Source organism: Roseiconus nitratireducens (assembly GCF_008629675.1).
Taxonomy (GTDB): Bacteria; Planctomycetota; Planctomycetia; order Pirellulales; family Pirellulaceae; genus Stieleria; species Stieleria nitratireducens.
This window is the reverse complement of sequence record NZ_VWOX01000008.1, coordinates 1-57671: the sequence shown is the minus strand read 5'-3', so window position 1 is coordinate 57671 and position 57671 is coordinate 1. Positions and strand designations below refer to the sequence as shown.

At 60.9% G+C, this 57671-nt stretch carries 41 protein-coding genes and 1 riboswitch (1 of these 42 running past the window's edge); of the genes, 23 read left to right on the top strand and 18 right to left on the bottom strand.

All coding sequences use genetic code 11. The features are described 5' to 3' along the window. A protein-coding gene (locus tag FYK55_RS15040; protein ID WP_161604522.1) for a TlpA family protein disulfide reductase crosses the window boundary here: on the top strand, positions 1-677 show its 3' portion. It extends 538 nt beyond the left edge of the window; only the last 677 of its 1215 coding nucleotides appear in the window; its start codon lies beyond the left edge, outside the window; the stop codon is at positions 675-677. Between the two features lie 300 nt (positions 678-977). Here the strand turns inward: FYK55_RS15040 and FYK55_RS15035 are convergent, their stop codons facing one another. The 8 genes from FYK55_RS15035 to FYK55_RS15000 form a co-directional block, all read right to left on the bottom strand. Then, a complete protein-coding gene (locus tag FYK55_RS15035; protein WP_161604521.1) occupies positions 978-1952 on the bottom strand; it encodes a glycerophosphodiester phosphodiesterase family protein in 975 nt (324 codons plus the stop codon). Between the two features lie 57 nt (positions 1953-2009). Beyond that, a complete protein-coding gene (locus FYK55_RS15030; RefSeq protein ID WP_150077260.1) occupies positions 2010-3881 on the bottom strand; it encodes a dockerin type I domain-containing protein in 1872 nt (623 codons plus the stop codon). A 306-nt stretch (positions 3882-4187) separates the two neighbouring features. Beyond that, positions 4188-5441, bottom strand: a complete 1254-nt coding sequence (locus tag FYK55_RS15025; protein WP_150077259.1) for a Glu/Leu/Phe/Val family dehydrogenase — start codon at positions 5439-5441, stop codon at positions 4188-4190. Between the two features lie 349 nt (positions 5442-5790). Further along, a complete protein-coding gene (locus FYK55_RS15020) occupies positions 5791-7002 on the bottom strand; it encodes an AAA family ATPase (protein WP_150077258.1) in 1212 nt (403 codons plus the stop codon). Positions 7003-7105: 103 nt separating this feature from the next. Continuing rightward, positions 7106-8671: a type II and III secretion system protein family protein gene (locus tag FYK55_RS15015; protein WP_150077257.1), complete on the bottom strand. Its 1566-nt coding sequence runs from the start codon at positions 8669-8671 to the stop codon at positions 7106-7108. 200 nt (positions 8672-8871) lie between these two features. Continuing rightward, positions 8872-9894, bottom strand: coding sequence for a Flp pilus assembly protein CpaB (cpaB, locus tag FYK55_RS15010; protein ID WP_150077256.1), 1023 nt, complete (start codon positions 9892-9894; stop codon positions 8872-8874). A gap of 261 nt (positions 9895-10155) precedes the next feature. Beyond that, positions 10156-10713 carry an A24 family peptidase gene (locus FYK55_RS15005; RefSeq protein ID WP_150077255.1) on the bottom strand — a complete coding sequence of 186 codons (558 nt, stop codon included), beginning with the start codon at positions 10711-10713 and terminating at the stop codon, positions 10156-10158. A 457-nt stretch (positions 10714-11170) separates the two neighbouring features. Then, positions 11171-11356, bottom strand: coding sequence for a Flp family type IVb pilin (locus FYK55_RS15000; protein ID WP_150077254.1), 186 nt, complete (start codon positions 11354-11356; stop codon positions 11171-11173). 160 nt (positions 11357-11516) lie between these two features. Further along, positions 11517-11612, bottom strand: a riboswitch (cyclic di-GMP riboswitch). A gap of 519 nt (positions 11613-12131) precedes the next feature. Here FYK55_RS15000 and FYK55_RS14995 point away from each other — a divergent pair. The 3 genes from FYK55_RS14995 to FYK55_RS14985 all read left to right on the top strand — a co-directional run bounded on the left by FYK55_RS14995 (position 12132) and on the right by FYK55_RS14985 (position 14595). Next, the gene (locus tag FYK55_RS14995; protein WP_150077253.1) at positions 12132-12551 is read left to right on the top strand and encodes a hypothetical protein; all 420 of its coding nucleotides are present in this window, start codon (positions 12132-12134) and stop codon (positions 12549-12551) included. 151 nt (positions 12552-12702) lie between these two features. Continuing rightward, positions 12703-13407 carry an SGNH/GDSL hydrolase family protein gene (locus tag FYK55_RS14990; protein WP_150077252.1) on the top strand — a complete coding sequence of 235 codons (705 nt, stop codon included), beginning with the start codon at positions 12703-12705 and terminating at the stop codon, positions 13405-13407. 42 nt (positions 13408-13449) lie between these two features. Next, a complete protein-coding gene (locus FYK55_RS14985) occupies positions 13450-14595 on the top strand; it encodes a thiamine phosphate synthase (protein ID WP_235908712.1) in 1146 nt (381 codons plus the stop codon). 54 nt (positions 14596-14649) lie between these two features. Here FYK55_RS14985 and recJ read toward each other — a convergent pair whose 3' ends face one another. Beyond that, on the bottom strand, positions 14650-16443 hold the full coding sequence (gene recJ / locus FYK55_RS14980; RefSeq protein ID WP_150077251.1) for a single-stranded-DNA-specific exonuclease RecJ: 1794 nt from the start codon (positions 16441-16443) through the stop codon (positions 14650-14652). Positions 16444-16660: 217 nt separating this feature from the next. After that, positions 16661-16825 carry a 50S ribosomal protein L33 gene (gene rpmG, locus FYK55_RS14975; RefSeq protein WP_150077250.1) on the bottom strand — a complete coding sequence of 55 codons (165 nt, stop codon included), beginning with the start codon at positions 16823-16825 and terminating at the stop codon, positions 16661-16663. A gap of 281 nt (positions 16826-17106) precedes the next feature. On the opposite strand from rpmG, the gene FYK55_RS14970 reads away from it, so the two are divergent. Beyond that, on the top strand, positions 17107-18969 hold the full coding sequence (locus FYK55_RS14970) for a sulfatase-like hydrolase/transferase (protein ID WP_235908711.1): 1863 nt from the start codon (positions 17107-17109) through the stop codon (positions 18967-18969). A gap of 166 nt (positions 18970-19135) precedes the next feature. Here FYK55_RS14970 and FYK55_RS14965 read toward each other — a convergent pair whose 3' ends face one another. After that, the gene (locus FYK55_RS14965) at positions 19136-19960 is read right to left on the bottom strand and encodes a 3'-5' exonuclease (RefSeq protein ID WP_150077248.1); all 825 of its coding nucleotides are present in this window, start codon (positions 19958-19960) and stop codon (positions 19136-19138) included. 84 nt (positions 19961-20044) lie between these two features. Between FYK55_RS14965 and pepT the strand changes: the two genes are divergently transcribed. From pepT to FYK55_RS14945, 4 genes are all read left to right on the top strand, one after another. Continuing rightward, positions 20045-21307, top strand: coding sequence for a peptidase T (pepT, locus tag FYK55_RS14960; protein WP_150077247.1), 1263 nt, complete (start codon positions 20045-20047; stop codon positions 21305-21307). 105 nt (positions 21308-21412) lie between these two features. Next, positions 21413-22435 (top strand): 4-(cytidine 5'-diphospho)-2-C-methyl-D-erythritol kinase, encoded by a 1023-nt coding sequence (locus FYK55_RS14955; protein WP_150077246.1) that lies wholly within the window; start codon positions 21413-21415, stop codon positions 22433-22435. A 61-nt stretch (positions 22436-22496) separates the two neighbouring features. Continuing rightward, positions 22497-23054, top strand: a complete 558-nt coding sequence (locus tag FYK55_RS14950; RefSeq protein ID WP_235908710.1) for a septation protein SpoVG family protein — start codon at positions 22497-22499, stop codon at positions 23052-23054. 231 nt (positions 23055-23285) lie between these two features. Then, the gene (locus FYK55_RS14945) at positions 23286-25277 is read left to right on the top strand and encodes an ABC transporter ATP-binding protein (RefSeq protein ID WP_150077244.1); all 1992 of its coding nucleotides are present in this window, start codon (positions 23286-23288) and stop codon (positions 25275-25277) included. A gap of 62 nt (positions 25278-25339) precedes the next feature. Here FYK55_RS14945 and FYK55_RS14940 read toward each other — a convergent pair whose 3' ends face one another. Then, on the bottom strand, positions 25340-25837 hold the full coding sequence (locus FYK55_RS14940) for a DUF1499 domain-containing protein (RefSeq protein WP_150077243.1): 498 nt from the start codon (positions 25835-25837) through the stop codon (positions 25340-25342). Positions 25838-25872: 35 nt separating this feature from the next. Between FYK55_RS14940 and FYK55_RS14935 the strand changes: the two genes are divergently transcribed. Together FYK55_RS14935 and FYK55_RS14930 are read left to right on the top strand one after the other, a co-directional pair. Continuing rightward, the gene (locus FYK55_RS14935) at positions 25873-27168 is read left to right on the top strand and encodes a replication-associated recombination protein A (RefSeq protein ID WP_150077450.1); all 1296 of its coding nucleotides are present in this window, start codon (positions 25873-25875) and stop codon (positions 27166-27168) included. Positions 27169-27449: 281 nt separating this feature from the next. After that, positions 27450-28856: an O-antigen ligase family protein gene (locus FYK55_RS14930; protein WP_150077242.1), complete on the top strand. Its 1407-nt coding sequence runs from the start codon at positions 27450-27452 to the stop codon at positions 28854-28856. Between the two features lie 68 nt (positions 28857-28924). Here FYK55_RS14930 and FYK55_RS14925 read toward each other — a convergent pair whose 3' ends face one another. The 3 genes from FYK55_RS14925 to FYK55_RS14915 all read right to left on the bottom strand — a co-directional run bounded on the left by FYK55_RS14925 (position 28925) and on the right by FYK55_RS14915 (position 38280). Further along, on the bottom strand, positions 28925-36085 hold the full coding sequence (locus FYK55_RS14925; protein WP_150077241.1) for a hypothetical protein: 7161 nt from the start codon (positions 36083-36085) through the stop codon (positions 28925-28927). Between the two features lie 3 nt (positions 36086-36088). Next, on the bottom strand, positions 36089-37417 hold the full coding sequence (locus FYK55_RS14920; RefSeq protein ID WP_150077240.1) for a tetratricopeptide repeat protein: 1329 nt from the start codon (positions 37415-37417) through the stop codon (positions 36089-36091). Positions 37418-37599: 182 nt separating this feature from the next. Continuing rightward, positions 37600-38280: a PspA/IM30 family protein gene (locus FYK55_RS14915; protein ID WP_150077239.1), complete on the bottom strand. Its 681-nt coding sequence runs from the start codon at positions 38278-38280 to the stop codon at positions 37600-37602. Between the two features lie 430 nt (positions 38281-38710). On the opposite strand from FYK55_RS14915, the gene FYK55_RS14910 reads away from it, so the two are divergent. From FYK55_RS14910 to FYK55_RS14880, 7 genes are all read left to right on the top strand, one after another. Further along, the gene (locus FYK55_RS14910; protein WP_161604520.1) at positions 38711-39181 is read left to right on the top strand and encodes an LURP-one-related/scramblase family protein; all 471 of its coding nucleotides are present in this window, start codon (positions 38711-38713) and stop codon (positions 39179-39181) included. 138 nt (positions 39182-39319) lie between these two features. Beyond that, positions 39320-40801, top strand: a complete 1482-nt coding sequence (locus FYK55_RS14905) for a catalase (RefSeq protein WP_150077237.1) — start codon at positions 39320-39322, stop codon at positions 40799-40801. Further along, positions 40798-41328, top strand: coding sequence for a large conductance mechanosensitive channel protein MscL (mscL, locus tag FYK55_RS14900; RefSeq protein WP_150077236.1), 531 nt, complete (start codon positions 40798-40800; stop codon positions 41326-41328). Before FYK55_RS14905 ends, mscL begins: the two co-directional genes overlap by 4 nt. Before the next feature lie 296 nt (positions 41329-41624). Then, positions 41625-44060 (top strand): DUF1549 domain-containing protein, encoded by a 2436-nt coding sequence (locus FYK55_RS14895; protein ID WP_150077235.1) that lies wholly within the window; start codon positions 41625-41627, stop codon positions 44058-44060. 14 nt (positions 44061-44074) lie between these two features. Next, entirely contained in the window at positions 44075-45514 is a 1440-nt protein-coding gene (locus FYK55_RS14890) for a DUF1501 domain-containing protein (protein WP_150077234.1), read from the top strand. A 425-nt stretch (positions 45515-45939) separates the two neighbouring features. Beyond that, complete coding sequence (locus FYK55_RS14885) at positions 45940-46542, top strand: hypothetical protein (protein WP_150077233.1); 603 nt, start codon at positions 45940-45942, stop codon at positions 46540-46542. A 94-nt stretch (positions 46543-46636) separates the two neighbouring features. Next, a complete protein-coding gene (locus FYK55_RS14880; protein ID WP_150077232.1) occupies positions 46637-47017 on the top strand; it encodes a hypothetical protein in 381 nt (126 codons plus the stop codon). A 19-nt stretch (positions 47018-47036) separates the two neighbouring features. Here FYK55_RS14880 and serS read toward each other — a convergent pair whose 3' ends face one another. Continuing rightward, a complete protein-coding gene (gene serS, locus FYK55_RS14875) occupies positions 47037-48311 on the bottom strand; it encodes a serine--tRNA ligase (RefSeq protein WP_150077231.1) in 1275 nt (424 codons plus the stop codon). Between the two features lie 68 nt (positions 48312-48379). Then, a complete protein-coding gene (locus FYK55_RS14870) occupies positions 48380-49801 on the bottom strand; it encodes a dipeptidase (RefSeq protein ID WP_261344954.1) in 1422 nt (473 codons plus the stop codon). Between the two features lie 227 nt (positions 49802-50028). Between FYK55_RS14870 and FYK55_RS14865 the strand changes: the two genes are divergently transcribed. Together FYK55_RS14865 and mtaB are read left to right on the top strand one after the other, a co-directional pair. Continuing rightward, positions 50029-50364 (top strand): ATP-dependent Clp protease adaptor ClpS, encoded by a 336-nt coding sequence (locus FYK55_RS14865; protein ID WP_150077230.1) that lies wholly within the window; start codon positions 50029-50031, stop codon positions 50362-50364. A 42-nt stretch (positions 50365-50406) separates the two neighbouring features. Beyond that, entirely contained in the window at positions 50407-51732 is a 1326-nt protein-coding gene (gene mtaB, locus FYK55_RS14860) for a tRNA (N(6)-L-threonylcarbamoyladenosine(37)-C(2))-methylthiotransferase MtaB (RefSeq protein WP_150077229.1), read from the top strand. Here the strand turns inward: mtaB and FYK55_RS14855 are convergent. After that, complete coding sequence (locus FYK55_RS14855) at positions 51708-52835, bottom strand: alpha/beta hydrolase (RefSeq protein WP_161604519.1); 1128 nt, start codon at positions 52833-52835, stop codon at positions 51708-51710. The genes mtaB and FYK55_RS14855 overlap by 25 nt on opposite strands. 176 nt (positions 52836-53011) lie before the next feature. Between FYK55_RS14855 and ribA the strand changes: the two genes are divergently transcribed. From ribA to FYK55_RS14840, 3 genes are all read left to right on the top strand, one after another. Further along, positions 53012-54262: a GTP cyclohydrolase II gene (ribA, locus tag FYK55_RS14850; protein ID WP_150077448.1), complete on the top strand. Its 1251-nt coding sequence runs from the start codon at positions 53012-53014 to the stop codon at positions 54260-54262. A 77-nt stretch (positions 54263-54339) separates the two neighbouring features. After that, positions 54340-55233 (top strand): prephenate dehydrogenase, encoded by an 894-nt coding sequence (locus FYK55_RS14845; protein ID WP_261344955.1) that lies wholly within the window; start codon positions 54340-54342, stop codon positions 55231-55233. Positions 55234-55474: 241 nt separating this feature from the next. Next, entirely contained in the window at positions 55475-57562 is a 2088-nt protein-coding gene (locus tag FYK55_RS14840) for an SHD1 domain-containing protein (protein WP_150077226.1), read from the top strand. The last annotated feature ends 109 nt before the right edge of the window (positions 57563-57671 follow it).

Here is a 57671-nt window from a genome sequence, read left to right as displayed (position 1 = left end):
TGGACTTCGAAACGCAGAAAGGAAAACTGCTGTATCGCGTCTCCACCACCGAGGCCGGTGAATCGGATCTGGAATCGATCTTCGACCCGCGCCTGCCGGTTCCCATACGCGTTGACGCCGGACCCGCGATCCGGGCACTCCTTGAACGCCAGGCGGCGGAGTATCAGCCTTCGCCGGCATTGGAGTTGGCACTTGACCTGGGGTTCAATCGCATCGGCTACACGCATTCCCCAGGGGGCGGTGCTCCTCAAAAACTGATCGGCCAACGTGCCCCTAACTTCACGCTGCGTTCGCTGGCGGGCGAGGACTTGGAGTTGGCCGCGCTGATCGAGAATCGGCCGGCATTGGTGACGTTCTGGGGAGTCGCCTGTGGGCCTTGCCGACAGGAAGCACCCCATCTGACGCAGATTCACGAGCAACACGGGGCGGACTTTGCCGTCCTTGCCGTCAACGGTTACGACGAGGGCCGCGACGTGGTTGCCGACTATGTTGAGCGGGCGAAATTGACCCACCCCATCGTGATTCGCGGTGCGGATGTCGCCGATGATCTCTACCACGTCGGGTCCTACCCCACGACCTTCTGGATTGATCGTCACGGGACGGTGTTGGACTATGACGTGGGGTTTGATTCTGGCGAGGTGATGATGCGTCGCGTTCGCGACATGCTGGGCGATTAAGCGTTGACCACCGGCGCATCAGGGCAACGCATGGCGAGCGGTGTCGGTTACTCTTTTGATTGGCGACTCGCTGGGCAGCGCCACGTTCAATCAAACACACCGTGATTTGCATTGCGATGAGCGGCAAGACGCTAGCCGCCGGTGGGGGCGAGTCAGCCCTCGGCGAGCGCAACGCGGCTCACCCAAAGTGACGCGGTCCAGGCAGGCCCTGTACGCAAACTCGTAAAAAACCGCGGCGGAAAGCCACGCTCTGGCGAGCGCAGCTACTGGTTAAAGCTGAGCCTCCGGTCCAGGGAACTGTTAACGCGGCGGCGACTTGATTTGAAGCGACGCCCGTTTGGTCGTCGGAATCGTCGGTGGGTCGAACAGAAACGGACCGACTGTCCGCGGCAGATCGGTTTCCACAATGTCGGCTCCGCGGGCAATCAGGTCTCGATACGCCTCGGCTGCGGCCGGAACTTGAGCGATTCTTTTGTCCGCTACTTCTTGGTCCAGGTTCCGAGACGTTCCCACCATGGTGGAACCGCCCCGCTGGTGAACCAACTGGTACAGTTCTGGTTGGGTCGGCGGCTGGTGACCCAAAAACGCGATGACGTGGCTCCATGGAACTCCGCTCTGGTCAAACGCTTTCAGCTTTTGGCGGTTCGGAACCATGACTTCCATCATGATGTCGGGTGCGATCCGATGGACTTGCTTGACGTCGGCGAGGTTACCGACGATCAACATCGCAAAGGATTCTGCGTCGTGTTGTTGAATCTTCTCGATCCGAGTTTTCAGCGGGACATCTTTCTGGTCGAGAACCAGCACCGTCTTGCCACGCGCCCATTCCAACGCCTCGTCCAGCGTGGGGATGCGATCGTCGGTGACATTTCCTTCGCTGTCTTTCAGCCGTAACTGCTTGAGCTCGGCAAGCGTTTTGTCGGCCACCCGTCCGGAACCCGTCGTTGTGCGATCGAGCGTCGCGTCGTGGTGAAGCACGACTTCACCATCCCTGGTCAAGCGTGGATCGACCTCGAGCATGGAAAACGTCTTCGAAAGGGTGTGCTCGAACGTCGCAATACAGTTCTCCGGATACCCAGCTCCGGCACCGCCTCGGTGGGCACTGACGATGGGAAGGGGGTCTCCAGTCGGCGCGAACAGTTCTCGCAATTGTTGCGGCGAGGCTGGGGCGATCAGGTATTGTCGGTCCGGTGTTAGACGTTCCTGTCCCCAAATCCAGCTGCCCGGAAGACAGCTGAGGATGACGGCAATCAGAAATCGCGGGGAGAATAGCATGGCCATGGATCGAGGCAGTCAATGGGAAGGCGGGGCCGACGTCGAATGAGCCGGTTGTCAGGGTTGGGACACAGGTTGTTCTAAGATCAACAGCAACGCGGCGTCCGCGGCGAGTTCGCGGACGCGACGTTCCGCCGGCGAACGTGGCAACAGCGAAGACGGCGGCGGGGCAGATTCCTGTTCGATCCCTCCGTTGATCTCGCGAGCCATGCGATTGATCACGCTGAGAGCATCCGAGGGAGAGATGGATCGGTCACCATTGACGTCGAAGTAAGGGGTTCCCAGACGAGTCAGATCGACGGCCAGCACGCCATCGGATCCTGGTGGGGCGGCGGCCAGATGATTGATCACCAGGAGCGCATCCAGCGGCGTCACGATGCCGTTGTCGTCCACGTCTTGCGGGTCGACAGCGTTGCGACCGGGGTCCACGCCGACGTGGACGACGACGTTCGCCGGTTCACTGACCAATTCGGCGCTGCCGTGCAGGCGGTACGAGAACTGTTCGACCCCGACGAATGTCGCATTGGGAACGTACTCGATCGTTCCGTCTGCCTTCACAACACCTTGTCCGTGCGAGGGCTGCGAGATGATTTCGATTTGTTCGGGGCGGACGCCGTAGGCTTCGTCGTTGTGCAGGACGTCGATCGCCACGGGGGTGTCCGAAGCGGTCACCGACCCATCGTCGCGAGCGACCGGAGGATACAGTCCTTCCACGGAGAGAGAATAAACCAGGCTGGTCCCGGAAGCCGTGGCCGTGATTTCAATCAAGTATTCGTTTCCCGCGGACACCGCGACCAAGCGTGGTGTCTCTCGGGCAGCAAACGTCTGGATCACCTCAGTTCCCGGAAGACTTCGCACCGTGACGTTCACGTTGTCCAACGCGTCGGAAGATTGGACGTCCAACCGGAGCCAACCGTCGGCGGACGCCGTCCAGCGAAAGACGTCGATGTCGGTCGACTCGTGAAGGGTGAGATCTTCATACGAAGCGACATCCGATGCGATCTCGCTGGCCATGGCCGCTTGATTGTTCGGCTCCAACAGATCGGGTGGAATGGAATCCGGGTCAATCAATACGTCGACTTTGACATTGACGGAATCCACAACGATATCCCGCAGGCGACGCGGCGGCGAGACTCCGCCACCGGAAGCGGTCAGCGTGTAGGTGCCGGCGGGTACGGCCAGCGAATAGCCGCCGCTGGGGCCGGTCGTCGTTGAGAACGTGTTGACGCCGTCGAAGGCAGTGATCGTGACGTCTCCGTAGCCTTCCCCCAAGGAATAGAATTCATTCTGATTGGCATCGTGGTACACCACGCCGGTCAGGAATGGGTTGCCCGAGCGTGTCGCATACACTTGAGTCTGATACTGTCGGTACGTTCCGCTGGGGCTCTTTGGATCCAAGTCAAAGCCGTATAGCCCGACTCCGATCTCTCGAAAGTCGGGTGTCATCATGATGTTTCGGTGGACGGGACTATCGAAGAGCGTCCAGTGGTGGAGAAGAAGGTCGGCGTCCAGGTCCTGCAGATCGTAGCCTGGCGGATACGTGCCGTTGGCGTAGGTCAGGTTCTCCCCCCACAGCAGAAAGGGGTAGCCCGTCTGCTCGATCCGCTTGTTGGCTTGTTGGCCATCGGGATTGACGTGGTCGAAAAACGATCGGTCATTCATGTCCCGACTGTGCAGCCGAGCCGCCTGGAGCAAACGTGGTTCGGGAGCCACGGGCGGTTTGGGGGTGGGCGAGATCGTGCCGGCGGGAAGTCCCTGGTTCAGCTGGCCATTAAAAACGTTTCTGCCCGGAATCGTGTTCGCGCGGGTGTGGTTGGTCAATTCGATCAGCAACTGCTCCGCGTCTGTCAGGCCGATGGCAGCCAGCAAATTTCGCGACTCAAGCCGTTCCAGGCAAAGTCGGTGGCGTTTCGAAGCGGGAGGTCGCATCGGTGAATTGGAAGAAAAGGAATTTCACGGATCGTCGCGTCCTACCGATTGTAGGCACTGAAGCGGTCAGGGAAATCATTTTCGTTGAGTTCATCCGAATTGACGCTGGCCCCAAAAGGCACGCGCCGCCGGATTCCGGCTGCGCGGCGGCAATCATCTCCGTCGCTGGAGTCAAATCTGAACGCCAGATCGCCGATCCGCCGAGAAAGAGGGTGTGCCGCGGGCAGAGAATGACGCGCCCGGCATCCGGCTTCGAATCCAGGGCGTCGATTGCTATCGAGTGTCGCGTCGGTCGATGCCGACGATCTACAGGGCCGACAGGTGGTTGACTTCCGTGTAGCAGCGGCGCGAGATCGCCGCTTCTCCGACGCGTCGGATACCGAGCACAAAGGCAGCGGTCCGCAAATCGACCTGGTAGCGTCGCGAGATTTCGGCGACCGCCCGATAGGCTTTTTGCATGATGCGGGTCAGCTCGGCGCGGCTCCGATCCAATTCCCAGCGGAACTGTTGGATGTTCTGTGCCCATTCGAAGTAGCTGGCCGTGACGCCGCCGGCGTTGGCAAGGATGTCTGGAATCACCAGGATCCCGCGCTGCTTGAAAATGTGATCCGCCTCCGGCGTGGTCGGACCGTTAGCGGCCTCGACAATGATCTTGGCGCGCACATCGGATGCATTGTCGCCGGTCAAGACATTTCCAAGGGCGGCCGGGATCAGGACGTCCGCATCCCACGTCAGAACGTCGTCACTCTTGAATGCATCGCCCCCGGGGAACTCATTCACGGTGCCGTGGCGCCGCGCCCAGTCCAATAGCGAATCGATCGCCAGTCCTTCGGCGTTGCTGACGCCGCCGGCATGATCTCCGACGGCGACGATCTTGGCTCCCTTTTCCGCCATCAGGCGCGCCGCGAAGCTGCCCACGTTGCCAAAGCCTTGCAGCGCGACCGTCAGGCCTTCGAAAGATCGTTTTTGGTCTTTCAACGCTTCTTCCAGGACCACCATGACGCCGCGACCTGTCGCTTCTTCGCGGCCTTCGGCGCCGAACAGGTGAAGTGGTTTTCCGGTCACCACCGCGGGTGAAAAGCCGGCGAATTTGGAGTACTCGTCCATGATCCATCCCATCACTTTCGCATTGCTGTTCAGATCCGGGGCAGGAATGTCCAAAGTCGGTCCGATCACATCCTGTACCTGACCCACAAACGTTCGCGTGATATTGTCCAGCTCCTTTTCGCTCAGCTGGTGGGGGTCGCAGTCGATGCCACCCTTGGCACCACCGAAAGGCACGTCGACGACCGCCGTTTTCCAGGTCATCAAATTCGCGAGCGCCGTCGATTCTTCTTCATCGACCGTCGGGTGATAGCGTAAGCCACCCTTCATCGGGCCGCGTGCGCGATTGTGCTGGACGCGGAATCCATGGTGGTGCTTTAGTTTTCCGTCGTCGCCTTCAGTGACCACCACGACTTTGATGACACGAAAAGGGGCCAACAAAATGCCGCGGAGGTGTTTGGGCAATTCCAGCACGTCGGCGGCCTGATGGAAATAAACGTGGCTAGCTTCCAACATGATGTTTCTCTCGGGGCGCGGGCGGCGCTCCGTGGAGCGCCGGGTTCGCTAGCGGGTGCAAATCCAAGGGTCGTTCAGGCGGCGGCGCCAGCCCGGCGATCGCACCCGCGGTCGGAATCGCGGCTGCCATCATTCAACAGCATAATCCACGCGACGAATCTCGCGGTGCCGCCGCACAACATCCGCCGCGGGTGCCCACGGAATCGGGGCACGGTTCTCGGGCCCTCCCAAGCAATTTGATTGCCGGCAAGGAGTGGACGTCACGAGGGGCGAAATGCGACTGCCCGAAAGACACGGATCGAAAGCCGCGGGCGGGACATCACGCACCGCCGGAGAGATCCGCCGACAATCAAGTCTTGGCGGCGCCCGGCCAGAACATCTTCCATTTGCGTTCGTTCGACTTGGAGCGGCCCGCGTTTTGCGAGTCGTCTTCGCCGCGCAGCTTCGTCGCCAGGTCCCGCATGGCCTGCGTGATCTCGGCTTTGGGGGCCTGTGAAATCAGCGGGACGCCGTTGTTCCGCACTTCGACCATGGTTCGATAGTCGTTGGGCAGCAAGGCGAAGATTTCACGGCCCAGCGTTTCTTTGGCCTTTTTCAGACTGATTTGCCCGGACTCCAGCCCGGCCCGGTTGACCACGATGTCGACCTTGCTGGACAGACCCTCGATCTCTTCAAAACTCATCATCAGCCGTACGACATTCCGCAGGCAGGGCAGGTCCAGCTGGGTGACCAGCACCACACGGGAAGCGGCTTCCAGGGCGGCCAGGTCGATCGCACTGTAGGTCTTGGAAAGATCAATCACGACGTGGCTGAAGGATGCTTTCAGCAAACCGATCACGCGACGAATGTCTTCTTCGGTGATGTCGGTCGTGTCGTGCAGTTCGACCGGTCGCGGCAGCAGGTACAACCCGCTTGAGTGTTTGGTGAGAGATTGTTTCAGCAGCTGGATATCCAGTCGCGAAACGTTTTGGACGACGTCGGCGAGCGTGTAATCCGGCAGGGCATCAAGGAACACATCGGCATCGCCCAGGGCCATGTCGAGGTCCAGCAAGGCCACGCTGTTGCGTGTATCGGATGCGATGATGCAGCCCAGGTTGACCGCGGTGCTGGTCGACCCGACTCCACCGGTGGCTCCGGCAACGGCGATCACTTCGCAACCCCGGTTGCCCCCGTCAGCCGTTCCGAATTTTTGCTGACCCACGCGAAGCAAGGCCGCCGACAGATCGCCGCGTGAGAGTGGCAGCGTCAGGAACTCACGGGCACCCGCCCGAATCGTCTGCAGGATCAGGTGACCGTCGGTGCTCTCGCTCATCGCCAGAATCACCGTGTCGGGAACATCTTTGACAAGCCGTTCGATCAGACCGATGGCCTTCTCCGAGTCGCTGTCGAGCGAAATCACCCCGACGTCCGGCGTGGTCTGTTCGATCACTTCCGGAAAGAATTCGTAACGCGAGCAGTCGGCTTCCAGCCAGACGGTGTCCATGCTAAGCAGCATGGACTTCAGCGAATCGCGTGATTCATCATTGGGGTCAACCAATGCGATTCTAAGCACGTTACTCATCGTTGATTCTTTTCCGGTCGCTCAGGTTCGATCCACGGTTGGTACGTCAACGGGCTGGCCGGGCATTGGCCGATCCGTGCCCGTTGACGGATTCGCTGGGGCATCATTCAACGTCAGGTGTGGTGACGGTGACACCTTCGCCGACAACGGTCGGCGTATCGCCGGGGACAATGGCTCCTTCGGGCAAACCGTGTCCGGGTTCGATGGTTGCTCCGTAGGGGATTCCGTTGGGAGCGTTCATCAATCCGTCGTGTCCCGGCATGGCACCTTGTTGCATGATGCTGTTGTGGAGCATCGAGGTGCCGTTGACACCGGTTTCCATCGTGCAGCCGTCGCCGCCAAGCAGGTTCGGGACTTCGATGTGACCGTCGATGTACAAATCGTGGTCGTTGGGCGGCATGCTGTTCAGACCCGGGCCACCGCGGGGAACCTGGTAGGGATCCATGGCGTCGACCAGTTCAGGCGTGACGGTGATCAGCAATTCCACTTCGTTGCGTCGATCGCTGACCGAGCGGAAGAAGGCTCCGATGACCGGCAGTTCGCCAAGCAACGGGGTGGCATTGGTGGTGGCCTCGGAGCGGCTTTGCAGCAAACCGGCGATCGCGAAGGTTTGTCCGGCTTGAAGTTCGACGGCCGTTTCCACGTAGCGTTGGTTGAATCCGGGGATCGCGGCTCCTTCCAACCGGATTTGCAACGACGGATCGACTTCTTTCACTTCCGGACGCACTTCCAGACGGATTCGGCCTGGGCCGACGACGAACGGCAGGAAGTCGACCGAGGTGCCGAATTCTTCGTAGCGGACGGTGGGCGTTCCGTTCCCGGAAACAACGACGTAGGGGACGCGGCCACCGACAGTGAAGCGTGAGGGGCGTCCGTGGGTCGCGACCACGGTCGGCTCGGCCAGGAACTTCACCAAACTCTGCTGACGCAGGGCCTGCACGAGTGCGGTGAATTCATCGCTGCTGAAGATGTTGGTCACTGACGCCGGGTTCAGGCCACCGGGGGCACTGATGATGGAGTCGGATCCGTCCGCCCAACCGAAGTCCACACCCAGCTGACGGAGCTTGGTTCGCGAAACTTCCATGATTCGGGTGTGAAGCAAGACCTGCTGGACACCGACAACGCGGATGTTGTTAACGACCGTCGGATAGTACTGTTCGACGATTGCGATGGCGCGGTCGACGTCGTCCACGCTGGTCACGTAGCCGGAGACGATGGCCGACGTGTTGACCGGCATGACCTTCAGCGTGGCCAAGGGCAGTTGAGCCGACAGCACGCCTTCGATTTCGCGGGCATCCGCAATCACGGTGATGTCGACGGTGTATTGTTTTTCTTCGGTATCCCACAGATTGATCTGCGTGGTGCCGGGGGTTTTTGCGAACACCTGCAGCTGGTTCTGCGAGATTGGCGTCGCTCCAAGGACCTCCTCGTTGTGCACCTGGAAACGCGGGATCTTCGCGTCCAACGTCAGGATGCTGCTCGATTTGACGAGCATCTGCATCCGTTCGACGGGCTCGGTGATCGTATGATTCACCGCGTTGGCAGCCGCCGCCGACGTGAGTTGCGATTCCGCGTCCTGGGCGCCGACAGGGTCGACCGCACAGATGACTGCGAGAAGGGTGACGAGAGAGAGGGCGGCTGGGCGGACCGCGTTTTGAAACATTTCCATCGCAGGTGCATCCTTGCAGAACCGTATCCCGGAAAGTTCCGGAACTTCATGAACCTCGGCGAGTGCCTTCGTTCAGGTCGGTTCGTTGCGAGTAACGTCGGGTAAAAAAGGGTTGGGTCAAACTCTGCCGCCGCCTCGCGGGAGTGGGCGACAGAGTTACTGGTTGCTGTTGGGCAATCGGTTGCCCGCCAGCGGGTGCCTTACTCTTCGCTGCTGGGAGCGAAGAAGGGGCTCTCGGTTCCGCGGAGGTAATCATCCGAGGAGGGAAAACGAAGATCCTTTTCGGGTGTCGTAACGTCGGTACCGATGTCTTCACCGGGTGAGTCGAGCGATCCGGTGTCACCAACGACACGCGGCAATCCATCGTCATCGGCCCACTCGTATTCGATCAGACGACCGTTGACCATTTTCGTCATCCGGAACGTCGCCTTTCGAGGTTTTTTGGTAGCAGCCACAGTTTCTTGAACCTGCGGTTCGGCTTCGGCCATCTTGCGAAGACGTTCCTGTTCTGCGCGATATTCCTGCAAGTCCGTCAGGAACGCCAGTGCGGCGGGGCTCGCCTCTCCCTCGGGAATGCTCGTGTCCTCCGTTGAGGGGCTGCCCAGAGAGATCGAGATGTCGCCGAGCTTCTTGGCGAAGTCAAAGGCTTCGACATCGGCTTTGCGGATCAGCAGCTGGACGTTCCGGGCCGAGCGGGAGCGTTTCACGTCGTCTTCAAATTTGGTGATCCCGTCGACACCGTAGACCTTCACACCGGTCAGCACGTCCAGTGCCATGTCCCGGGGAAACATTTGTCCTTTGGTGAAGAAGCCGCGGATGTTCACGCGGTCTCCGGGACGAACCAGGTTGATGGTGCCGTCGTTTCCGGCCGGCAACGAAACCACGCTGTAACCCTGCGGGACCACCAGGTCCTTCAGTTCATTCATCAGCTTTTGGTCCAGCATCGGTTCGCCCTCGAACAGGGGCTGTTTGGCGTAGCGGCCGTCAAATTTGGTCAGGTCGGCGGACGCGCCTTTGGGGATCCGGTCGGCCGGCCATTGCTCCAAACGCAATTTGTCCGGCGTGATCTGTTCTTCGGCGTCGATCGCTTGGGTGGTGACCAAGACTTCGACCATTTCCAGGGTGCCTGTGTCGTTGTGTGCCTGCATCCATTGTCCGACGCCGATGGCAGCGATGGTGCCGCAAATGCCGGCAAGCAACAAGAAAAGTGATTTGTTTCGCATGACGATAGCCTGGCCGAAGCCAGTGAATAGCGTTTCGGGTGTGGAGGACTGAGCTGGGAGGAGGCTGTCGACCCAACGGTTGACTCGGCAACGGCGACCGCGCCGCTACATTGCATCCTCTGGAAGGCTCAACGGCAGTGCATTCGAAAAAAAGACGCCAGGGCGTAAAGCTTCCGCAACTTGACAGACTTAGCTTGCGGTTAAGGAGGATGGGTAAAAAAACCGGGGTCGGCAGACCCCGGTTCTGGACATCCGTTCCGTTCAGACGAGCATTCCCGCATAGGCAAAATATGCAATTGAGCCGATCGCCATGGGGATTCCGTAGGGCAGCAGGTACATCGTTGGCTTACGTTCCCGCGCGATTTTTGACAGCTTGGAAGGGTTGCGAACCGTTTTCCACTCCTCCAGGATCTGCATGCCCATGGCGTAGTGTTTGGTCCAGTTGCCACTCTTCCAGATCATGAAAACGGCCATGATTCCGCCGACGATCGCGGTCGCGGCAAAGGCGTACAGGGTCACGATGGTGCCCAGCCAGGCGCCGACGCCGGCGAGCAGCTTGACGTCGCCACCGCCCATCCCGCCGACATTCCGCAGGACCAGCAGCAGCATCATGCCGACGAACGTGCCCAGCAGGCTCCAGCCCAGGCCGCTGACGCCGTCTTGCAGCGTCCAGTGGATCCAGCCGCACATGATGAAGGGAAAGGTCAACCAGTTCGGGACCTTCAGGATCGCCCCGTCGATGACGGCGGCAACAATCAGGACGACGGTCACGAACCAGACCGTCCAGTTTTCGGTGATACCCTGGAGCAACATTTCCATGGTGGTGTTCCCCGTGTGTTTGTTCGAAAGGATGAAAGGGTGGGAGGCAGGTTCAACCGGTCGCAGCCTGCGTCAGCGTGATGCTTCGCGGGGCGAAAATCGCGGACGAACCGAGGGTCAAATGTTTGGCGGGCGAACGTTCGGCAGCCTGGACCGTCTTTAACGGGGGCCCAGCATCCAGCTGAACATCGCAAACAGCAAAGTGATGAAGCAGCACGAGAGCTGCCAGACATGTTCTGCAGCGTCGGTTGGGATCAGTGGATAGTTCACACTTCCATCCTGCGCGGGGACTCGATCGAGCCGGTAAGGGGCGCCGCGGTGCCGAAGGCCGTGCGGAGCGCAAAAAGAACTCGACGCGGCCGGTGCGAATGCAAGGACAACATCGCACCGGCCCAACGCCGAGAATCTCTCAAAGCATCACGACGGAATCTCCGAGGAAGTTCCGCCAGAAGCCAAATTACGGGGTGGTGCCGGCAATCGCGTTACCAACTTCCTCGAACTTCGCTTTCGAGCTGCTTCCGACCGTACCGATTGCAGCCAGGCAAACGACGACGATCAGGGCCAACATCACAGCGTATTCCACTGCGGTCGGGCCATCTTCTTCCTTCAAGAACTCAACGATGCTGTTAGCAAACTTTTTCATTATTCAACTCCTCGGTAGGGACTCTCGCCACGGAGAGATCCCAACGATGATTAAACGGGCCGATTCAACGTGAATAGGATCCCTTGGAAAAAGCAGCCGCGTCTCCGATTGACTTGCCATGGTTTTCCACACCGCGATGTTCCGCGTCGTGAAACCTTCCCTCGGCAGCTCGGCAATCCTGAGGCGAACCGATCGATTCACCCACGGACCCGTAGCTTTGCGCCCCGCCCTCTCGGACGGTTTGCCTTTGTCTGGGAGTCAGGCCGACTGGGAATTTGGTGGCCTTCGTTGGCCCCATTCCCAGCAGCGGGTCGTCGTGACTCGCTCTCTAACAGGGACCGTATGTCAAAAAGCGATCGAGTCAAAAAAGTCGGATTGGGCAATCCTGTTTGGCTGCGTCGAGCGCGCGGTTGGCGCGGTCGTAACGCATGCGCCGTCTCCACGGCCCGTGCAAGCCTTTTACAAGGCCGATTCGCGTCACCCAATCGACTTCTGGGTCAGGACGCAGCGGTCTCGATCGACGCGAAGTTTGCCTTTACGCCATCGTGATCTAACTTTGCTTGATCGCCCGCGCGGGTGACGCCGGGTTCACCCTGATGCACCGGTTCACCCTGATGCACTGTTCACCCTGATGCATTGGCAAACCCCGAAGAGAGGTTTCTCGAGGAACCTCATCTCAATTCCCTTGGTTGTCCGACAGATGCGCAATTCAATCCCCCGGTGTCTTTTCGTGATCGTCTGCCTTGTTGGTCTGACTGGATGCCAACCGGCGGCGATGACATCGGATGAAAACGAAACGGCTGGCAACGAGGTTTCGATTGACCTGGAGGGATCGCTTCGGCAGGCCCGCGCCCAGCTGCCCAAAAAGTTGGATCAGTACACGATTCTTCGAAGGATCGAGGAGAATCCTTCGGGGAAGCTGGATTTCTGGTACGAAGTCAACGATGAGGGAACGCGTTTGTGTCGCCGATCCGGACGTCAGAAACTGCGTGAAGTTGCCGACAAGATGATCAAGAAGAACGACGAGATTCAGGTATTTGCCAAAGCGGGCATCACGAGCCACCACATCTACGAAAACCGCTACGGCACCCACCTGCTGTCTTTCACCGTCAGCCCGGAGTCGATTGTCGGTGAGGAAACGGTCGGCCAGGAACAGCAGAATCCGTTCGCCGCGGGCCCCGGAATGAGCCGCTGAGTCGGCACGCCGAAACTTGATCGGCCGCCGACGTTGCGAACAACACGAACGTTGCGAACAATCTGAATCGGTCAGCGGATAAGATAGGGCCGATCGATTTGCCGCGTGTTGGCAGATCGCCCCCTCCTTGCCGCTGTTTTGAGCTCCCCAGATGTCACTTCTTCGATTGGCCGTCCTGGCTTCGATGACCGTTTCCATGGCTGTTGCTGCCACCGCCCAGCAACGACAGAATCCAGCCTTTGCCGATCCCAAAGTCGATCCCAGCCTGCCCAACGTGCTGTTGATTGGCGACTCCATCTCGATCGGTTACATGGTCGATGCCCGCGAAGCAATGAAAGGCAAGGCCAACGTCTTTCGCCCCGCGACCAATTGCGGCCCCACGACGCGCGGATTGGAAAACATCGATTCCTGGCTTGGGGATCGGAAGTGGGATGTTGTCCATTGGAATTTCGGATTGCACGATCTCAAATTCATGGGCCCTGGCGGCGAGAACCTGGCGGATCCCAAAGCGGCGGGATCTCATCGTCAAGTTCCGATCGAAGAATACCAGGCCAACATTGCGAAGCTGGCGGAACGGATCAAGCAGTCGGCGGGCATCGTGATTTGGCGGGAAACGTCACCGGTTCCCCAGGGAGCTGCGGGGCGGATCTCCGGCGACTCCGCCCGATACAACGCGGCAGCTGCGGATGCGATCGCCAAAGTCGGTGGCATTCAGACGGACCCGTTCTTTGCGTACGCGGAATCGATTTCCGATCTGCAGCGTCCGAAGAATGTTCATTACACGCCGGAAGGCTCCAAGAAGCTGGGCGAACACGTTGCCGAGGTGGTCCTGAAAGCGCTTGACTCACGAAACTGATCGCCGAGCCAACCAGAACCTCAAAAATATCGATGCGGCGTCGTGAGCCGCGTCAGGCGGCGGATCGACTTTCCGTTTCGTCACATCAAAGCTTTCGTACGTGCGGGATACCAGAAGTTGGTCGACGATTCTTTTCGTGCCGTCTATCGCATCTTGGATGCCTCGGCGAATCGAGCGAACGAGGGATTCCGCACGCTGGAAGAGTTCGTCCGGTTTGGGCTGGAAAACAAAACCTTGGTGGCCGCGGCGAAACAGCTTCGCCACGATTTTGCCCAGGCGCTGGCCCGGTTGCCTCGTATCCAACTGGTTTCCGCGCGCGACGCCAGCAGTGACGTCGGCGCATCGGCGCAAACCGTTTCGGAGTACCATCGCAAGACCACCGACTCGGTGATCACCGCTGCGATCGAACGGGTCCAGCAGTCGCTGCGAGTGCTGGAGGAGTACGGGAAAATCGTCGACCCGGCGTTTGGTCGCGACATCGAAGCCATCCGGTACCGGGCCTACAATCTGCACCGAGACGTGGAACTTCAGTCCTGGGTTGGACAGCGGTTGCAGCGATTGGCTGATTCACGGCTGTACGTGCTGATCGATTGCATGAGCGATGAAGAAGCCTTCCTGACGGCGATCCGGAAGTGGGCCGCAGCCGGCGTGGACATCTTTCAGCTGCGTGACAAGGCCGCCGACGACCGGACGCTGTACCAAAGAGCGCTGATCGGAGCAAAAGTTGCCGCGGAATCCGATGCGCTGTTCGTCATCAACGATCGCCCCGATTTGGCCGTCGCGACCGATGCGGACGGTGTGCACGTCGGACAGGACGAGTTGCCCCCGGGCGTGGCGCGGCGGTTGGTGGGGCCGGATCGATTGGTCGGCGTGTCCACGCACGACCTGACGCAAGTCCACGCGGCGATCGACCAGGGCGCCGACTACATCGGATGCGGTCCGACCTTTCCCGGTCGGACGAAGCAGTTTGATTCTTTTGCCGGTCCGGAGTTCTTGCGACAGGTGCACGCCGCGGACAAGACACGTCCGCTGCCCGCCTTCGCAATCGGCGGCATCACGGCTGAGAATCTTGGTCAAGTCACCGAAACGGGGTTTCACCGGGTTGCCGTCAGCGGTGCCGTTACCGCAGCGGCCGACCCCGTCGCAGAGATTCAGCGGTTGAAAAGGAAATTGGAATCGGGGCGCTGAGCGCGTCCGTCGAATTCTTTCAGTTGCCCGTGTTCGTTGGGTCTGCCGCCGATGTCACGACACGGCAGTGCCGCTTCGCTTGCCCGACTTGGGCGACGGGACTCGCGCATGCGGTTTCCAGTCAACGACGTGAATCTCGACCCGGCGGTAGCCGCCGAACTCGTTGATCACCGGACGGTAAGCGATTTGGATGGGACCGTCGCAAGCGTTCAACTCGTCGCACCAGTCTCCGGCTCCGAAGGCGACACCCCGGATGGTCTTGCCGCCTTGATTCAGCCGGACCGTCAAATGGCGATCGCCGGAGCCCATGCGGCGGGCCGGTTCGTGAAGCGTCACTTGTTGGCACAGCAACGTGGGACGCGGGTTTCCCGCGCCAAATGGTTCCATGGTTTCAATTTGCTTGATCGTGTTGAGATTCAACTGCGCGAACGGTGCTTCCGCGTCGATCAGAATCTCAGGCTCCACGCAATTGTCGGTCCACTGTTTGGAAACCGCTTCGCAAAACTCTTCGCGAAACGGATCAATCTGACGTTCGTCGATGGTCAAACCGGCTGCCGCCTGGTGACCACCGAATCGAACCAGGCAGTCGCTGCACTCCACCAGGGCTGCGTGCAGATCGATGTTGGTTCCCCCGACCCGTCCCGAACCGACGGCCGCGGCTTTTCCTGACGCGTCCATCGACAAGATGATCACGGGTTTGGCGTATTTATCGCTCAGCCGCCCCGCCACCACACCGATGACGCCCTGGTGCCATCCGACGCCCGCCAACACCAGTGCCGGATCGTTCTCCGCGTCGAAACGTTCCTTGATCTGTTTTTGCGCCGCCAACATGACCGAGCGTTGCAGACTGTCGCGGTTCTTGTTCAGCTGATCGATGTACTCGGCCAAAGACTGTGCCCGTTCGCCGGCCGGAGCGGTCAGCAGCTCCACGCCCAATTGCGCCTGGCCAAGACGTCCCGACGCGTTCAGCCGTGGGGCCAGACTGAATGCGATACTTTCGGTGTTCAGCGTCGACGCGCTGTCCAGCTTGGAGACACGCATCAGCTCGGCCAGACCCGGTGGAGGTTCGGCGCTGAGCATCCGTAGTCCGTGAGCGACCAGGATCCGGTTTTCGTCGATCAGCGGAACGACGTCCGCGATGGTCCCAATCGCCGCCAAAGTCAGCGACTGCATCAGGTACCGTCGCAGCGGTTCGCTCACTTTTTTGGAACCGCAGATTCGCTGGCACAGCGCCCAGGCCAACTTGAAAGCGACGCCTGCGCCGCAAAGCTCGCCGAAGGGATAGGACGTCCCGGGCAATCGCGGGTGAACGATCGCCTCCGCTTCCGGGAGCTGCGGCCCAATCGTGTGGTGATCGGTGATGATCAACTGGATCCCCAGTTCCTTGCACAATTCGGCGCAGGCGACACTGGTGATCCCACAATCGACCGAAATGATCATCCGCTTGCCGCGCGAGGCGAGCTTGCGGATCGCGTCGGCGTTGAGCCCGTAGCCGTCTTCCAGCCGATTGGGCACGTGATAGCTGACGTTGCCGCCAAGAAGCTTCAGGCCGTTGTAGAGGATGGCGGTGCCGGTCATCCCGTCGCAGTCGTAATCGCCATAAACGACGATCGGCGTCTCCGCTTCGATGGCGGCGGCGATCCGATCGGTGGCAACGGTGACTCCGGGCAGGGATTCGGGTTCACGAAGCTCGGTCAGCTTGGTCGACAGAAAAGTCGATGCCGCACCCGAGTCGTACACGCCCCGGCTGACCAACAGTTGGGCGACAACCGGGGGCAGACCTGACGTCCGGATCAGCTGCTCCACCCGGGCGGAATCGTGGGGCACTATCCGCCATTTGCGTTTCATCCCTGAATTCCGTCGGTTGCCGAAGAGGATTGTTCGCCTGAAAGAGAACGTGAATTCGCGTCAGGGGAGCAATCCCCGGTCCACAAATCCGTCAATGAGGCCGGAGGCCGGCGAGGGGGGGCATCCGGGTGCATGTCGCGTTAGCAGGCCCGCCAACGCGGGGGGCAGTTGCCAGCAGCTCAGTCCCAGCAGCGGGAAAGCGGCCCTGCCCGAAACGTCATTTTTTCTTTTCGACGTGCACGGTGTGCTTGCGCAGACGGGGGCTGTATTTCTTCAGACGCAGTTTTTCGCCGCCCGGCTTGCGCTTCAGCGTGTAGTTGTAGTCGCCCGTTTCTTCGCAAACCAGAAAGATCGTTTCAGCCTTTTTCTTGCTTTTCGCCATGGGTCATCAATTGAATCGGTAAGGGGGTGTTGGGGCGCAGCGGCGTGTCGGGCCGAGAATTATGCCCGGTCCGACCCACTTTGGGCAAGGCTTGTTTTGCTGCCCCGGCGTCGGAACTGGATCGACGGGCGCCGAGCCGCGAAAGGGCACCCCCCGGGCGGGCCGGCCTCCTCCGCGTGCATCGTCTGCCGGCCTGGCTGCCGGTCGAACCGGTTCCAGTTAAACTCGGCTGCGACGCAGCGTTCCAAACGCTTTCCACACACGCACCGGGTTCCATGCTGATGAATCGTTTTCCTATCTGGGCAGTCGCGCTGGTTCTGGGGGTCGCAGCGGACCAGGGGGCAGTGGCGACGGCTGACGACGCGCAGCGGCCCAACGTCGTCTGGATCATGTCCGAAGACAATTCGGCGGATTACCTTCGGCACTTCGGCCCCAACGGCGCCCCGGCGCCGCAAATTGAGGCGATGGCCGACCACGGAATTACCTTCAACCACGCGTTTTCAAATGCGCCGGTGTGTTCGGTGGCTCGGACCACCCTGATCACCGCTTGCTACGCGCCTCGCATTGGAACGCAATTCCATCGCAGACACACCCTCGCCCATTTGCCGCCGGGTTTGAAGATGTTCCCCGCCTACCTGAGGCAGGCCGGCTACTACACGACCAACAACAGCAAGGAAGACTACAACGCGGTGCGCGGCGACGACGTCTGGGACGATTCCAGTCGCAAAGCGAGTTGGAAGAATCGTCCTACCGAGTCGACCCCCTTCTTCCACGTCCAGACCTACACGCAGTCGCACGAGAGTCAGCTGCACTTTTCCGAGAAGCAGATGTCCGTCCCCACGGACACGGATCCCGAGAGTGTTCACCTGCAGAAATACTTTCCCGACACGCCCACCTTCCGCTACACGCGGGCCCGTTACCACGACCGTATACAGCAGATCGATGGTTTGGTTGGCGGTTTGCTCGACCAGCTACGCCAGGACGGTGTGTTGGAGCAAACGTTCGTGTTTTACTTCGGTGACCACGGCGGCGTGTTGCCCCGGTCCAAGGGCTACGCCTACGAGTCAGGATTGCACGTGCCACTGGTGATTCGCGTTCCGGAAGACTTCCGCGAATTGGCAGGACGCGATCTGGGCAGTCGGACGGACGGCTTTGTCGAGTTCGTGGATTTTGGTCCGACGGTCTTGAACCTGGCGGGCGTTGAGCAACCCGAAGAAGTCGACGGTCGTCCCTTTCTGGGGCCGGGTGTCGATCCGGCGGAGGTCGATTCACGCGACGAAACGCTGGGCTACGCCGATCGTTTTGACGAAAAGTATGATCTGGTTCGCACCCTGAGGATTGGCGACTTCAAGTACATCCGCAACTTCGAGCCGTTTTATCCCGACGCGTTGCAAAACAATTACCGGTACAAGTCGTTGGCCTATCAGGAATGGCGTGAGTTGAACGCCGCCGGCAAGCTGACCGGGGCAGCCAAGCAGTTCTTTGCCCCCAAGGCGGCCGAAGCACTTTACGACTTGTCATCGGATCCCGATGAGGTCAACAACTTGGCGGCAGATCCGCAGCATGCCGACCGGTTGCAACAGATGCGGGCGCAACTGGACGACCGGCTCAAATCGATGCCTGACCTGAGCTTCCTGACCGAGGCGGTGATGGTCGACTCCGCGTTGGAAAACCCCATCACCTTTGGGCAGTCGCACATCGCCCAGATCGCCGCCTACATCGATACGGTGAATCTGGCATTGCTCCCACCGGAAGACGCTTTACCCCAGTTGGAGGTCGCGTTGCAGAGCGAGGATCCGTGGCAGCGCTATTGGGCGTTGGTCGCTTGCAGCAGCCTCGGCGACTCGGTCAAGTCACTGGTGCCGATGATCGAAAACCTGTTGCTGGATGTCGAACCGTTGGTGGTGATGCGGGCGGTGGAGTACCTGGCCGTTCACAGCGACGTTGACACCCTGGGCTTCCTGTATCGATCGTTGTCGCGTGCCACCAACGAGCCGGAAGCATTGCGGATGCTCAATACCATCGTCTATCTGCAGGACTATCACGGCTACGAAGTCGACCCCCAGAAGTTCCAGTTCATCATTCCCGTCAATCCGAAGGGACAACTGGTTCGCCGGTTGGAATACCTGCGCGGCGAGATTTAGGCTTGATCGAAAAGCGTGTGGCCACGCTCGCCAGAGCGTGGCAATAGCGCCGAGCCACTTTGTCGTCGCCACGCTCGGCTGAGCGTGGAAGATACGGTGAACCCCGTTGCGGTTGGCCCGCTCGACAGTCGCGTGGGAGACTCGATGCGATCACGGCCTGGCGCCACTACGCATCAACCGGATCGTGTTCCCACGGATCGGTCCAGTCGCTCCAGTGATCCAAGTAGGTCGCGTACGCGGGGCAATCCCCGGCGCGGGCTTCGATCCAATGCCGACTCTCCTCGGTGATCTCCAATTCCTGCTCCAGGGTCAGTTCCCCGGTCAGCACCATCGATCGCAGGAAGACAAAGTACGTGTCCAAGACGTCGCAGCGGCAGTAGTCGCTGATGCCCGCCAGATCTCCGGCGGCAAATTGTTCCTGGACCTGATCGCCGGTGACAAACATCTTGCCAGGTTTTCCGAGCAGTTTCGTCGCCAGATTCAATCCGCCGTTGAACCGGGCGGCACTAAAATTCGTCAGCAAATCCTGAAGGTCAAGGTGCGCGTGCGTGCTGTAGCGGTTGCGGGGCGATCGGTAGCCATCGTTGCGGAACCAGGGCGCGATGGAGATGCCGTAGCGGTAAGCTGCCAACTCCATCAGCGGCAAATCAAAACTGCGGCCGTTGAAGGTGACCCACTGTGGTCGCTTGTAGGCTTCCCAGCCTTTCCAGAAATGCGCGGTGATCACATGACTTCGGAAATCGGGCTCGTCCAACGAGACGACGTCGATCAGGCGAAAGTCTTTGGCGACCTTGGCGATCACCACGGAGATGGGGATCTGAAACGTGTGCGGGATGAAGGTGGAGCCTTTCTGTTCCAGCAGTTCCGCCTGGTACCGCGCGATCGCCTCTTCGGGAGAAAGCGATTCGCCCGGGTAGCGGACTTTCGCGATCAATGCCCCATCGGCGATACTTTCGCAATCGAATACCAGATGGGCAACGCCTTCGCTCATGTATCCACAACCCAAGTCACGACGATCGGAATGGCCACGGTCGATCCTGAGGCCCGGTCCGGCGAGCTTAACACAAACCACCCCATGATCGAAATCAACCGACAGCGATTGCTCGAACGTTTTCTCAGATACGTCCGCGTGGGCACCTCGGCGGATCCCGACAGTCAGTGTTACCCCAGCACGGAAAGTCAGCGCGCTCTGGGGCGTTTGTTGGCGGACGAGCTGGTGGCCATGTCCGCGGTCGACGTGCGGCAAGACGAGCATGCCTTGGTGTACGCGACCGTGCCGTCGACGAACGGTGCGGGCAAGAGCGGCGCGGGCAACACGCCCACGGTCGCCTTGGTCGCTCACATGGATACGTCGCCCGAAGCACCCGGCGATCCCGTCCGCCCTCAAGTCGTTGAGAACTACGCCGGTGGGGACATCCCACTTGCCAACGGCGATCGGATCCGCGTCGACGCCTGCCCGGCGTTGAAGGACCTGGTCGGAGCGACGTTGATCACCACCGACGGCACCACGCTGTTGGGCGGTGATGACAAAGCGGGTGTCGCGATCATCATGGAACTGGCCGAAACGCTGCTCGAGAATCCGCACCTCGCTCACGGCGATGTGAAGGTCGTCATGACCTGTGACGAGGAGATCGGTCGGGGGACCGACAAGATCGATCTGGAGTCACTCGATGCGGCGGTTGCTTACACCGTCGACGGCGGCGGCGCAGGAGTGATCGATGTGGAAACCTTCTCGGCCGACGCCGCGACGGTCCGCGTGATCGGAGACAACATTCATCCTTCCATCGCGAAGGGCCGGATGGTCAACGCCGTTCGCGCCGCCGCAGATTTCGTGGCTGCCCTGCCCCGGACCTCCGATTCGCCTGAAACCACCGAAGGTCGCGAAGGCTTCTTGCATCCCTACTCCATTTCCGGAGGCGTCGGCGAAGCGACCGTCAAGTTGCTGCTGCGGTCGTTTGAGGTGTCGGGACTGGAACACTATGCCGAAGTCATTCGCAACGCCGCGGCGGAAGTGGAATCGGCGGTACCGGGGGTGAAGTTCGAAATCGTCATCGATCGGCAGTACCGGAACTTGCGTGACGGTTTGTCCAAGCTGCCCGAATCGGTGACGTTGGCGGAACAAGCCTTCCAGAATCTGGGAACGCCCTGTGTCAAAGAAATCATCCGCGGCGGAACCGACGGCAGTGCGCTGACCGAAAAGGGATTGCCAACGCCGAATCTGTCCAGCGGTCAGCACAATATCCACAGTGTTCGCGAATTCGCCTGTTTGGATCAAATGGTGACCGCGACCGAGCATCTGGTGGAGCTGTTGTCGCTGTGGTCCAACCAGCGGACATGACAGGGATCCTGGCAACCCGTCACGCAGTTGAACCCTGCCGGGAAGCATCGCCCTGATGTCAAATCCCGTTTCCACGTCGCGCAAGCCCAATGATCTGGCGATCCGATGACCGTTGCTCGCACCTCGCCGCCCGCCAAGCTGAATTTGTTCCTGGAGATTCCCGCCCGGCGTGATGACGGCTATCACGAGATCGACACGGTCATGGTGGCGATCGACTGGCGGGATGAATTGACGGTGCGTTGCAGCGACCAGCCCGGGGTCCGGCTGACGGCAGATTGGTTGCCCTCGGCCGAGGCCATTTCCCAGGATCTGGGGCTGTCCACCGGCGGCGACCGCCTTCCGGTCGCGCTGCAGATTCCCACCGATCAGACAAATCTGGTCAGTGTCGCCCTGCGGCGGTTCAGCGAACGTTTCGCGATCCCGGGCGGTTTCTCGGTGCAATTGGGAAAACGAATTCCGGCCGGCGCCGGGTTGGGCGGCGCCAGCAGCGACGCGGCGCACGCGATTGCCTGTGCGGCCCGGCTGCACGATATTCCTTTGCAGAACCGCGATCTGGTCGAGGTTGCGGCGTCGGTTGGCAGCGATGTGCCCTTCTTTTTGGGCCGGTTCGGGTTGGATTTGGCCTCTGGTGGCGAATCTGATTCGCTGGCCTTGGCCGGACCGGGGCCGGGGGCCGCTCGGGCACGCGGTCGCGGAGAGCGCCTGACGCCGGTTAGTTGCTGCACGCCTGTCCACTTCGTCGTGGCCTATCCGGCCTCGCCGCTTTCGACGGCCGCGGTTTATGGGCGGCTGAGGGTGCCGGGCGTACCGGTGTCGGCCGACGGCTTTGTGCGGGCGTTTGAGGCCGGAGATCGCCAGGCGTTCGCCGCATTGATGATGAATCGGTTAACAGAACCGGCTGCGGAAATTCTGCCGCGGACTGGCGAATTGATACAATCGCTGTGGCAATCCGGCTTGCAACCGTGTCAACTAACCGGAAGCGGATCGGCGTGTTTCGGTATAGCCCGTGACCAAGGGCACGCCCGGCAGGTAGTGGAGCGTTTGCGGGGCGAGTTGCAACCGGGAGTTTTGCTGCAAGCTGTTCAGATGGTCTCCGCCTCGGCTGAGATCACCATCGAGCCAAGTTGACCAGCCGTCATCAGCGAGGGAGTTCAGAAGCGTGGAGATAACGGAGATTCGGATCAAGTTGATGGAGTCCTCGGAGGACCGGCTGCGCGCGTTCTGTTCGATCACCATCGACGAATGCTTTGTCGTGCGCGACTTGAAGATCATCGATGGAGCCAACGGGCCGTTCGTGGCCATGCCCAGTCGCAAATTGACCGGTCACTGCAGCCGGTGCCATCATAAAAACCATCTCCGCGCCAACTACTGCAACAACTGCGGAAACAAGTTGTCGTTTGACCAGGATGGTGCTTTGGATTCGCCCCAGAAGCTGTACGCCGACGTGGCGCATCCGATCAACAGCGAGTGCCGTGAGATGATTCAGAATGCGGTGATCGAAGAGTTCGATGCCGAGCTGAAACGATGCGAACAGCCCGGGTATCGGTCGCGGTACGACGACGATTTTATGGACGCCGGTGAAGACGTGGAAACGGCGTACGTCGACCCGCCCCACGGCAAGCTGCAACCGCCGCGGCAATCCGAGGCGCGTCCGGGTGAGACGCAACCCAGCGAAACCCGCCCGGAAGGCGGGGGGCAGTCGGGTGGCGAAGGCGATGACGATCAGTTCGGCGCCGGTATTTTCTGAACCGCGACCGACCGAACCCGCGGTCGCAGCGATCGTGTTCCGCTGATCGAGAAACCGATCGCCGTGACGTTCCGGCCTCCAGAACGCCCTGGTCGCGAAGCTGGGGGTTCGTTAAAAGAGAACGCATCGGCACAAAACGCGTTCTCCGGTGCGATCTGACCGTCGGGGGCGGCTGTGACCGAATCCCAGATTTGACAGCATGAACCTTCAGCGGTGACCAAGGACGGCCCCGTGAGAACTCCCTTCGCTCGCGTCTTGAAGTCGGCTTTTCGCCGCTGGTGGGCGCTGATCGGCATTGTCGCTTCCTCGCTGTTGATCGCAGTTTTGTGGAGCGCGAATATCAGCGCGCTCTATCCCCTGGTGGAGGTCGTCTTTGACGGAAAAACGCTGCCCGAGTATGTGGCGCACCAGGTGGAGACCGCTGAGCAGGAGATCCAATCGCTGGACGAACAGATTCGTCGCGCCGAGGCCGGGGTGCCGGCTAAAACGGGTGCGATGCCAAGCAAATCGGCCCAACTGTTGGCCGATCGTCGCAGTTACCAGCAGAGCAAGGTGGCAAGCTATCAGCGGGTGCTGCCCTGGGTGAAGGATCACGCCCCGGAGACACCGTTCGGGACCCTGTTGTTCATCCTGGCGTTCTTGGTCGGCGGGACGGCGCTCAAGCTGGTCGCCCTGTGCGCCAACTTGATGTGGGTGCAATACATTGCCGGTCGGACCGCGATCGACCTGCGTGAAACTTTCTTTCGCAAGGCGCTGCGTTTAGATTTGGACGCCTTTGGAGAGAACGGTTCCTCGGACCTGACCGCTCGTTTGACCAACGACGTGGCGCTGGTTTCGGCCGGCGTGTCCACGTTGTTGGGCCGGATGATCCGCGAACCGCTGAAGATGCTGGCCTGCCTGGTCGGGGCGGCGTACGTCTGTCCGCGGTTGCTGTTGCTGGTGATGATCGTCTCACCGCTTGTTGCCGTGGTCATGCAGCAACTCAGCCGGGCGATTCGGCGGGCCAGTCGGCGTGCGATGGAGGAGATGAGCCAACTGTACGGCATGTTGAACGATTCGTTCGCCGGCATCCGCGTCGTCAAGGCTTCGAACACACAGGCTTTCGAGCGAGCCAGGCTCCGCCGCGGAACGTATGCGTACTACCGCAAGTCAATGAAGATGGCGTTCTACAACACGCTGGCCCGAGGCACGAGCGAGTTGATGGGGATGACGACGGTCGCCCTGGCCATTTTGGCCGGCGGATACTTGGTGCTCAATCAAGAAACGCACCTGTTCGGACTGCGCATGTCCGCCGGGCCGTTGGAACGCGGCCAGGTCCTGCTGTTCTTCGGATTCCTGATCGGTGCTTCCGATCCGGCGCGAAAACTGGCGGACGTTTGGAGCGGGTTGCAACGCGGCATTGCTGCTTCGTCTCGCGTGATGGAGATCATCGATCAGCCGATCCGTGTGGATGAACCCGCCAACCCGATCTCACCCAGTCGGCCGCACGGATCCATTCGCTTCCGGGATGTCGAGTATCAATACCCGTCGGGTCCCAAGGTGCTTCAGGGAATCGATTTGGAAATTCGGCACGGCGAAACCGTGGCCGTGGTCGGTCCCAACGGCAGCGGCAAAAGCACCTTGGTCAGTTTGCTTTGTCGCTTCGACGATCCCCAGTCGGGCAGCGTGCTGCTGGACGATGCGCCGTTGAACCAAATGCGAACACGGGACCTGCGGCGACGCTTGGCGCTGGTGACTCAGCGGACGGTGCTGTTTGACGACACGATCGAAAACAACATTCGCTACGGATGTCCCGGAGCGGACGCCCACGACGTGGTGCGGGCCGCCAAGCTGGCGTTCGCGGATGACTTCATTCGCCGTAAGACGCCGTCAGGGTACCAGACGCTGTTGGGATCTGGCGGGATGCGGTTGTCCGGCGGTCAGATGCAGCGGATCGCGTTGGCGCGGGCGTTCTTGCGCGATCCCGACATCTTGATTTTGGATGAAGCGACCAGCCAGATCGATATGGAAAGCGAACAGCTGATCCACAAGGCGCTGGAAAAGTTCCTGGTGGGCCGCACGGGGCTGATGATCACTCACCGGCCGACGACGCTGGCGATGGCGGACCGGATCGTGGTGATCCAATCGGGACGCGTGGCTGCCAGCGGCACGCACCAGCAACTGGTCGGAACGAATCGCTTCTACCAGAGTCTGTGCGGATCGGAGCGGCCCCGAGCCGCCTGATGGCATGAAAGCCGACCGTCGAAAACCAAACCGCGGTTAGCTCGCCCGGAATATCGACGCTGTCAGCCGCGCGGGTGTCCGTCCGACGCTCCGCGATCGGAGAGTCCACGCACCAGTTCGATCAGGTTGCGCGGGTTTTGGCCCAAATCTCCTTTGCCCACGCGGGATTGGCTTCGCGCCCGCAGTTGAACCTTTTCTTCGCCGTCGATCGGTCGTAGGGTGACGGTGATATCGTCGACGAATTTGAACACGGGTGTGGTCCGGGTCAGCTTGACGGTCGTTTCCGACCGGGTGGGGCTGGAATCGGTCGAGATCCACTGCCAATTGGCCTGTTGCTCCGCCCAGGCCTGGACGTCGCGGCTCGCTTGGTCAAGGCTACGGTTCAGTTCAACCGGGCGGAGTTCGGGACGCTGAGCATCCGGCTCCAGCTCGGCGGTGTTCTGAACAAAATCTCGGCCCCAGTCGTCGATCCGCCACGCCACGGACGCGAGAATCAAGGCGGTCAGTATCAGCGCAATCCAGCCGATCATTTTCATCCCCCTGTTTGGCGTTTTCTTCATTTCCAGTCCGGTGCGGTATGTCTCAAACCCCGTCGATGTTTGAATCTCAGGAACAGGACTTCCTTCACGCCTCGCAGCCTTTGGCGGCCCGCATGCGGCCTCAGTGTTTGAAGGATTATGTCGGACAACAGCATCTTCTTGGACCCGGCAAGTTGTTGCGGCGGATGGTGGATGCCGGGCAATTGGGATCGATCTTGTTGGCCGGGCCGCCCGGTACGGGAAAGACGACCTTGGCGCACCTGTTGGCTTCCGAAACGGGCAGCCGCTTTCGGCCGTTGAGCGCCGTCACCGGGGGCGTCAAAGAAGTCCGCGAGGCGTTGGCCTGGGCGACCGATCTGGTGGCCAGCGGCGAGCCGCGTCCCGTCCTGTTTATCGACGAGATTCACCGGTTCAGCAAGACACAACAGGATGCATTGTTGCCTGATGTCGAGGCCGGGGTGGTGTCGCTGATCGGCGCGACAACCAGCAACCCCTACTTCGCGGTCAACGGGGCGTTGATCAGTCGCAGTCAAGTGTTTCAACTGGAAGTTCTTTCCCCCGAATCCATCAAGGTGCTCCTGAACCGGGCGCTTTCTGATCCGCAACGCGGGCTGGCTCAGCCGGCCACGGTTTCCGATGAGGCACTGGAGTTCCTGGCGGACGCCTGCGAGGGAGACGCCCGGCGCGCCCTGACGGCTCTGGAAATCGCCGTGGCAAGCAGCGACGGAAAACCGGTCGATCGGGACGCCGCCGCGGAGTCGATCGGCAGCCGCATCGCTGGCTACGATGGAACCGGGGACGACCACTACGACCTGATCAGCGCAATGATCAAGAGCATCCGTGGCAGCGATGCCGACGCCGCCATCTACTGGTTGGCCAGGATGCTGGAGGGCGGTGAGGATCTGCGGTTTCTGTGTCGTCGTTTGGTGATCTTGGCCAGCGAGGACGTTGGCAATGCTGATCCGCAGGCGCTTCCCATGGCGGTGGCGTGCATGCAAGCGTGCGAGTGGGTGGGCCTGCCGGAAAGCGAATTCATGCTGGCTCAAACCGTCAGCTACCTGGCGTTGGCGCCCAAAAGCAATGCGGCGACGGTTGCGATCGGCAGCGCTCGGAAGGATGTTCGGCAGCAGCGCCGGGTGACCGTGCCCCAGCATCTCCGGGATTCCCATTCGTCCACGGCCGATCGAGAGGGACGCGGCGAAGGCTATATCTACAGCCACGACGCGCCCGATGGGATCGCCGCTCAGGACTACCTTGGCGTGGATCGCGTCTACTACGAACCCGTTCCACGCGGGTTTGAAAGAGAGTTGCAAAAGCGGAAAGAGTGGATTCGTCAGCGGTTGAAGCCCTGAGGCTGCGGCAGGTTTCATTTCGCGGTGAAGAGCTCGGTTCGGTTGCGCCGATCGGCACGACTGGAGCGAACAATCCGGCGTTTCGGCGCGCCACGCTCCCGCGGCGCAGCAATTCAAAGCCCGTCCGGCCGAAGCCGCGGCATGGCGATGGCCCCGGACCGCAGAATTCCAGCTAAAACCGCGTGAGCGGTGCGACTTTCCACCTATGTTTCAGCGTCGGCGTGTCCGGATCACACGGGCATGCTCCGGAAACCAGACTCTTGTGGAACGATTCGCGGCCGATGAACCTGCTGGCATTGTTGTTTGCGATCGCCATTTCCGTGTGGGTTGCTCCGTTGCTGAAGGACGGGCGTCTGATTCGGGGCTTGGCGATGTTGCTGATCGTCGGAACGGTTTTCGGCCCGCCGTTTTTTGCCATCGATGGTCCCGTGCAAATCAGTTTGGATCGCTTGCTGTGGGTGGCGTTGACGCTGACAGCGATGGTGCATTGGCGGCTGGGGAAAACGACGCCGCTGACGCCGACGAGAATCGATTGGTGTCTGCTGGTCCTGACGGCCTATCTGTTACTACGCAGCCGCGGCGGGAACGTCGCCGAGGCACACGTCGATCCGACGGGGCGCTGGCTGTTTTACATCTTCTTACCGGTCGCGACCTACTTCATCGGGCGGCTGGCAAGAATCCGACAGCGGGATTTCGATTGGTTTCTTAACGCCCTGATCGGGCTGGGGGTGTACCTGTCGTTCACCGCGGTGTGCGAGATGACCGGTCTGCACGCACTGGTCTTTCCGAAGTTCATGCTGGACCCGAATCTTTGGGAGTTCTATGGGCGGGGGCGAGGGCCGTTGCTGAACCCCGTCGGCAACGGGTTTGTGATGGGCATCGCTCTGGCCGCGGTGTGTGCTCGATTCGTCGGTGCGGATCGTCGCGGCAAAGCCGTTGCGTTGGCACTCGGTCTGATTTTGATGCTCGGTGGCTACGCGACGCTGACCCGGAGCGTCTGGTTGGGGCTTCTTGCCGCCGTCATCGTCGTGGCGTTCATTCATGTTCCGCGGTGGACGCGCGTTTTGGGGTTGGTGACCGGAGTGTTGATCGCCGGCCTGCTGATGACCGGCCTGAAAGATGACCTGTTGGCGATGAAACGCGACAAAGCGCTGTCCGCCGCCGACGCCGCCAAATCGGTCGAGCTTCGTCCATTGCTGGCCACGGTGGCTTGGGAAATGTTCAAGGATCGGCCGCTGACCGGACACGGATTTGGGCAATACTTTCAACACCACGATTCGTACCACACGATCCGCCGTTACGGATTGCCGCTGGAGCAGGCTCGTGATTACGGACACCACAATACGTTCCTGGCGTTTTTGGTGGATTCCGGTTTGGTCGGCCTGGCACTTTTTCTGGCGGTGTTGGCGGGGCTGGCCGCGGGCGGATGGCGGATGGCCCACGATCGGGAAGCACCACTGGCCCGCCGAAGAATCGGTCTGTTCACATTGGCCGTACTGGCAGCTTACCTGCCCAACGCCCTGTTCCATGACATGACCATCATCCCGATGGTGCAAATGTTCTTGCTCGCGACGGCTGGCCCGCTGATGACCATCGCTGGCAACGGCTTTCAGGCGGACGAGCCGTTGTCCACCGGCCAAGCGCCCGCTTCACGATCGACGCCGCGTTTGGAATCTTCGCCTTTGTGACGTGGCCGGGGCGTCGCCAACGGTTGTCGCATCGATCAAGGGACGTCGCCGACCAGGTCCTCTGAACGCTATTTCCATTGGTCGTCCATCAGGAAACCGCGGTACTGACGCAGGATCCGTTCTCGATGGACGTTGAAAAAGATCATCGCCACCAGCACCAGCAATCCGACCGCGATCAGGATCACCGCACGAGTGACGCCTGTTTCCCGATGGAATTGCAGGCCGAGTTGTCCGACGACGTTCAGGATCAAGAACGCCAGTCCCGTGTAAACGAACGGTTTGATGCGAAGCGCAATCCCCGCCACCACGCCGGCCAAACTGAGCGAGAGCACAACGACGAATTCAAGCAGACTGGACTCCCTGGAGACAAAGACCTCGAACGTGGAGACGGCCAGAATCAAGCTGGTCGCCCCCAGTCGGATCGCGGACAAGACATTTGGATTCAGGTCTCGGCGATGCAGGTGCGCGAAGATCAGAACCGTGATCGCCGCAGGGATCACGTACAGTTGGTACAGCCCGGTGATTTGCCGGGCCGTCGGAACCCACAAATAGATTGCCACATTGACCAGCAGGATCGCGGCGTAGGACGTCCAACGAGTGTGAGTCCGGTGGCTGACGGTAAAGTAGAACGATGCGGCGGCCAACAGGATGAACGCCGCTGGACCACGTTGTTCAAACGGAACGGCGGCCAGCAACGTGGCCGGCAAGGCAAGTGCCACGATGTAGCTGGGACGGACGAACGCCTGAAGTTTTTCGTCGCCCGATCGGCCGCAGAGTACGTTCACGGCATACATCAAATAAACGTAGACGATCACCAGGAATGCGGCGATGGAGTTTCCGATCAGGTCGATCCCCAGGACGCTGTGACCACAGTAGATCGCCGCGACGAAGAATCCCACGAGCGCCGAAAAGACGTATCGTTCCGTGCCTGATTGCCACGCCATGTAAACCCAGCAAAGGCTGATCAGCAGCAGGGACAAAGCGGTGGAGACCGTGGGTTGAGCCGCAACGACGGACCAAACCGCAAGGATCGCGACCGCACCGCCGAGCGCGTCGGCGACCACCAGCAAGCCCTGGGCGACACGGACGCGGAAGGAATCGGTCCCCGGTCCATCGCCACGACTCAGCAGCATTCGGCTGACGCCCAGGTAGATCGTCGCGATCAACGCCGATACCAAACCGCCGTATCCGAGTAGCTGCTGTTGGTAGCCGTAGTGCACGCAAGTCGCGGTCAGGCATAGCGGCAACAGGGCCGCGGAGACAAAGATGCCGCGGACATCACGCCAGCGGAGCCCGATCGTTAGCGCCGCCAGGATTGCCAGCAGCAGGGTGATCGACACGTTCGGGTAATCGGGGCGAGAGTGCATTCCGACCGGCAGCGTGATCGCCAAGGCGGTTCCAATCAACGCAATCGACCAACCACGCAGGATTCTTTCGCCTGCCGCTCGCCGGCCCGATGACACGGGCAGACGCATCCATCCGCTCAACTTTCCAGCGGACGGCCGATGGACGATGGCCGCCAGCAGACCCCACCCAAGTCCCAGGGTGGCGATGGCAACGTCCGGCGTGATCCCCCAAACGCTTGACAGTCCCATTCCCGCCAGGCACGCGATGCTTGATCCCACCAGCAGGTGCAGGTACGCGCTGCGTGGATGCAGAATAAAGATCTGCAGCAAAGCTAACCCGCAGAGCAGGTTCACACGCAGCCACGGCCAGGTGTTGCTCAATTCGGTGACGGCCGGCGTGCGAATCAAACTGAAGCGGGATCCCAGGTACGCGTTGGCCAGGAACCCAAATTCACCACTCAGAATCACCACGACCACCACCAACGGCCAGGCCAGGAACGGGCGTTCGCAATGGGTGTCCGGCAACCCCAGCAGCTTTCGAGCCCTGGTTCGGTTCGCCTTGACAAGTTGCCCCGCAAAGATCAAGGCATTCATCCACAGCAGGATGGCGATGGTCATCGTGTGCAAAGGCCAGGAGGTCAGGCTGGTCAGCAGCAGGATGACCCCGTTGGAGACCAGGAACACCGCGGTGTGCAACCAACCGATTCGCCGCTCCACCCGAACGCTGATCGCGGCCACGGCTCCGGCGAGCAATAGGGCGATCGCAGGGGTCCAGAGCTGAGCCCGGTCCGGAACGCCCCACTCGATTTGAGCGGCCGATGACGAGGCGGTTCCCTCAATCAGGATCACGATCGACAGAATCGACAGGGTGATGGATGTGAATGACAGCACCCATGCGAACCGGGAAAACGGTTGCCCAAATGACAGGCGGGCCGTGATCTTTTGCGGCTCCGATGGAGTGGCCGATCGGCCACTGGCGACAAGCATCCAGCCGAGAACCGACATCGCCAAAGCCGCCACGCCCGTGGAGGGACCCAGTTGGATCAAGTCCTGCCACTGAATCGAATTGAATGCGAGGTATCCGATCAAGAAGGACGTGCATGCCAGGTACACCAGTGTCTGCGCCCAATTCGGCTGCCTCAATGAACACATCGTGCGAGCATTCAGCAGGAAGTTGATCGCTCCCAGAGCGGATGCGATGAACAATGTTGGTTGTGCGGCAGACCAGCCCTCCAGGTTCCAGACCGCAAGACCGTGGCCAATCGCGATGATGGAAAGGAAGGCCGAGCATCGCAGGAAGGGATTGGCGTACAGTCGAATCAATTGCTCGGCCGCTGTTGGACCGTTGCGTTCCTGGTCGGAGAACGATTGACCGGCGCTGCGGGATGCGGATCGCCATTCGGCCAACACCGCGGCGATCCAGAACCCTACCGCCAGCGCGCCGAGCACGATGCCCAGCTGTGCATCGGTTCGATTCAGCAGTGACAGCACGGGAACCGAAGTGACCGCCAGAATCGTCGCCGCGACGTAGGTCCAGCCCGGGCTGTTGTAGAGTCGCGCTGACAGCAGCAAGGTGGCAAACGCAGCCAATCCGGTCAGCGCCGCATCGGCCGCACCCGAGGCGAAGTTTAGATCAGCACCATGCCGGATCACGACGGCGGCGACCGTCACCAGTGACAAGACCAGCGATGCGTGCGTCAACGGGTTCCGCCACGCCGTGCCTCGACAGGTCGACTGAACCGGCAGCGGTGAATCCTCCCATGGAGCAGGAAACCGGAACGGAAACCGAAAGTGGTTGTCCGAGGTTTTCAGCAATCGCGTGAGCCAGACCGCCAGGCAGGCCAGAACCAAACCGAGCAACGCGAGTGATGAAACCGCTCGAGGTGCCACGAGTGTGTCCGACGCCGTTGTAATGGCGGCCCATTCCGCCGTCCCCATCGCCAACGCGGCCAAGCTGAGGTAATTGCAGATCGACGACCGGTACGTGTCTCCGGCCAGTGCGAAATAAACCACCAGGACGAACGTGGCTCCGGCGACCGGAAGGGAGAGCGGATGTGGCGGCAAACACAGGAAACCAAGACCGCATAGCGTCAGGATGGATACCAGCAAGAGGACCTGGTGGAGCAACCCGCTGTAAAGTGAAACGTCCGCTTCAACCTGCAACTCACTCCGCTCGTGACCGGGGGTTGCGACTCTGGAGCGTCGCCAGGGTGTGTAGACGGTGGCCACCAGCCATCCCGCCACCACCAGCAGCGATGTCAACAATGCGTGCCAGCCGGCTGCCAGTGTCCAAGGCAGACCGCCCATCGCGACCAGTTGCAGCGTCGCATGGGTTGCGGCGCCAAACGTCAGGATCGACAACACGTACAAGACACCGCGTTCAGCCCAATCGGCGTTCGCCAGCTGCCGATCCGGCGCCGCGGTCGCGTCTTCGGTTGCGAACCGAAGCCACCGCGTGCGATGCGTCTTTGTCGCGATCAGCAAGGCGATCGACGACAGGTAGATCGGCAGGGACCATTGCCAGGGCGGCTGTGAAGCGGTCGCCTGCTGGATCCATGCGAACCCGACCCGGCCCAGCGCGAGCAGCGCTAGAGCGACCGATGCGTGAGAGAGCGGGATGCTCCACCGGGATGCGTCCAGAGACACCATGGGAAGCGGCGGGCTGTCCCAGCAGTCGTAAGGTCGCCGTGGGCGCTTCGGTTCCAGCGATTCCTGCGGGACTTCCCAACGTGCGATCAGCCACGAAGCCGCTCCCAGCGCGACGCCGGCCAACGGGATCATCACCATCTCGTACCGATGCCACGCTGCGGGCGAGAGTAGGATTTCCGCGAGCCCGACACATCCGATGCTGCCGGTGATGAGGGCGCCGTAAACCGGGATGCGAGACTGGTACAATCGCGCGAGCACGGTGAAGGACGCTGTCAGCAGGCTGCATCCGCCAATCATCCACCAAGTTGGCGTGGCGAGCGAATCATCGCCCAGCAGGACGACCAACGCCAATGCGATCAGTGCGACGACGGATGCGAATAGAGCGACGTGCACGGTCGTCCCCGCGTAGAATCCCCGCAGGTCTCGCAGCCAATTCGATGGCTCCCGATCGGGAGGTGGGATGCGACGGTTCAGCAGAGTCGCTAACGCGCCAGCCGCCAAACAGAATGCCAGGCAGATGACACTTGCCAGGGACAGATGCGTCCAAGCGATCGAACTGCCAAGCATCGAGCCGTACTGCCACAGCGCGGTGTGGGCGGCAGCAAACACCATCAGGATCGATCCGACATAGATCCCCACGTTTCGGAAGGTTCGCGTGCACAGGAACAGAGCCGCTGCGGCCGCCAGGTACACCAGTGGGGCCGTGGACGCGAGTTCGATTGAGCCGAGAGCCGTTGACGGAAGACGGAAGGTTGTGGCAATTGCCGCTAGCGTGCAGATGATCGAGTACACGCACACAGGCTGAATCCAAAGCTGGGTTCCTTGGGCCTGCAGCAACGAGGAGTCCGTTAGCCATTGGGTCGTGGCGATAGTCGGTGCATTCTCCGCTGGCCGTTTGCGGGGGATGAAACAGGAGACAGCAGCGGCGGCCAGACCTGCGATCACCGCCGCCCCGTCGATGGGCGAAATGCCGAAGGCATCGATTCCGATCAACAGCAGCAAACTCAGTCCGACCAAGGCCAGGGACGATCCGATCTGAGATCGGTAGACCGACGCGGCCCAAGCGAGGATGCCGGTGCAAATCGTGGCGGCCGCCATCAGCCACCACCGATTGCAGGGCGTTGCCAGCCAAGTCGACCCGATGGCAAACAACAGGCCAAGCGTGGCCGCCCCCGTCACGTGATACAGCAGGCCGGCGTAGTAGACGCGGCGTTCCCGATATCCGGCCTCCTTTGCTTCCGCGACTCGCACGAGCATCGCCCCGCACCACCAGGCATAGACACTCGCAATGATCCAGCCGGCCAGCGAGATTCCGGACGCGACTAGCAGGTGTGCTCCGAGCACATCCTTCGACGGCAGTTGGGGGACGATCGTTGCCTGGGCCAACGAGTGAATCGAGAAATACCAAGTGGCGAGTGCGGTGAGGTACAGCCATTTGGTGCGGTAAGTCCACGTCAAAATGATCAACGCGATCGCCGCCGTGAACGTTCCGGAAAGAACAAAGGTGGAAAGGTCGCCGCGGAGCACATGGGTTGCCGATACCACCAGACCGATCAAAGTCAGCGGGATGGCGCCAAAGGCCAGCGGCTTGGTGTACAGCGACGGCAGCACGTCGGCCATCGGCAGCGGGACCTGGCCGAACATCAGAATTCGATCGTCCAACGCCGTCTTGCGTTCACCCCGCAGCCGACTTTCCAGAATCACGCCCGCAGCCGTCGCTGCCAATCCGATCCAGGCGTTCCAGGGCGGAACGGCCGTGGCCAACGCGATCAGACAGCCGAACACCGGAACGCGCGAACGATACAGCCAGGCGGTTCCCAGAAACGCGCCGGCGGCGGCGACCAACGCCGCGGCGTCGAAGGGGCCGACGCGCTGGAATTCGTACGGAGCCTCGCCGAGTAGGTGTTTGGAAAACACGATCACCGTCGTCACGATCGCTGCGATCAAGGCGCTGTCGGACAGGGGAGTGCACCAGCTGAGTTTCATCCCGCGCCGTTGTCCGGCGATGGCCGTTGCCGCCCAGCCCACGCTCAGGAATGCGATCAACAGGGTTGATGCCCCGCTGCCCAGCGGTTCAATGCCGAACAGGGCGGCCATCAGACCCAGAAAACTGCCCACGTAGAGCAACGCGGGCGTTCGCCGGAATACCGCCAGCCCCTGAAAGAACAAGGCGTACACGACGAACGTCCAGAACAGCCAGGCCGGGGACGCTCCCGGAGTTGTGTAGAACCGCGTCCACAAGGTGACCGCGCACAGTGCGATGGCCAGTCCGATTCCGACCCATCGGAACGGCGTCGCAAAACGGATCGCATCCTCATCGGCGATGTGACCGGACACCTCCCGCTTGCGACGATCCCAATCGGAAAAATAGTGATCCAATGCGACCAGGCCGGTGAACAACGGCAGCGAAGCGATGCCCCAACATTCTGCCCCCCAGGCCCGGATCGCCCATTGCGTGACCAACACGTGGTACTCGCCGATAATCGCCAAGAGCAACAGAAACAGCGGCGGAATGGATTCGTAGCGATACACCAGCCACCCGTAAAGCAGGATCGCGATCAACAGAGCCTGGGCACTGAAGAAGTTGTGCAGGTGCGGTGTGCTGGCGGCCGTGATTTGCAACTGCGTGATCGCGTCATGCAGATGCGGAACGATCGACAGAGCCAATCCAACAAACGAGATCGCGTAGCCCAGAAACGTGAATCGGCCGAACCGGGGTGACTCGCCACGAGCGCGTTTCAAATGAAAGTCCGTGTGGAAGACCATCGCGGCCAGGAGGACCAGGAAGGGCCCGTAGTTGGCTGCCGAGACGAGTCCCGCTGCCGATTCCGTCCAGCCCGGTGTCGCCGTGACGGCCACGTGCAGAAACGCCAACGTGACCAAGGTGGCATTGGCAAGCGTCCCGAAGATGAAATAAGCGGCGGTGTGACGTTTGAAAAACAATCGCTTCATGAAATCGCGATTGAATCGGAACACGCCGTAACCCAGGATGCCGACCACCAGATACTGAGCGAGCGTCAACAGAATCGTCGCCGTCTTGCCGTCGGACGACATCGCCACCCATCGCAGCCCCGGAGCCAGCAACATGACCGAGCAAATCGCGATCAAGAACCGGCTGTACAGTCGATAGAAGGGACGTGCAAACAGTCCGCCCGTGATCATCGAGACGACGTAGCAGACAACTGCGGAAAGCACGCCATAGAACAATCCGATAAAAACCGCTGGCGTGTTCATGAATCAAAGGACGCTCGAAAGAAGGGCCGGGACGGGGGGAGTCACTGGGACCAGGGACGTCAGCATCGCGGCGGCAAAAACCAGTGGGATCAACAGCGCCACGATCACCAGCAAAACGTTGCTGGAGCTTTCAAGTTGTGGGTACTTCAGCCTCATGAAGTAGGCGGCTGAGAAAAATGCGCCGGTCGCCACCGCGAGCGCGACGTACACCAGCGAGTGCATCAGCACGCGGTTCTGTTCGATGGTGCCCCAGAACGAGACGATCAAGACGATGAATCCCGCCACGACCAGGAAGGCGCCCACGAACCAGCCGACGTTGTCCAGCAGGAACGGTTTGATCACGGCGGACCACTTCGACGCCTCCTCGATCAGCCGCTCCGTCGCGCTACGCTCGTTTTCCGCGTCATCGAGGAAGCGAGCTGAGGCGGTCGCGGGAACGGCGTCCGAGGTTTGTCGGGTCGCCACCGGGGCCGGCGTTGGACGAACCGTTGGACTTGACGTCGGTGCGGGAGAAATCGCGGGCGTTGGCGGGGCCGCCGCCGCTGGTGGTGGAACCGCTGCCGGAGGCGGTGCCGACGCGGCCGGTTGCGGAGGACATTGGGCGGGAGGGGCGCTGGCGAGGGGGGCCGGCTGAGCTTCTCGCTGGAATTCCGGCTGAGCTTCCCGCTGCGGTTCCGGCTGAGGCTCCGCGACCGTTTCTTGCTCGCGTTGTTCGCTGCTCGCCGTTTCGATGCGTTGCATCGTCGCGAGAATGTCCTTGTTGCCCGGATCGATGGCGCAGGCCTGTTGCAACTTCTCCCGGGCCGCTTCGAAACGTGACGCGTCACAGTCGTTCTGCGCCGCCTGCAGCAGGGATTGCGCCTGGTGGGCGGCATCGGAAGCCTGGCTATATTCTTCCTTCGCCAGCTTGATTTCGGCGATCACGCTGTTTAGCGGATAGATGCCGCGATTGACCGCGACCGCCTTGTGGAGATGATCCAGGGCGTCCTCGTGTCTTCCGTGCTGCGCCGCCTCGCGGCCGAGGACGACGGACTCGTGAACGGTGCGCATCCGTTTCAGTTCCGCCTCGGCACGCTCGGTGTCGACAATCTGTTTGCGGTAGAAAGACTGAATCAGATCGCGCGTGGATTCCGTGACGCGGCCCTCGCGAACAAGACGTTCCAGGTCGGCGAGAGCCTGTTTGTACAAGTCGGTTCGTGACTTCGCTTCTTCGGACTCGAGGCCCTTCGGAGGCGCGACGACGTACGGGAGCGAGGCTTTGCAGTCGGTGCACCAGACGCGATAAAAAGAATTTGATTTGCCGCATCTTGGGCACTTGGTGGTGATCGTCATGGCGCACCTCTAGCGCAGCCTGTCTGAGAGCCGGTGCCAGGCAATCTTTCGCGTGGCTGAATGTTCGGCAGGGCCCCCGTCCGTTCGCGGTGGCGGGGGCTTCGTCACGAAGTCGCGAGAGAAGACAAGCCGGTGCGAGCGGCCGCTCGTCGGCCACGCTGCTCAATGCACCGGCGCACAAGCTATTCGTCTTTCTTGTTGGCAACCTGGACTTTCAATGCGGCCAGTTCCAGTTCGACTTCGGCGGCACGCGTCTTCTGTTCGACCTCGCGATCCAATTCGTTCGAGGCGTCGTTGAGTTCCATCACGGCGGCCGCTTCGGCTTCCAAGTCTTCGACCCGGCGTTCCATGCGATCGAACTTGTCAAAGCTACGCTGCACCCGATTCATCGACGGCGCGACGTTTTGGACCTGCCATTGCGCCTCGGCAGCCATCTGGCGGGCGATCAAACTGTCGCGGCGGCGGATCGCTTCGTCCAACTTTTCTTCGACCCGGCGGAGGTCGGATTTCAGGGCGTCGCTCGTTCTTCGGGCGCGTTCCCACTGCGGTTGCAGGCTGTCGGCGATCCGGTCGTATTCCTTCTTTCGGGCCAGGCACTGGCGGGCCAAATCCTCGTCGCCCCGCTCCAAAGCCGCCTCGGCCTTTGCGTGCCAGGCGGCAGACTCCTGACGGTTCTTATTCAGATTGGCTTCCAGTTTCTTTTCACCGGCCATCGCTTTGGCGACGCCCTGACGCGCGGTGCCGATCTGGTCTTCCATCTCGAAGATCAGCATTTTCACCATCTTTTCAGGGTCTTCGGCGCGATCCAACAGGTCGCTGACGTTGGCGTTGATGATGTCTGAGACGCGTGAGAAAATGCTCATGGCCGATTTCCTAGTGGGGTTGGGATTCTTCGGGGAGGAAAAATGTCGGGGCTACTGCGGCACTTGTTTGGAGCCCTCCCGGACCCACAGAGCGCGCTGGTCCCGAAAAAAATGGCATTTTTGGGACCACTCCCGATTGGTGCGTTTTCGAACAGAATCGGCGATCCGATGGCCTTTCCCGGTCACAGGAGTGCTCTGCGGGCGCGCCCAACTGAGTCCCTCGGTTGGCCAAGGAATGGCCTGTGACCGATCAGCGATGACGCTTTGCGATCACACGGGCCGGACAATTTCGGGGAATCAGCTTTCCGCGCGGTAGCGGCATCCTCGTTGCTCAGGGCTCTGCTGCGAGTTCGTGCCCGGAAGAGGTTTCTGGATCACGGTTGCAGCTCTTCACTCTTCGACGGCGGGGACAGCATTCATGCGCTATGTGATGAACCAAAAGTTCTTTTCTCTTGGCGACGACTTCACCATCAAGGACGACGGCGGACAAGACTGCTACTACGTGGACGGAAAGGTGTTCTCAGTCGGCGACAAGCTGGCGATCCAGGACATGCAGGGCCGCGAGTTGGCGCGTGTTGAACAGAAGGTGCTGTCCTTTGGCAAGGTTTATCACGTCTACCGCGGCGATCAACGTGTCGCCACGGTGAAGAAAAAGCTGTTCACGTTCTTTCGAGAAGTGTTCGACGTGGAAGATGCCGCCGCGGGAGACTTGGACGCGACGGGCGATTTCATCGACCACGAATATCAGTTCACACGCGACGGACAGCCGATCGCGACGGTCTCCAAACGTTTCTTCTCGCTGACCGATACGTATGGAGTCGACATCGCCAGCGGGGAAGACGACGTGCTGATTCTGGCCTGCGCGGTGGTCATTGATCTGTGCTGTCATAACGACCGATAGCGCGGCGGTGGGTCGCCTGGCCGCGTGTGAGTGCCGGCGGCTTTTGGCACAGCGATTGCCAAACGAAGAGACGCAGCGGGGAGTTGGAATGCTGCCCGACCGCACCTGTCCCACCCGGTTTCCACTCAGGAAAGATCAATGGCTAGTGAAAAGAAATGCCCCTTCCAGACGCAGCAGTTCGGCCGACCGGTGGACGACAATCAGCACTCGCAGACCGCGGGGCCGCGGGGGCCGGTGTTGATGCAGGATGTCCATCTGGTTGAGAAAATGGCTCATTTCAACCGCGAACGGATTCCCGAGCGGGTGGTGCACGCCAAGGGTTATGGCGCCTACGGGACGTTCACCGTCACCGGCGACATCACCCAGTACTGCATGGCCGATTTGTTCAGTAAGGTCGGAAAGCAGACCGAAACTTTTGCCCGTTTCTCCACCGTTGGTGGTGAAAGTGGTTCGGCCGACAGCGCCCGAGATCCGCGGGGATTCGCGCTCAAGTTCTATACCGATCAAGGCGTTTGGGATCTGGTGGGGAACAATACGCCCATCTTCTTTATCCGTGATCCCTTGAAATTCAGCGACTTCATTCGAACTCAAAAACGTGAGCCGCAGTCGCACCTGAAGCCCCACTGGCGGCGTTGGGATTTCTGGGGCGAAGTGCCGGAGTCATTGCACCAAGTGATGTTTCTGTACGGGGATCGGGGGACGCCGAAGAGTGCACGCTTCATGAACGGCTATGGAAGCCACACCTTCAGCGTTTACAACGCGGATGGGAAGCGACATTGGGTCAAGTTCCATCTGAAAACTCAGCAGGGCATCGAGAATTTCAGCGACGAGGAAGCCGTGCAGATTGCCGGCGAGGCGCCCGACTATTCGACACGCGATTTGTTCGACGCCATCGACATAGGGGACTACCCGCAGTGGAAGATGTTCATTCAGGTCATGCCGGAATCCGACGCGGCGGGTTACGAATGGCATCCCTTTGACCTGACGAAAGTGTGGCCCCATGACGACTATCCGTTGATCGAAGTGGGCGTGTTCGAATTGAATCGAAATCCGTCCAACTACTTCCAAGACGTGGAACAGGCGGCATTCGAGCCCGGTAACCTGGTCGAAGGCATCGGGATTTCGCCCGATCGGATGCTGCAAAACCGCGTGCTCAGCTATCCCGACGCGCACCGCTACCGCTTGGGCGTGAACTACCACCAGATCCCGGTCAACCAACCCCGTTGCCCCTACGCCACCTACCATCGTGACGGAACGATGCGAGTGGACGGCAACGGCGGCGGGAGCGTCGACTACGAACCGAACACGATGGACGGCCCGGTCGAAACGGGCCGGACGAAAGAACCGCCGATGCCGGTTCATGGAGACGGACGTCGTTACGACGAGTTCGCCTGTGACGACAAGGATTACTATGGCCAGCCGGCCCTGTTTTGGAATAAGGTGTTGGACGATCCGGCGCGAGATCGGCTGTGCACCGCGATCTCCAATTCCATGGCCGATAGCCCTCAGCGGATTCGCGACAAGGTGTTGGAGCACTTCCGGAAAATCCATCCCGATTTTGCTTCCGGAGTCGAACGCCGTTTGGAGGCGCCCGCTGACGAACCCATCCCGATCGCATGAAGCTTGTCGAAGAGTTCAAGAAGTTTGCATTGCGTGGGAACATGATCGATTTGGCGATCGGCTTCACCGTCGGCGCCGCGTTCACGGCCGTTGTGAAATCATTGGTCAGTGACATCATCATGCCACCGATCGGGTTGGTGACCGGCAATGCCGACTTCTCGGATCTGTTCTGGGTGCTGGATGTTCCCGACGGTATCACGGTGCCCGAGGGCGGCTTCGCGACGCTGCAAGCGGCCCAGGAGGTCGGAGCCGTCACGATCAATTACGGCCAATTCTTGAACAATTGTCTGTCGTTGTTCATCGTCGCCCTGGCAATGTTTGCGATCATTCGCGTGGTCAACCGCCTGGATGCCCAACTGGAGGAGGCCTTTGGCGATAAGCCTCCCGAAGGCGAACCGGCAGATAAGAAGTGCGATTTCTGCCGCAGCACCATTCCCTTTCGGGCCTCGCGTTGTCCCCACTGCACCTCCTCGCTGGATGTTCCCGAGGTGGTCAAGAATGATGACAGCGCCGCGGGTGCCGTTTGAGGAACGGGATCGTTAGCTGCTGATCGCGGACCGCTTCCACGCTCCCCTGTGGCCGGTCACGTCCCGCCCGTCGGCGGCGTGTCAGGCGAGGCCGTATGGTCTGCGTGCTACAATGAACCATCGGATCGTGGCGAACGCTTTGCTTGGTGCGTCTGGGCAGCGCCGCACCTTGAGCGTCTGGCGATGGTGAATACGCTGAGTCCGCGAATCGCCGGCCGCCGTCCGAGCCTCCCCGCTTGCGAAAACCTCGCCGCCCTCCTTCCTTCTTCCCCGCCCTCCTTTGCAGATGTAACGCCGTGTTTGAGACGCGAATTCCGACGATGCTGACGGCATCGCTTCTCTCCGTCGTGTTGACCGGGGCTCTCCAGCCAGATTGTTGCCAGGCCGCGCCGATAGATTTTGCTCACGATGTGGTGCCGATCTTGCGCGAACATTGCGTCCGCTGCCACGGCGGCGCGGAAGCCAAAGGCGGGTTCTCAATCAACACGCGTGCCCTGTTCCTGGAAAGCGGTGTCGCGGAACCGGGTGTGGCGGATGAGTCGACGTTCTTGGAGTTGGTCGCATCGGAGGATCCTGATCTGCAGATGCCGCCCAAGGATTTGCCGCGGGTAACGAAAGAACAACAGCAAGTTTTGGCACGCTGGGTGGATGCCGGGATGCCTTGGCCCGACGACTTGACCTTTGCCGAGCAAACCTACCAGCCACCGCTTTTGCCGCGTTCGGTCCAGCTTCCCGAGGAACGCTCAGACCGGAACCCCATCGATCAATTGTTGACGCGCTATTATTCCGAGCATCAAGCGGAAGCGCCGGAACCGGCCGCTGACGCGACGTTCTTGCGTCGGGCTTCGCTGGATCTTGTCGGTCTGCTTCCCACGGAGGACGAATTGGATTCCTTCCTGGCGAACGGCGAGGCGAACCAACGTGAAAGGCTGGTGGATGACTTGCTGGCGCGGGACGTCGACTACGCCGAGCACTGGCTGACATTTTGGAACGACTTGCTGCGAAACGATTACGACGGCACGGGTTTCATCACCGGCGGGCGCAAGCAGATCAGCCAATGGTTGTACGAAGCCTTGGTCCAAAACAAGCCGTTTGATCAATTCACGCGTGAACTGATCAGCCCACCGACCGATGCCAGCCGCGGGTTCATCGACGGAATCAAGTGGCGGGGCACGGTCAGCGCCGGCCAGACCGTCGAGATTCAGTTTGCCCAGAACGTGGCGCAAGCGTTTTTGGGGATCAATCTGAAGTGTGCCTCCTGCCACGACAGCTTCATCGATCGTTGGAAGCTGACCGACGCGTATTCGCTGGCAGCCGTCTACGCGACCGAACCGTTGGAGATCCATCGTTGCGACAAGCCGATCGGCCAGACCGCCTCGGCGGGCTGGCTGTTCCCCGAGTTGGGAACGATCGATCCGAATGCGGCGAGGCAACAGCGGCTGGAACAACTGGCGGCACTGATCACCGATGATGACAACGGGCGTTTCGCCAGAACCATCGTCAACCGGTTGTGGGCTCGCCTGATGGGGCGCGGACTGGTGCATCCCCTGGACGCCATGCACACGCGTCCCTGGGACAGCGACCTGCTGGACTATCTGGCCGGTTACCTGGTCGAGCACGACTACGACCTGAAGGCGGTGTTGCGACTGATCGCCACGTCACAAGCGTACGGGGCACGGAGCGAAATCGTTTCAGAGGAGTCATCGGCTGGTTCGGAATACACGTACACCGGACCGCGTCCCAAGCGGATGACCGCGGAGCAGTTCGTCGACTCGGTGTGGCAGCTGACCGAAGCGGCCCCGCAGGAGTTTGATGCGCCGGTGTTGCGAGGGAAAGTGGATCCGGACGTGGTGGCATCGCTCGAGCTGGAGGGCCAGTGGATTTGGGGTGATGTGGCCGATGGCACTCCGGGAGGCGGACGGCTGTCGTTTCGAAAGCAGCTTCACCTGCCCGCCGCGGTTCGCTCCGGGGCAGCGGTGATCACCGCCCACGATGCATTCGAGCTTTATCTCGGAGGTCGCAAAGTAGCCAGCGGAAAGGGCTGGTCACGTGTGCAAACGGTTTCGTTGTCCGGGCGACTTCAGCAGGGAGACAACACCATCGTCATCGTGGCCGAGAACTTCACGGATGCTCCCGACCCTGCCGGCCTGTTCTTCGAAGCCCGGTTGGTGCTGGAGGACGGTTCCGAAGTCGCGTTCGCCAGTGACGACTCCTGGGAATACAGTTCGAAGTTGCCCACCGGTCGGGAAGGACGCCTGGGACGCGTCGCGGGTCCCTGGAAAGCGGTCACGACCGTGGGCCGGCCGGAGAAGTATCGCAGCATCGACGCCGCGGCAAAGAATGGGTTGGCCGCTGGTGTATCGGCTTCGGACAAGATGGTTCGGGCCGCGTTGATGAAAAGCGATTTCTTGATGCGGTCGTTGGGCCGACCCAACCGGGATCAAATCGTCAGCTCGCGACCGGACCAGTTGACCACCCTGGAAGCGGTCGACTTGAGTGCCGGCGAGAGGTTGGCGGAGGCTTTGGCTGCGGGGGCCCGCCGATGGAAGAACCAAGACCTGGCGACCACCGAGTTGGCTCGCCAGATCTATCGCCAGGCCCTTTCACGCGAGCCGACCGAGGCCGAATACAAAACCATCACCGAGGCACTCGGGCCGTCCCCTTCGGTCGAAGCGATCGAGGATCTGCTGTGGGCCGTGTGCCTGATGCCCGAATACTTGATCATCCGCTAACCCGGACAAGAGCTATGTCCAGAAACGTCAACGAATCGATCCGACGCCGCGCCTTTCTTCAAGAGCTGGCGGCCGCCGGCGCGGCGACATTAGCGATGGGGGCGCCGCGTGCGCTGGCTGATTCGGCGCAGGTCTCCCAACCGGAAGCGAAGGCCGATTCATGCATCTTGATTTGGTTGGCCGGCGGCATGGCCGCACCGGAAACGTTTGACCCCAAACGCTACACGCCGTTTGAGGTCGGATTGCCGGTGGATTCCATGGTCAGCACGTTTCCGGCGATCGACACGGCCGTCGACAACATCAAGATCTGCGCCGGTCTGGAGAACATCGCGTCGGTCATGGATCGTGCCACGCTCGTCCGGTCGGCCGTCCAGCCGGATCTGGGCAGCATCCTGCATTCGCGTCACCAGTACCATTGGCACACCGGATACGTTCCGCCCCAGACCGTCGCTTGTCCCCACCTGGGTGCTTGGATGGGCAAGGTGCTCGGCCCCCTCAATCCCGTCATCCCGCCGTTCATCAACATCGGCCAACGGCTGGAAGGGGTGGGCGAGAAAGAAGAATTGAAAGCTTTCACGACGGCCGGATTCTTCGGCAGCGAATTTGGTCCGATGAACCTTCCGCACCCCGCCGAAGCGTCCCGCAGCGTGACGCCGCCGGCGGGCATGACGTCGCAACGTTTCGCCGATCGAGATCGCTTGTTCCGCAAACTGGTTGACCAAAGCCCGCAGCGAAGATTTGCCAGCGATTACCACCAGGAATCGATGATGCGGTCCCTGGACAAGGCGTATCGATTGCTCAGCAGTGACGAGCGGAAGGCCTTTGACATTCACCAAGAGCCGAAAGAAAGCTACGAACGCTACGACACCAGTCGCTTCGGCCGCGGTTGTCTGCTGGCCAGGCGGCTGGTCGAATCCGGCGCCCGGTTTGTGGAGGTCACCACCGAATACGTTCCGTTTTTGCACTGGGATACCCACGCCAACGGCCACGCGACCGTCGAGCGTCTGCATCAAGAAATCGATCGACCGATTGCCCAATTGATTCTGGACCTCGAATCCCGGGGACTGTTGGATCGAACTCTGGTCGTGATCGCGTCGGAGTTCAGCCGCGACGCGATCATTGAAGGCAAGCCGGGTTCGAATGCCAACGACCAAGCCACGTTCAAGGTCGACAAAGTGACCGAGATGAAGCACTACGGCTTGCACCGGCACTTCACCGGCGGCACCAGCGTGGTGCTGTTCGGCGGCGGAATGAAGAAAGGCTTTTTGTACGGCGCTACCGCCGAAGAACGACCGCTGGTTGCGATCGAGAATCCGGTTTCGGTGACGGATTTGCACGCGACGATCATGACCGCGATGGGCATCAGCCCCAAGACCGGATTCGACATTGAGTCGCGACCGTTTTACGTCACGCAGGACGGACACGGTCGCGCCGTCGAAGATCTGTTTGCCTAGCTCGGCACCACCGTGTCGAAGCCGCGAACCGGGCAGAAGCGAAGGAGCGACCACCAGTCGCGGATCGGTGATAGCGACGCCGCGTCGGCTCAAAGAGGAACCGTGCAAGGAAAAGAGGTGCGTCTCTGCAATTCACCCTCCCTCCGGGAGGGTCAAAGGCGAGGCACGAGCCTTTGGGGAGGGTGCCTTGAAAAACCAGCTGAAATCGATGCCGCCGGCCGTCCCCTCCCCGCGTCGTCGCAAGCTCCTCCGCGACCCTCCCGGAGGGTGGGTGAAGCGAAGCTGTATGAGCTCCCGGCGGGAGGGCAAGTTCTCGGAACAAGAGTTGCCATTCACGCTGGACGCACGGGCCCGTCGTTGATCTTGGCACGCGGTGTTCCGCAGTGTCACACATGGCCCCTCGCGTTGAATACGGGAAAGCTAAAATGTCACACTTGGGTCGTTTCTGTCGCGTTTTTCTGGTCGTCATTCTGGTGGCGATCCCTGTCGCCTGTTCGGCCCAGGAGTCGGACCGTGAAAGCACGTCGCCGCCGAAGACGCGTTATGAGCTCGATCTGCAGTACGCGCAGACGCGTCTGAGGCTGGCCGAAGTGGAGTTGGCTGCGGTGATGGAAATTGAGCGTGCGGCTCCCGGGACGATTTCCAAGCTGGCGATCGAACGGTTGAAGTCCAGTGTCGCGATCGCCAAGGAACAGTTGGCTCAGGCGGAACTGGCGTCGGTCACGGGACCTGGCCAGGTCCGATTGCGGCAGGCCGAGGAAAAAGAACGCCTGGCAAGGTTGGACCTGCAAACCGCGCAGCAGCAGCGGGAGAAAGGTCAAATCAGCGAGCTGGAACTGGAGCGGCTGCGGTTGAAACATGAATTGGCCAAGCTGTCGCTGGTCATTCTGAAAGAACCCGAACACTTTTCGACGCTGTTGCATTTCGTCGAAGCCAAGGTCGACCGATTGGGCGACGAGATCCTGTCGCTGGATCAACGGCTGTCAAAACTGGAGCCGGTTCGCGGGGTGTTGCCCAAGAGTCGTTAAAGAGTCGGTGGGCGTCGCTCGGCGAACCGCACCAGCGACTGATGGAGCCTTCGTACCGGTCCGTTTCTCCAAACCGTCTTTGCAGGAGTTTCCCATGGCATTCCAACATCGGTTCATCGTGTCCATCGGCTTGGTGCTCTGCGTGGCCGCCGCCGCGGCGGCCCAACCTCCGTCCGACAGCGACAAAGTCGAGATGCAAAAGAAGTTGGAGTACTCGCGTCAAATTCTTGACGGTTTGGTCACCGAGGATTTCGACAAGATCCTCCGCGGGGCGCGCGCACTGAACGAGTTCGGCAAACGCAAGTGGATCGAAAATGAATCGGCGGAGTATCGGATGCAGAACCAAGTGTTCTGGTTCACGACCGGGACCCTGGTGATGGCCGCCGAAAAGGAAAGCATTGACGGAGCGACACTCTCCTACACGCAGATGACCCACAGCTGCGTCAACTGTCACAAGTTGCTGCGACGCCAGTAGGCGGATTCTCCTCGCTGTCTCACTGGATCACGTCGCAACCCATCCAGGGCTGAAGGGCTTTGGGGACGGCGATGCTGCCGTCGGCTCGCTGATGGTTTTCGATCAGCGCAATGATGGCCCGGCCGGTCGCGACGGCGGTGCCGTTGAGCGTGTGGACGAATTGGGTCCCTTTTTCGCCGGCCGTTTTGTAGCGGACGTTCAAGCGTCGGGCCTGGTAGTCGGTGCAGTTGCTGGTGCTGGTGACTTCGCCCCATTCGCCCGCCTCACCTCGGCCCGGCATCCAAGCTTCCAGGTCGTACTTGCGATAGGCTGGGCCACCCAAATCGCCGCTGGCCGTATCGACCACGCGATACGGCACCTCCAGGGCGTCAAAGAGCTCGCATTCCAGCTGCCGCATTTCTTCGTGCGTCGCGTCGCTTTGTTCGGGCAAGGTGAACGCGAACATCTCGACCTTGGTGAATTGGTGCACTCGGTACAAACCCTTGGAGGCTTTTCCCGCGGCGCCGGCTTCGGTGCGAAAACAATGGCTCAGACCGCACAGCTTGATCGGAAGTTGTTCGTCCATCACCGTCTGGTCGCTCATCATTCCGCCGAGCGTGATCTCCGCGGTGGCAACCAGGTTCAGTTCGGTGTTTTCGATGCTGTAGATCTGGGTTTCCGGTCCCCGTGGATTGAATCCGGTTCCCTGCAGGACACTTGTCAAAGCAAGGTCGGGCGTGGCGACAGGCGTGAAGCCGCGTTCGGACAGGAAGCAAATGGCGAACTGCTGCAGGGCGAGGTCCAGTCGGACTGCTGCGTTGCGGAGGAAGTAGAACCCAGAACCGGCGACGCGCGCCCCGCCTTCGAAGTCGAACAGGTCGTGTTTCTCGCCGAGCTGCAAATGATCCAGCGGCGGGAAGTCGAACTCCGGTTTGGCGGTCGCGCCCAGCGAAAGTTGTTTGGCGTCTTCTTCACCGCCGGCCGGCGCGTCGGGATGGGTCAGATTGGGAATCAGCATTTGGATCGCCAGGATTTCTGATTCCAGGCGGTCGCATTCCTTCTGGGCGGCATCCTTTTGTTCGCGCAGTTCGCGTCCCTTGGCGATCAACTGTTGGCGTTCCTGGTCGTCGGCGGCCTTGGAGATCTTCTTGCTCTGTTCGTTGGCCTGCCGGTTGAGTTCCTGGGCCAGTTGCAGTTTCTCCAGCCGCGACGATTCCAGTTCGACGATGCGGTCGACGTCACAGGGCACGCCGCGCAGTTCACAGTTTTTCGCAACGAGTTCGGCGTTTTGGAGAATGAATTTGCGATCAAGCATCGGTGGGGAGTTCTGCGAGGGAGTCGAGAAGCGAGCCAGCGTTCTGTGTCGATACGGGCGACGTCTATTTATTCTGGCGGGTTTGCGATTTCGTTCCAGAGCCGGGCAGAGGCTTCGATGCCGCGGTAGTAGTCTTGGACGCGAAATTTTTCGTTCGGGCTGTGCGCGTTGTCGTCCGAGAGCCCCCATCCCAGCAGCAGGCAGTCGCAGCCCAGGACTTCCTGAAACCGCGTGACGATCGGGATGGAGCCGCCTTCGCGGATGAACACCGGTCGGGTGCCGAACGCTTGCTCGATGGCGGCTTCCGCGGCGCGAGCGAACGGAGTGTCGATCCGCGCCAGCATGCCCGGCGCCCCGTGATCGACTTTCAGATCCCACGCGACCCCCACGGGAACGTGGGCGGCCAGGTGTTCGCGAAGCTGATTGGTCAAGCGTTCGGGGTCTTGGTGGGGAACCAGACGAAAGCTGAACTTGGCTGAGGCAAGGGCCGGAATGATCGTCTTGACGCCTTCACCCTGGTGTCCGGATGTCAGACCGTTGATGTCAAAGGTCGGACGGGCCCAGCGACGTTCATCGGTTGTGTAGCCGGTTTCGCCGAACAGTTGTTCCACGCCGACGCTTTTCGCAAAGGCCTCGTCGGATTGCGGCAGCTGACGCCATTGGTCGCGTTGGTCCTCGGGCAAGTCTTCCACGTCGTCGTAGAAGCCCGGCAGCTGGATCACGCCGTCCGAGTCGACCATGGACGACAGCAGATGGCACAGCGCGATCGCGGGGTTCATCACGGCGCCGCCGAAGGAACCGCTGTGGAGATCCTGGCTGGGACCGCTGACGGTCAGCTCGTAGGTCGCGATGCCGCGTAGTCCGTAGGTGATTGCCGGTTGTCCGTCTCCGTATTGGCTGCTGTCGCTGATCACGACGCAATCGCAGGCCAGCCGGTCCGACAGTTCTGGCAGCAGTCGTTCCAAATTGGCGCTGCCGACCTCTTCTTCGCCTTCGATCAGGAATTTGATCTGCAGCGGCAACGGATTGCCGGCAGACATCCACTGGCAGACGCTTTGCACGTGTGTCAGTACTTGACCTTTGTCATCGGTCGCCCCGCGCGCGAACAGGTCACCATCGCGAACGGTGGGGTCGAACGGTCCGCTGATCCAGTGGTCCAGCGGTTCGGCCGGCTGCACATCGTAGTGGCCGTACACCAGGACGACCGGTCCCCCGTCGACTGGAGGTGTTTCGGCGATCACCAGCGGGTGGCCTTCGGTGGGCATCACGTCCACCTTCAACCCGGCGGAGCCGAGCTTGGTCGCGATCCACTGGCAGGCCTGTTGCACATCGTCCTTGCGTCGGCTGTCGCTGCTGACGCTGGGGATTCGCAACCACTGCATCAAATCTTCCAGGTGCTGTGGACGCTCCGCGTGTAAATCCGTCAGCAGTTGTTCAAATGCCGCCTTGTCCGGCGATTTCGGGTGCGGATTTCGACTTTGTTGCGACACGGTGGCAATCCGACGCGGAGGAGTAAGAAATCGGTTAAAACCTTGAAAATCGGGTCTGCCGACGGTTTTCCGGCGGCGCTACAATAGGTCCTCGGAGTCCGAAACGACAGAGGGCTTACGTCCGGCCGAACGCCTTCGCGGGGTCTTGTCCAAGTGGGTTCCCATTGGACGCCAGGGCACGCCAATGGTGTCAGCGGCCATTCCTTTCGCAGGGAGCGACGAACACGATGTCAGACGATTTGGTCACCGTTGTCAAACCGGCTTCGAAGAAGGAGCGAAAGCGAAAACCGAAGAAGCAACCGCGGTACAACGTCGTCCTGTGGGACGATTCCGATCACAGCTACGAGTACGTAGTGATCATGATGCGGAAGCTGTTTCGGTACCCTGTCGAAAAAGGATTTCAGATCGCCCGCGAGGTTGATAATTCTGGCAAGGCGATTTGTTTGACCACCACCATGGAACATGCCGAGTTGAAGCGGGACCAGATCCACGCCTTCGGCAAAGACGACTTGATCCCGCGCTGCAAAGGCAGCATGAGTGCGACGATCGAGCCGGCAACTTGATCGGTTGCCGCCCACCGACTTATCCACCCTCACGAAGAATTCATGCCGGCCAAGCTCCGCGTTACCACTCTGGGTTGTAAGGTCAACCAGTACGAAACGGAACTCGTCCGCCAGGGGCTGCAGCGCGTCGGCTTTGAAGATTGCACCGACGACCAACGGGCCGATGTGTGCATCGTCAACACCTGCACGGTGACCAATCAGGGCGATGCCAAGAGCCGCCAAGTGATTCGCCGAATGGCCCGCGAGAATCCCGACGCGCGGATCGTCGTGATGGGCTGTTACGCGACGCGGGCCCCCGAGGAAGTCGCCCGCCTTCCCGGCGTCGCCGAGGTCGTGACCGACAAGCGCGAGCTACCTGATCTGATGTCGCGTTTCGGCGTGATCGACGTGCCCACGGGCTTGGACGGTTTTTCCGGACGCCACCGCGCGTACGTCAAGGTTCAGGACGGTTGTCTGCTGCGTTGCAGTTACTGCATCATTCCGCACGTCCGGCCCAAGCTGCACTCGCGGCCGCTACAGCACATTCTGGACGAGGTGCGACGATTGACCGAGGCCGGGCATCGCGAAGTCGTGCTGACGGGCATCCATTTGGGGCACTACGGTGTCGATTGGAATCGCAACAAGCCGCGCGAGCAGTGGACGCGGTTGTCGGATCTGGTGGAGCGGTTGTGCCGGCTGCCCGGTGACTTTCGCATCCGGTTGTCCAGCATCGAAGCGACCGAGGTGACGCGTCGTCTGATCGCCGTGATGGCCGATCACGGCGATCGTGTCGTGCCGCACATCCACTTGTGCCTGCAGGCCGGCAGCGATTCGGTGCTGCGACGGATGCGTCGAAGGTGGGGGACCAAGATGTTTCTCGATCGTTGTGACCTGCTGAGGCAATCGCTGCACAAGCCGGCGTTGACGACCGATGTGATCGTCGGTTTCCCCGGGGAGACGGATCAGGAGTTTGAGCAAACGTTGCAGACCTGCCGTCGCGCAGGTTTCTCCAAGATCCACGCCTTCCCTTTCAGTGCCCGCCGCGGAACTCCCGCGGCCGACATGCCCGATCAATTGCCTGGCGACCTGAAGACGCATCGCGTCGGAGTGCTCGGGGAATTGGAAGCCGAGCTGCGGCAGCAGTACTACCAGAGCCTGGTCGGTGAGCCGCTGCAGGTGCTGATCGAATCGGAGCATCCGGTCGCGGCGGATTCCGACGATGCCCTTCCGAGACGGTCGGTCCGCGGAACGACCTGCCGTTACGCACCGGCCCAATGGCAGGTGCCCGCCGATTCGCCGGTCACCACGGGGGATCTGGTGCGATTGCGTTTCGACGAGATCCGTGAGGATTCCTTGCGGTGCAATCAGTTGTCCGCCGCGGGCGTCTGAGCGTCCTGTTTGTCGACGTCCAGCTGCTGGACAAAGAACCGCACCATCGCCTCGGTCATTTGGGGGTTGATGAAGGCCAGCAGGTGTCCGTTTTTCGGTAACACCTTCAGCGAGGCATTCACACCGACCTCGGTCAGTCCCTGGTGAAACGCCTGGCTTCCCTCGACCGGCACGATGCCGTCCGCTTCGCCATGGACCAGTTGAAACGGCGGATCGCCGTTGGAAGCGTGATGCAGCGGCGAGGCAGCGGAGTAGACCTCCGGCACTTCCTGGCGGGTGCCCCCCAGGAAATAGGCCAGCGCGGAATTGCCCGGTGGCAGGTTTTGAAAGTTGGTCGGAGGCCCGCCGGCGCAGACGGCTCGGATCGTGGGGATCTCGTCCCAACGCGAATCCGCTTGCGGCCACGTCGTCGTGTTTTGAACCGTCTCCCACGGTTCGTCGGCCAACGTGCCCAAGAGCGAAACCAGGTGTCCGCCGGCCGAGTAGCCGAACAGACCCACGCGGTCCAAGTCCAGGGAGTACTCCTGGGCGTGCCGCGTGATCCACACCAATGCTTCGCGCAGGTCATCGACTTGTGCGGGAAATTGGAACTCTGGCGCCAGGCGGTAGTTGATCGACACCGCGGCGACACCGCTTTTGGCAAGTGCCTGGCAGTGGCCGTTCATCGTCCATTTGTCTCCGGCGGCCCAGCCACCGCCGTGGACCACCAGCACGACCGGCCAGCGTCGATCGACTCTGCCGTTGGGCGATGGCGTTGCAGCGTTGGTGTTTGCGTCGTCTTCGGTTGCGGGGCCCGTTTGTTCAGGAGCCAGATCAGACGCCTGCGGGGCTGGCAGATACACGTCGCACAAGCCGGCCGATCCGTCGCGGGTGCAAAACTGGATGCCGGACGTCTTGATGCACCGCAGGGTGGCGTCGGCACCGGCCGAGTCTTGTTCCGCGGCCTGTGTCGCCGGAGAGACAGTGGCCCCAAAAACGGCCACGCCGATCGCGATTGCAACGGCGGCCCACGTGGGGCAAGCCGTGATTGTCCTGCCGACCAATGCGCCGCGGTATCGGCGGGCCGAAGCCCCGGCAATCTGTCTTGGCTGCGTCAGATTCATCCCATCCTCAGTTGCACGAATGCTCGCAAATTCGGCAGGCACTCTGGGAAACCTGCTCATTGCCCTATAATACGACAGTGTCCAACGCCGCGACGATGCCGGATTTCCCCACAGGACACGTGTGTGTCGACAATCCCGGCGGTGGCGGCCAGACCAATTCCATCGAAGCTGTATTCATGCCTTTCCAAGAAGCGTCCTCCGCCAGCGACCATCCTCTCGATTCGATTCCGGAGGCTGTCGAAGCGGTTCGCCGCGGTGAAATCGTGATTGTTGTCGACGCGGAAGACCGCGAGAACGAAGGCGACTTCATTTGTGCCGCGGAGAAAGCGACGCCCGAAACCATCAATTTCATGCTCGGCGGCCGCGGCCAACTGTGTGTCTCGATCCTGCCGGAGGTGGGTAAACGTCTGGAGTTGACGCCCGTCGCCGGAGACAACAATGCGCCGCTGCGGACGGCGTTCGTGACCCCGGTGGATATCGCCACCGCACGCACGGGCATCACCGCCGTCGAACGTAGCGAAACGATCCGGCGGATCGCATCGCCCGATTGCAAGGCGGAAGATTTTGTCCGTCCGGGGCACGTGTATCCGTTGATCGCCAAGAAGGGCGGCGTCTTGCGGCGCGCCGGACACACCGAAGCGGCGGTGGATCTGGCCCGGATGGCCGGGCTGCAACCGGCCGGGGTGCTATGCGAAGTGCTGAACGCGTCGGGCGACCGCGCCACCCGGGAAGAACTGATCGAGACTGCCCGCAAGAACAACCTCAAGATCATCAGCATCGAGCAGTTGATCGCACATCGGCGTGTCAGTGAAAAACTGGTCAACCGTGCGGCGGAGGCGATCCTTCCGACGCGGTACGGAGATTTTGAAATCATCGTGTATTCGGTGGATTTTGAAGCCCAGGAGCCGATCGCACTGAAGCTGGGCGATTTGTCGTCCAACGACGGCGGTGTCCAACCGCCGCTGGTGCGGATGCACAGCAGTTGTTTCACCGGCGATCTGGTTTCTTCGCTGCGTTGTGACTGCGGCGACCAGCTTCACATGGCGTTGCAAATGATTGCCGACGAAGGGCGCGGGGCGCTGGTGTACCTGCCACAGGAAGGCCGCGGCATTGGACTGGCGCAGAAAATCAAGGCGTATGCCCTGCAGGATCAAGGGATGGACACCGTCGAAGCCAATCACGCGTTGGGATTCAAGGCGGACATGCGGGACTACGGCGTCGGTTTGCAGATTCTGAAAGATTTGGGAATCAGCCAGGTGCGTTTGCTGACCAACAACCCGAAGAAACGCCAGGCGTTCAATCTGCGCGGGTTCGATTTGACCGTCGTGGACCAGGTGCCGATCGTCACCGCGGTTAACAAACACAACAAGAACTATTTGCAAACGAAGCGTCAGAAGCTGGGGCATCAGCTTCCTGACCTGGGATAAGGTGGCGCGTACCGCCCCGGATCCTTTCTAGCCCGCTTGCGTGACGGTTGGTCAGAAATCGTCCGTTGTCCGCCGATGTGACGTCCAACCGTTTCGCCATGACCGAACTTCCCGAAAAACCTCTCTGGCTCCAACGCGCGGCGATTGTGGGCGTGGGACTGCTCGGGGGAAGCGTCGGCATGTCTTTGCGGCGGAGCGGTGTGCACGTCGTCGGCTACGCGCGGACAGAATCGGGTTGCCGTTCCGCGGTCCAGCAGGGCGCCGTGGATGAAGCCTTTTGCGATTTGGCAACGGCATGCCGGCAAGCGGACGTGGTCGTGATTGCCAGCCCTGTCGATCGGATCGCATCACTGGTTGACGCGTGTGCCGCCACGATGGCCGATGACGCGATGATCACCGATGTGGGCAGCACCAAGGCAAAGATCGTGGCCGGGGTTGCGGACCTGGGGGCGACGGTGGCTCGACGGTTCGTCGCGGCGCACCCGATTGCCGGCTCGGAAAAGACAGGCGTTGCCAATGCCAGCCGCACCCTGCTGGACGGCAAGGCCGTGATCCTGACACCGGGGCACTCGCCCGACCCCGGTTTTCTGCAACGCGCCCGAGAGTTCTGGCGCCAGACCGGCGGCGAGGTGATCGAAATGACGCCTGAGGAACACGATCGCCGGCTCGCCGCGGTCAGCCATTTGCCGCACCTGATGGCTTCGTTGTTGGCCGGATCGACGGAGCCGGAAAGCCTGCCGCTGGTGGGCAGCGGATGGAAAGACATGACGCGGGTGGCCTCCGGCGATCCGGCCATGTGGACCGCGATCTGCGATCACAACCGCGACGCGATTCTGGATCAAATCGATCAATTTCGCGGAGCCTTGGATCGGCTCCGCGCATTGGTGGCTGCCGAGGAAACAGGGGAACTGCGGCAGTGGCTGGAAGCGGCCAAAGCACGCAAGGACCAGGCGGTCGCCGCACGCCGCTGAATCCGTGCCACCGATGGGCCGACGCCGAATGCGACCGCTGGGAGCGGCCGGTAAGTTCTGATCGGTGGGCCGCGTTCCCGCGCGGCGGAACTCTTTCTGAAAAGCGGCGTCTATTCGGGTAGGATGTCACCGCCGCACCGGGCAGCTTCTCGCGGTCTTTCCACCGGATCATTGCTCGGATGCCGCGTCGGCGGTTGCCGAATCGGTACTTCATCTCGCATCTTTTCTGAGGAAGATTCTGGTGTTGATCAATGCTGCCAAGCGTATCGGTTTGATTTGTCTTTGTGTCCCGTTTTGGATCGCCGGGGCCTGGGCGGCCAACGTCGGCGACCAAGTCGAGTTCAGCCGTGCCGGGACCAAACTGCAGGGACGCGTGGTCGAAATTCGGCCCGGGGGTCGGTTCCTGTTGGTCGAAACCGAGATCGGCGGTTCGCTGCAGAAGGTCGTCGTGGTGGCCAGTCGGGCGACCGTGATGACCGGTTCGGCCTCGGAGCCTTCCGGAGCGCAAAGCCGCATGTGGAGTGACCAGTCGGGGCGTTTTCAGATCGAAGCCAGCCTGGTTTCTCAGACGGCGACCACGGTCCGGTTGCGAAAGGCCGACGGGCGAGTGGTCGATGTCCCGGTCGACAAGCTTTCTCTGAAGGACCAGGAGTATCTGGCGACGGTCGACACGGCCGAAGAAAACCCGTTCGCCGGCGGCACGTTTTCTCCGGGCCCGGCAGGCGCGGGTGGTGGACCGGCGGCGATGAATTCGACCGCGTCCGGCGGAGCGTCCTCGCGAGGTGGCTTGAATTTGGGCCAGGCGACGTCCTACAGCGTGACCCAGCCGTTGGTTTTCCAACGCATGGATGCGGCGAAACAGGTTTCGGCGGATCCCAGCCCCTATCAATTGAGCTCGTTGGACAACGTCTTGTTGCAGACCGGCGAGGTGCCGTTTGGAAGTGATCTTCACCGTCCGGTGATCGTCGCCGACGACGGATCACGGGCCGCCTATTGCCTGATCAATACCCGCTCGGACGAAAAGGGGACGCAGCTCTTTCTTGCCGACCTCAGCAGCCGACGCAGCAAACAGGTTGGCTTTTTGCCCGAGAAGGTTTGGCTGTCGACGGCCGAACCCCAGTCCGGAGACATTCTGGGCATTGTCTCCGGCATCGACGACCATCGCCCTTCCAGCCTGTGCGTGATCAGCGGGATGAGCCAGGGGAATCCGAACGTGATTGCCCACTGGAGGATGTTCCCGAACGATGACAAGAAGCAAGACTATGTGCGGTACCGGAAAATCTTGCCCGGCAAACTGGCGGTCACCGTTTACGACGGTCAAGTGCACGTGCACGACTACGGATCCGGACGCGAGCGTTGGCGGGCCAAGACCGAATCGTTCAACGAACCGACGATCTCACCCGGTGGCCAGTACATCGCCATGATGGCCGAGGATCAATGCGTGATCTTGCGAACCGCCGACGGTCAGCAGCTCGGTTCGGTTCCGTTCCAGCGAGGTGCCGGTTCGTTGGGCTTTTCACCCGATGGCACCAAGTTGGCCGTGGCGATGGGCACCAGCTTGTCGATCTTTGATGTTGCCACGGGCGAAGAGACATTGACCCACGAGGCCAACGTCGGATTGGCGGTGTTGGGAAAGAACATCATGTGGGCTGGCGACGATTTCTTGTTGCTGCCTTCCGGCGTGTTGTTCTCGATCCCTTCGAATCTGATCATTTGGAAATACAACCTGTCCGGTGATGCCTTGGAGTACACCGATCTGATTCATCAGGGATTGCTGACGTTTGCCGAACGTGGCTACGTGGGAATCGTGCGTGTGCCGCATGACGCGGCGAAGGCCGAGGCCGGCAAGAATCACTCGGGGCTGACCGCGCTGGAGTCGGGGGACACGATCTCGGTCCAGGTCAAGTCGGGGGCTCCGGGGATCAGCCCCAACGACATCACGGGATGGTTGACCGAAGCGGCCAAATCCTCCGGGTATCAGGTGGCCGGGAACGCACCGACGCGGTTGGAAGTGTCGATCACTCGGGGCGAGACCAAGCAGCGGACCTATCGCAACATCGGTGCATTCGGAAGTGAAACCGTTTCGTTCACGCCGTACACCAGCAAGATCCAATTGGTGCAGGGTGGCAAGACGCTCTGGCAGCAGAGCCGGACGACATCCATGCCGTTCTTCATCAGCGGCAGCAAGTCCCTGCAGGAAACTGCCAGAGAGTATGAGAAGCCGCGTGAGGACTTCTTCAAACAGGTTTCGATTCCGAAGCAGATTCTGAAGCCCGAGTATCAATCCGGGTTTGGGACCAGCCTGGTCAACGGCCAAGGGATCCGATGACCGGCGCCGGAAAGATATTGGTCCGGTCACCGTAAGGTCACCGCCAGCGGCGCGCCACTCGTCGAATCTCACGTAGCCACCGTCGCCAGACGGTGGACTCTTAGCAATC

What these genes read in the sequence shown, in the direction of transcription:
- FYK55_RS15035 (WP_161604521.1), bottom strand. Translation starts at nt 1,952, where the DNA reads ATGCTATTCTCCCCGCGATTTCTGATTGCCGTCATCCTCAGCTGTCTT.
- FYK55_RS15030 (WP_150077260.1), bottom strand. Translation starts at nt 3,881, where the DNA reads ATGCGACCTCCCGCTTCGAAACGCCACCGACTTTGCCTGGAACGGCTT.
- FYK55_RS15025 (WP_150077259.1), bottom strand. Translation starts at nt 5,441, where the DNA reads ATGTTGGAAGCTAGCCACGTTTATTTCCATCAGGCCGCCGACGTGCTG.
- FYK55_RS15020 (WP_150077258.1), bottom strand. Translation starts at nt 7,002, where the DNA reads ATGAGTAACGTGCTTAGAATCGCATTGGTTGACCCCAATGATGAATCA.
- FYK55_RS15015 (WP_150077257.1), bottom strand. Translation starts at nt 8,671, where the DNA reads ATGGAAATGTTTCAAAACGCGGTCCGCCCAGCCGCCCTCTCTCTCGTC.
- cpaB (WP_150077256.1), bottom strand. Translation starts at nt 9,894, where the DNA reads ATGCGAAACAAATCACTTTTCTTGTTGCTTGCCGGCATTTGCGGCACC.
- FYK55_RS15005 (WP_150077255.1), bottom strand. Translation starts at nt 10,713, where the DNA reads ATGGAAATGTTGCTCCAGGGTATCACCGAAAACTGGACGGTCTGGTTC.
- FYK55_RS15000 (WP_150077254.1), bottom strand. Translation starts at nt 11,356, where the DNA reads ATGAAAAAGTTTGCTAACAGCATCGTTGAGTTCTTGAAGGAAGAAGAT.
- FYK55_RS14995 (WP_150077253.1), top strand. Translation starts at nt 12,132, where the DNA reads ATGACATCGGATGAAAACGAAACGGCTGGCAACGAGGTTTCGATTGAC.
- FYK55_RS14990 (WP_150077252.1), top strand. Translation starts at nt 12,703, where the DNA reads ATGTCACTTCTTCGATTGGCCGTCCTGGCTTCGATGACCGTTTCCATG.
- recJ (WP_150077251.1), bottom strand. Translation starts at nt 16,443, where the DNA reads ATGAAACGCAAATGGCGGATAGTGCCCCACGATTCCGCCCGGGTGGAG.
- rpmG (WP_150077250.1), bottom strand. Translation starts at nt 16,825, where the DNA reads ATGGCGAAAAGCAAGAAAAAGGCTGAAACGATCTTTCTGGTTTGCGAA.
- FYK55_RS14970 (WP_235908711.1), top strand. Translation starts at nt 17,107, where the DNA reads ATGAATCGTTTTCCTATCTGGGCAGTCGCGCTGGTTCTGGGGGTCGCA.
- FYK55_RS14965 (WP_150077248.1), bottom strand. Translation starts at nt 19,960, where the DNA reads ATGAGCGAAGGCGTTGCCCATCTGGTATTCGATTGCGAAAGTATCGCC.
- pepT (WP_150077247.1), top strand. Translation starts at nt 20,045, where the DNA reads ATGATCGAAATCAACCGACAGCGATTGCTCGAACGTTTTCTCAGATAC.
- FYK55_RS14955 (WP_150077246.1), top strand. Translation starts at nt 21,413, where the DNA reads ATGACCGTTGCTCGCACCTCGCCGCCCGCCAAGCTGAATTTGTTCCTG.
- FYK55_RS14950 (WP_235908710.1), top strand. Translation starts at nt 22,497, where the DNA reads ATGGAGTCCTCGGAGGACCGGCTGCGCGCGTTCTGTTCGATCACCATC.
- FYK55_RS14940 (WP_150077243.1), bottom strand. Translation starts at nt 25,837, where the DNA reads ATGAAGAAAACGCCAAACAGGGGGATGAAAATGATCGGCTGGATTGCG.
- FYK55_RS14935 (WP_150077450.1), top strand. Translation starts at nt 25,873, where the DNA reads ATGTTTGAATCTCAGGAACAGGACTTCCTTCACGCCTCGCAGCCTTTG.
- FYK55_RS14930 (WP_150077242.1), top strand. Translation starts at nt 27,450, where the DNA reads ATGAACCTGCTGGCATTGTTGTTTGCGATCGCCATTTCCGTGTGGGTT.
- FYK55_RS14925 (WP_150077241.1), bottom strand. Translation starts at nt 36,085, where the DNA reads ATGAACACGCCAGCGGTTTTTATCGGATTGTTCTATGGCGTGCTTTCC.
- FYK55_RS14920 (WP_150077240.1), bottom strand. Translation starts at nt 37,417, where the DNA reads ATGACGATCACCACCAAGTGCCCAAGATGCGGCAAATCAAATTCTTTT.
- FYK55_RS14915 (WP_150077239.1), bottom strand. Translation starts at nt 38,280, where the DNA reads ATGAGCATTTTCTCACGCGTCTCAGACATCATCAACGCCAACGTCAGC.
- FYK55_RS14910 (WP_161604520.1), top strand. Translation starts at nt 38,711, where the DNA reads ATGAACCAAAAGTTCTTTTCTCTTGGCGACGACTTCACCATCAAGGAC.
- FYK55_RS14905 (WP_150077237.1), top strand. Translation starts at nt 39,320, where the DNA reads ATGGCTAGTGAAAAGAAATGCCCCTTCCAGACGCAGCAGTTCGGCCGA.
- mscL (WP_150077236.1), top strand. Translation starts at nt 40,798, where the DNA reads ATGAAGCTTGTCGAAGAGTTCAAGAAGTTTGCATTGCGTGGGAACATG.
- FYK55_RS14890 (WP_150077234.1), top strand. Translation starts at nt 44,075, where the DNA reads ATGTCCAGAAACGTCAACGAATCGATCCGACGCCGCGCCTTTCTTCAA.
- FYK55_RS14885 (WP_150077233.1), top strand. Translation starts at nt 45,940, where the DNA reads ATGTCACACTTGGGTCGTTTCTGTCGCGTTTTTCTGGTCGTCATTCTG.
- FYK55_RS14880 (WP_150077232.1), top strand. Translation starts at nt 46,637, where the DNA reads ATGGCATTCCAACATCGGTTCATCGTGTCCATCGGCTTGGTGCTCTGC.
- serS (WP_150077231.1), bottom strand. Translation starts at nt 48,311, where the DNA reads ATGCTTGATCGCAAATTCATTCTCCAAAACGCCGAACTCGTTGCGAAA.
- FYK55_RS14865 (WP_150077230.1), top strand. Translation starts at nt 50,029, where the DNA reads ATGTCAGACGATTTGGTCACCGTTGTCAAACCGGCTTCGAAGAAGGAG.
- mtaB (WP_150077229.1), top strand. Translation starts at nt 50,407, where the DNA reads ATGCCGGCCAAGCTCCGCGTTACCACTCTGGGTTGTAAGGTCAACCAG.
- FYK55_RS14855 (WP_161604519.1), bottom strand. Translation starts at nt 52,835, where the DNA reads ATGAATCTGACGCAGCCAAGACAGATTGCCGGGGCTTCGGCCCGCCGA.
- ribA (WP_150077448.1), top strand. Translation starts at nt 53,012, where the DNA reads ATGCCTTTCCAAGAAGCGTCCTCCGCCAGCGACCATCCTCTCGATTCG.